The 44,426-nt window shown below is 68.6% G+C and carries 40 protein-coding genes and 2 pseudogenes; 18 read left to right on the top strand and 24 right to left on the bottom strand.

Translation table 11 applies throughout. From position 1 onward, the window contains the following. Positions 1-73: 73 nt before the first annotated feature. Together I0C86_RS24485 and I0C86_RS24480 are read right to left on the bottom strand one after the other, a co-directional pair. Positions 74-511 carry a hypothetical protein gene (locus I0C86_RS24485; RefSeq protein ID WP_196203631.1) on the bottom strand — a complete coding sequence of 146 codons (438 nt, stop codon included), beginning with the start codon at positions 509-511 and terminating at the stop codon, positions 74-76. A gap of 161 nt (positions 512-672) precedes the next feature. Continuing rightward, positions 673-1,143 (bottom strand): MarR family winged helix-turn-helix transcriptional regulator, encoded by a 471-nt coding sequence (locus tag I0C86_RS24480; protein WP_196203630.1) that lies wholly within the window; start codon positions 1,141-1,143, stop codon positions 673-675. A 99-nt stretch (positions 1,144-1,242) separates the two neighbouring features. On the opposite strand from I0C86_RS24480, the gene I0C86_RS24475 reads away from it, so the two are divergent. Further along, complete coding sequence (locus I0C86_RS24475) at positions 1,243-2,241, top strand: GNAT family N-acetyltransferase (protein ID WP_407676346.1); 999 nt, start codon at positions 1,243-1,245, stop codon at positions 2,239-2,241. A 39-nt stretch (positions 2,242-2,280) separates the two neighbouring features. On the opposite strand, the gene I0C86_RS24470 is transcribed toward I0C86_RS24475, so the two are convergent. Beyond that, positions 2,281-2,652: a hypothetical protein gene (locus tag I0C86_RS24470; protein ID WP_196203628.1), complete on the bottom strand. Its 372-nt coding sequence runs from the start codon at positions 2,650-2,652 to the stop codon at positions 2,281-2,283. A 102-nt stretch (positions 2,653-2,754) separates the two neighbouring features. Then, positions 2,755-3,363: an NAD(P)H:quinone oxidoreductase gene (wrbA, locus tag I0C86_RS24465; RefSeq protein ID WP_196203627.1), complete on the bottom strand. Its 609-nt coding sequence runs from the start codon at positions 3,361-3,363 to the stop codon at positions 2,755-2,757. Positions 3,364-3,506: 143 nt separating this feature from the next. Here wrbA and sigJ point away from each other — a divergent pair, with 143 nt between their 5' ends. From sigJ to I0C86_RS24445, 4 genes are all read left to right on the top strand, one after another. Beyond that, entirely contained in the window at positions 3,507-4,442 is a 936-nt protein-coding gene (gene sigJ, locus I0C86_RS24460) for an RNA polymerase sigma factor SigJ (protein WP_196203626.1), read from the top strand. A 738-nt stretch (positions 4,443-5,180) separates the two neighbouring features. Next, positions 5,181-6,407 (top strand): RCC1 domain-containing protein, encoded by a 1,227-nt coding sequence (locus I0C86_RS24455; RefSeq protein WP_196203625.1) that lies wholly within the window; start codon positions 5,181-5,183, stop codon positions 6,405-6,407. 279 nt (positions 6,408-6,686) lie between these two features. Then, positions 6,687-7,016, top strand: coding sequence for a GNAT family N-acetyltransferase (locus I0C86_RS45530; protein ID WP_196203624.1), 330 nt, complete (start codon positions 6,687-6,689; stop codon positions 7,014-7,016). 34 nt (positions 7,017-7,050) lie between these two features. Next, positions 7,051-10,188, top strand: coding sequence for a BTAD domain-containing putative transcriptional regulator (locus I0C86_RS24445; protein WP_196203623.1), 3,138 nt, complete (start codon positions 7,051-7,053; stop codon positions 10,186-10,188). Positions 10,189-10,194: 6 nt separating this feature from the next. On the opposite strand, the gene I0C86_RS24440 is transcribed toward I0C86_RS24445, so the two are convergent. From I0C86_RS24440 to I0C86_RS24425, 4 genes are all read right to left on the bottom strand, one after another. Next, entirely contained in the window at positions 10,195-11,031 is an 837-nt protein-coding gene (locus tag I0C86_RS24440) for a DUF4097 family beta strand repeat-containing protein (RefSeq protein ID WP_196203622.1), read from the bottom strand. A 181-nt stretch (positions 11,032-11,212) separates the two neighbouring features. Then, the gene (locus tag I0C86_RS24435) at positions 11,213-11,962 is read right to left on the bottom strand and encodes an ABC transporter permease (protein ID WP_196203621.1); all 750 of its coding nucleotides are present in this window, start codon (positions 11,960-11,962) and stop codon (positions 11,213-11,215) included. Next, positions 11,959-12,900: an ATP-binding cassette domain-containing protein gene (locus tag I0C86_RS24430; RefSeq protein WP_196203620.1), complete on the bottom strand. Its 942-nt coding sequence runs from the start codon at positions 12,898-12,900 to the stop codon at positions 11,959-11,961. Before I0C86_RS24430 ends, I0C86_RS24435 begins: the two co-directional genes overlap by 4 nt. Before the next feature lie 145 nt (positions 12,901-13,045). Then, positions 13,046-13,603, bottom strand: coding sequence for a helix-turn-helix domain-containing protein (locus tag I0C86_RS24425; RefSeq protein WP_196203619.1), 558 nt, complete (start codon positions 13,601-13,603; stop codon positions 13,046-13,048). A 47-nt stretch (positions 13,604-13,650) separates the two neighbouring features. On the opposite strand from I0C86_RS24425, the gene I0C86_RS24420 reads away from it, so the two are divergent. Together I0C86_RS24420 and I0C86_RS24415 are read left to right on the top strand one after the other, a co-directional pair. Next, the gene (locus tag I0C86_RS24420) at positions 13,651-14,436 is read left to right on the top strand and encodes a class I SAM-dependent methyltransferase (RefSeq protein WP_196203618.1); all 786 of its coding nucleotides are present in this window, start codon (positions 13,651-13,653) and stop codon (positions 14,434-14,436) included. 385 nt (positions 14,437-14,821) lie between these two features. Continuing rightward, positions 14,822-15,502, top strand: coding sequence for a lytic polysaccharide monooxygenase auxiliary activity family 9 protein (locus I0C86_RS24415; RefSeq protein ID WP_196203617.1), 681 nt, complete (start codon positions 14,822-14,824; stop codon positions 15,500-15,502). 197 nt (positions 15,503-15,699) lie between these two features. Here I0C86_RS24415 and I0C86_RS24410 read toward each other — a convergent pair whose 3' ends face one another. From I0C86_RS24410 to I0C86_RS24400, 3 genes are all read right to left on the bottom strand, one after another. Next, complete coding sequence (locus tag I0C86_RS24410; RefSeq protein WP_323373823.1) at positions 15,700-16,014, bottom strand: hypothetical protein; 315 nt, start codon at positions 16,012-16,014, stop codon at positions 15,700-15,702. Positions 16,015-16,061: 47 nt separating this feature from the next. Continuing rightward, positions 16,062-16,646 (bottom strand): NAD-dependent epimerase/dehydratase family protein, encoded by a 585-nt coding sequence (locus I0C86_RS24405; RefSeq protein ID WP_196203616.1) that lies wholly within the window; start codon positions 16,644-16,646, stop codon positions 16,062-16,064. 76 nt (positions 16,647-16,722) lie between these two features. After that, positions 16,723-18,960 carry a putative bifunctional diguanylate cyclase/phosphodiesterase gene (locus I0C86_RS24400; protein ID WP_323373822.1) on the bottom strand — a complete coding sequence of 746 codons (2,238 nt, stop codon included), beginning with the start codon at positions 18,958-18,960 and terminating at the stop codon, positions 16,723-16,725. A 989-nt stretch (positions 18,961-19,949) separates the two neighbouring features. On the opposite strand from I0C86_RS24400, the gene I0C86_RS24395 reads away from it, so the two are divergent. The 3 genes from I0C86_RS24395 (at position 19,950) to I0C86_RS24385 (ending at position 23,892) form a co-directional block, all read left to right on the top strand. After that, positions 19,950-21,026, top strand: coding sequence for an SMP-30/gluconolactonase/LRE family protein (locus I0C86_RS24395; protein WP_196203615.1), 1,077 nt, complete (start codon positions 19,950-19,952; stop codon positions 21,024-21,026). 28 nt (positions 21,027-21,054) lie between these two features. Continuing rightward, positions 21,055-22,806: a PQQ-dependent sugar dehydrogenase gene (locus I0C86_RS24390; RefSeq protein ID WP_196203614.1), complete on the top strand. Its 1,752-nt coding sequence runs from the start codon at positions 21,055-21,057 to the stop codon at positions 22,804-22,806. A 93-nt stretch (positions 22,807-22,899) separates the two neighbouring features. Next, entirely contained in the window at positions 22,900-23,892 is a 993-nt protein-coding gene (locus I0C86_RS24385) for a suppressor of fused domain protein (RefSeq protein WP_196203613.1), read from the top strand. On the opposite strand, the gene I0C86_RS24380 is transcribed toward I0C86_RS24385, so the two are convergent. Beyond that, positions 23,862-24,428, bottom strand: coding sequence for a GNAT family N-acetyltransferase (locus tag I0C86_RS24380; RefSeq protein WP_196203612.1), 567 nt, complete (start codon positions 24,426-24,428; stop codon positions 23,862-23,864). The two genes, I0C86_RS24385 and I0C86_RS24380, sit on opposite strands and share 31 nt — an antisense overlap. 64 nt (positions 24,429-24,492) lie before the next feature. Between I0C86_RS24380 and I0C86_RS24375 the strand changes: the two genes are divergently transcribed. Further along, positions 24,493-25,431 carry an aminoglycoside phosphotransferase family protein gene (locus I0C86_RS24375; RefSeq protein ID WP_196203611.1) on the top strand — a complete coding sequence of 313 codons (939 nt, stop codon included), beginning with the start codon at positions 24,493-24,495 and terminating at the stop codon, positions 25,429-25,431. Between the two features lie 328 nt (positions 25,432-25,759). After that, a complete protein-coding gene (locus tag I0C86_RS24370; protein WP_196203610.1) occupies positions 25,760-27,967 on the top strand; it encodes an alpha/beta hydrolase in 2,208 nt (735 codons plus the stop codon). Positions 27,968-28,077: 110 nt separating this feature from the next. Here I0C86_RS24370 and I0C86_RS24365 read toward each other — a convergent pair whose 3' ends face one another. Then, a complete protein-coding gene (locus I0C86_RS24365; protein ID WP_196203609.1) occupies positions 28,078-28,830 on the bottom strand; it encodes a hypothetical protein in 753 nt (250 codons plus the stop codon). Positions 28,831-29,042: 212 nt separating this feature from the next. Between I0C86_RS24365 and I0C86_RS24360 the strand changes: the two genes are divergently transcribed. After that, complete coding sequence (locus I0C86_RS24360; RefSeq protein WP_196203608.1) at positions 29,043-29,789, top strand: phosphotransferase family protein; 747 nt, start codon at positions 29,043-29,045, stop codon at positions 29,787-29,789. Positions 29,790-30,011: 222 nt separating this feature from the next. On the opposite strand, the gene I0C86_RS24355 is transcribed toward I0C86_RS24360, so the two are convergent. Both I0C86_RS24355 and I0C86_RS24350 read right to left on the bottom strand, forming a co-directional pair. After that, positions 30,012-30,404 carry a hypothetical protein gene (locus tag I0C86_RS24355; protein ID WP_196203607.1) on the bottom strand — a complete coding sequence of 131 codons (393 nt, stop codon included), beginning with the start codon at positions 30,402-30,404 and terminating at the stop codon, positions 30,012-30,014. 167 nt (positions 30,405-30,571) lie between these two features. After that, positions 30,572-30,748, bottom strand: a pseudogene (locus tag I0C86_RS24350) (ATP-binding protein); the annotation flags it as partial. Between the two features lie 515 nt (positions 30,749-31,263). Here I0C86_RS24350 and I0C86_RS45525 point away from each other — a divergent pair. Beyond that, positions 31,264-31,737, top strand: a pseudogene (locus tag I0C86_RS45525) (DUF1877 family protein); the annotation flags it as partial. Positions 31,738-31,782: 45 nt separating this feature from the next. On the opposite strand, the gene I0C86_RS24340 reads toward I0C86_RS45525, so the two are convergent. The 3 genes from I0C86_RS24340 to I0C86_RS43665 form a co-directional block, all read right to left on the bottom strand. Further along, complete coding sequence (locus I0C86_RS24340) at positions 31,783-32,661, bottom strand: macro domain-containing protein (protein WP_196203606.1); 879 nt, start codon at positions 32,659-32,661, stop codon at positions 31,783-31,785. Positions 32,662-32,815: 154 nt separating this feature from the next. Beyond that, positions 32,816-33,010: a hypothetical protein gene (locus tag I0C86_RS43670; protein ID WP_230394697.1), complete on the bottom strand. Its 195-nt coding sequence runs from the start codon at positions 33,008-33,010 to the stop codon at positions 32,816-32,818. A 584-nt stretch (positions 33,011-33,594) separates the two neighbouring features. Beyond that, entirely contained in the window at positions 33,595-33,771 is a 177-nt protein-coding gene (locus tag I0C86_RS43665) for a hypothetical protein (RefSeq protein WP_230394696.1), read from the bottom strand. Between the two features lie 285 nt (positions 33,772-34,056). Between I0C86_RS43665 and I0C86_RS24330 the strand changes: the two genes are divergently transcribed. Together I0C86_RS24330 and I0C86_RS24325 are read left to right on the top strand one after the other, a co-directional pair. Further along, on the top strand, positions 34,057-34,449 hold the full coding sequence (locus tag I0C86_RS24330; protein ID WP_196203605.1) for a hypothetical protein: 393 nt from the start codon (positions 34,057-34,059) through the stop codon (positions 34,447-34,449). Between the two features lie 594 nt (positions 34,450-35,043). Next, complete coding sequence (locus tag I0C86_RS24325; RefSeq protein ID WP_196203604.1) at positions 35,044-36,054, top strand: serine hydrolase domain-containing protein; 1,011 nt, start codon at positions 35,044-35,046, stop codon at positions 36,052-36,054. 160 nt (positions 36,055-36,214) lie between these two features. Here I0C86_RS24325 and I0C86_RS24320 read toward each other — a convergent pair whose 3' ends face one another. Further along, positions 36,215-36,568 carry a hypothetical protein gene (locus I0C86_RS24320; protein WP_196203603.1) on the bottom strand — a complete coding sequence of 118 codons (354 nt, stop codon included), beginning with the start codon at positions 36,566-36,568 and terminating at the stop codon, positions 36,215-36,217. 346 nt (positions 36,569-36,914) lie between these two features. Here I0C86_RS24320 and I0C86_RS24315 point away from each other — a divergent pair, with 346 nt between their 5' ends. Beyond that, positions 36,915-37,283 (top strand): hypothetical protein, encoded by a 369-nt coding sequence (locus tag I0C86_RS24315; protein WP_230394695.1) that lies wholly within the window; start codon positions 36,915-36,917, stop codon positions 37,281-37,283. Between the two features lie 85 nt (positions 37,284-37,368). Here I0C86_RS24315 and I0C86_RS24310 read toward each other — a convergent pair whose 3' ends face one another. The 3 genes from I0C86_RS24310 to I0C86_RS24300 form a co-directional block, all read right to left on the bottom strand. After that, positions 37,369-37,845, bottom strand: a complete 477-nt coding sequence (locus I0C86_RS24310; protein ID WP_323373821.1) for a transposase — start codon at positions 37,843-37,845, stop codon at positions 37,369-37,371. 359 nt (positions 37,846-38,204) lie between these two features. Beyond that, positions 38,205-38,561: a VOC family protein gene (locus tag I0C86_RS24305; protein WP_196203602.1), complete on the bottom strand. Its 357-nt coding sequence runs from the start codon at positions 38,559-38,561 to the stop codon at positions 38,205-38,207. A 356-nt stretch (positions 38,562-38,917) separates the two neighbouring features. Continuing rightward, positions 38,918-40,033: a ricin-type beta-trefoil lectin domain protein gene (locus tag I0C86_RS24300; protein ID WP_196203601.1), complete on the bottom strand. Its 1,116-nt coding sequence runs from the start codon at positions 40,031-40,033 to the stop codon at positions 38,918-38,920. A 398-nt stretch (positions 40,034-40,431) separates the two neighbouring features. Between I0C86_RS24300 and I0C86_RS24295 the strand changes: the two genes are divergently transcribed. Beyond that, positions 40,432-41,004: a dihydrofolate reductase family protein gene (locus tag I0C86_RS24295; protein ID WP_196203600.1), complete on the top strand. Its 573-nt coding sequence runs from the start codon at positions 40,432-40,434 to the stop codon at positions 41,002-41,004. Here the strand turns inward: I0C86_RS24295 and I0C86_RS24290 are convergent. Further along, positions 40,986-41,696 carry a helix-turn-helix domain-containing protein gene (locus I0C86_RS24290; protein ID WP_196203599.1) on the bottom strand — a complete coding sequence of 237 codons (711 nt, stop codon included), beginning with the start codon at positions 41,694-41,696 and terminating at the stop codon, positions 40,986-40,988. The two genes, I0C86_RS24295 and I0C86_RS24290, sit on opposite strands and share 19 nt — an antisense overlap. 36 nt (positions 41,697-41,732) lie before the next feature. Continuing rightward, on the bottom strand, positions 41,733-44,426 hold a 2,694-nt coding region (locus I0C86_RS24285; RefSeq protein ID WP_230394694.1), incomplete at its 5' end, for a polymorphic toxin type 4 domain-containing protein.

The raw sequence follows: 44,426 nt of genomic DNA, 5'->3' as shown, positions 1-44,426 counted from the left end.
CCCCCAGACAACCCCCGCCCCGGACAGTCTGCCCGGGTTCGTCCCCGGCGCGCCGACCGCATTCCGGATACGGCTAGGCGCGGCCCTGACCTGCCCGACGCCCGCGACGCGACAGACAGGTCGCGTAGCAGGTCGCCCAGATCAGCAGTGCCGCGACCACCGGCCCGCCGAGCAGGACCGTGAGGCCGGCACCGATGTTCGCTCCGATCACTCCGGCGGTCATCAGCCGCCATCCGGAGCCGACGAGCACGCCCGCTGTCAGCAGCGGGACGACGACTCCCCACCAGTGTGGGTCCAGTCGGTTCCGACGGGTGGCCCGTACCAGCGTCAGCAGCGCGACGACGGCCACGACTGCCGATCCGATGCCGGCGGCACGGGTCAGGCCGGGACCGACGTCCAGGGGCTGGAAGGCGTAGTCGGGGTCGGCGCCGGCGGGAACGGTCGACCGGTCCCCCACCAGCCACCAGGTCAGCACCGGAGCGGCGATGACCAGCCCGGCTACCGCGAGCATCACGTCCACCTCGCCGACGCGCCGGAACTCTCACCCGACGTTGCTGGCCCTGTCATGTGGACAGCTTGCCGGAAGCGTCATCGGCGTGGTTGAGCGCGCGTACCCATGCGCCGCCGATCGGGCCCGGCGCCGAGAGGTCAGAAGTACGTGCGGCGTGGGCGTCACCGGTCTGGCGGTCCCTCCACCCTTCGGGCGATCTGTTCGATGGCAGCAAGGTCCTCCGCCGCGAGCCGTTCGATGAAGTGGCGTCGTACCGACTCGACGTGGGTCGGTGCGGCGCCGTCGAGGGTGTCCAGGCCGTGCTCGGTGAGAATGAGGAGGCAGCCCCTGCCATCCGCCGGATCGGGCGCGCGACGCAGGAGGCCGCGTGCCTCCATCCGGGTGGCATGCCTGGACAGGCGGCTGCGTGACCACCCCATCTTGTCGGCCTGCTCGTGCAGCGGGCTGGTCCGGTCGGGCCTCTCCGAGAGGGTGCTGAGCACCTCGTAGTCGGCCTCGGACAGTCCGATCTCCGCCAGGTCACGCGCCGTGCCGGCCTGGACGGCGACCATCACCCGGCGGAACGCCCGCCACGCCCGTTCCTCGTCCGGGGTCAGCCAGCGCACGGCCTGAGCCGAGGATTTCTTTGACATGTAATCAATCTACCGCCTAGACTCGTTTACATGTCAACGAACCTGCCACGTGTCCTCGTGTTGATCTGCAGCACCCGCCCGGGCGCCCTCGGTCCCGCAGTGGGACAGTGGTGGGTCGAGGCGGCCCGGCCTCGCGCCACGGAACTCGGCGTCGAACTCGTACCGGTGGCCCTCAGCGATCTCGACCTGCCGTTCCTGGACGAAGAGGAACATCCCTCATCGGGTGTCTACCGGCACGCGCACACCCGCCGGTGGAGCGCGATCGTGGACGCGGCGGACGGATTCGTCGTGGTGACGCCGGAATACAACCACGGGATGCCGGCAACCCTGAAGAACGCACTGGACTACCTGGGCCGCGAGTGGGCGTGGAAGCCGATCGGCTTTGTCAGCTACGGCAACACCTCGGCCGGTACCCGGGCCGTCGAGCACGCGAAGCAGGTGGTGACCACGCTACGTCTGGTCCCGTTGGGCGCCACGGTCGCGATCCGGCTCGGCGACGCGACGGAGGACGGGCGGCTACGGCCGAACGCGGTCCTCGACGCGGCGGCCGTCGGTGTCCTGGACGAACTGGTCCGGGTTGCGCACGCCCTCCGGCCGATGCGCGAGCGGGGCCGGACCGGGGCGTCACCCGGGCCACTGCCGGGGTCCTACCTGAGGCGACTGGTCCCCGACGACGCGCCCGAGGTCACCGTGCTGCAGCGGTGCTGCTGGGTCGACGAGGCCATCGCCAACGACACCGTGGCGATCCCGGCGCTGCACGAGTCGCCGGAGCAGGTGCGGGAGTGGCTGGCGACCTGGCACACCATGGGTCTCTGGCGGGACGGTCGACTTCTGGGCATGGTACGGACCCGCCGCGTCGAGACTGACTGGCACGTGGGTCGCCTCGGCGTCGTACCGGACCTGCGGGGTCGAGGGCTTGGCCGGTGGCTGCTCCACACCGCCGAAGCCGCCGTCGAGCCGGAGTGCCAGCGCATCGTGTTGTCCACCGGTGCCGACAATCAGCGGACCATCGGCCTCTACCGCAGCGAGGGATACCAGCCGGCGCCACCGGCCTCGGCGGACGGAAGCATCTGCCTCACCAAGGACATCAACCGGTAGACGACGCCGACCGATGGTCAACCTACCGGGACCACGCGATCAGTCTGCGGAACCGCGATCCAGCTCGGCGTCGGCCGGCGACCCGCCCGGTGGGAACGCCGGGCGGGTCACCGCGGCGAGCCAGGTCTCCTCGGCCCTACCGGCACCGTAGCTGGTTGGCCGCTCGGTCATCCCGGTCGCCGGTGCGCGGAAGTCGTTCCACGGCCACACGTGACGCACCCGGTGCTGCCGGACCGAGTCGCCGGTGGTCACCCACTCCTCGCGCTCCTTCGGCGTCGCCACGAACCGGGACGTGTCGTTCCATGAATATGTCTGCCAGGGGCGCCATCCGAACCTCTGCTCCTTCGCCCAGGGGAATCCGCCGTTGTCGGCGTACCGGATGGTGATCCGTACCGAGTTGGCGGTGGTCACCCGATAGACGATCCGATCCGGGATCCGGTTCCGCTCCACGTGCTGCGCGTCGTACCGCCAGGAGCCGGCGGTGGTGAGGGTGAGGTACAGAGCCGTGCTGGGTCAGGCGGCGCGGCCCGCCTTGAGTGCGCCCGCCGCCTCGACGACGCGGCGGGCCTGGTGACGGGCCGCCCGCAGGGCCACCTCGCCGGGCGGGCCGTCCCCGGCCACGTGGGAGGTGCCGTAGGGGTTGCCCGACTGGAACTGGACGGGGTCGGTGTAGCCGGGGGGCACGATGATGCCACCCCAGTGGTAGAAGGTGTTCCCAAGCGCGAGGAGGGTGGATTCCTGCCCGCCGTGCGCGGTGTTGGAGGCGGTGAAGGCCGAGTACACCTTGTCCGCGAGCCTGCCTTGGTACCACAGGCCGCCGGTGGTGTCGATGAACGTCCTGAGCTGGCTGGCCGGGTTGCCGAAACGGGTGGGTGTGCCGAACAGCACCGCATCGGCCCAGTCCAGGTCGTCGTGGCCGGCCTCGGCGACGTCGGCGGTGTCCTGGAGGTGTCGGGCCCATTCCGGCCTGGCACTGATCGCCTCCGGCGGGGCCGTTTCGGCGACCTTACGCAGTCGTACGTGTGCGCCGGCCTTCACCGCACCCTCGACGGCGGCCTGCGCCAGGGCGTGCACGGTGCCGGTGGCACTGTAGTAGATGATCGCGACGTTCACGGGTTCCATGATCGGTCTCTCCCTTGCTTGTCCCAGTGGTACGACGACACAACCCGTCGGAATGTCAGGCGGGCTGCCAACCTCACAGTTGGGTGCGTTGCCTCGTCGAACCGGTGGGAGCAACAACTGCGAGCAAGGGAGTCGGCGACACCATGAGCAGGCGATCCGAGCCAGAGTCCGGCCGGTCCGATCCGAACCTGGGCGCGATCATGAGCGAGCGGCGTCAGTTGATCAATCTCGCGTACCGGCTGCTGGGTTCGCTGGCCGACGCCGAGGATGTCGTACAGGAGACCTACGCCCGCTGGTACGGCATGTCCCGGCAGCAACAGGAAGTCATCGAATCCCCCGGCGCCTGGCTGACGAAGGTCGCCGGGCGCATCTGTCTCGACCTGCTCGGTTCGGCCCGGGCCCGGCGGGAGCGCTACGTCGGCGAATGGATTCCGGAGCCGCTGCCCGATCGGACGGAATGGATCAGCGGTCGGCCGGGCGCCGCCATCGTCGACCCGGCCGACCGGGTCACCCTCGACGAATCGGTCAGCATGGCCTTCCTCGTCGTGCTCGAATCGATGACCCCGGCCGAGCGCGTCGCGTTCGTCCTGCACGACGTCTTCCGCTACTCCTTCGCCGAGGTGGCCGAGATCGTCGGCCGTACCCCGGCCGCCTGCCGCCAGTTGGCCTCCTCAGCCCGCCGCCGCATCCATGCGGTGCAGGCCCTCGCCACTCCGACAGCCCAGCAGGCCAGCATCGTGAGGGCCTTCAAGCAGGCTTGGGAGGCTAACGACATCGACGCCCTCATCGGCCTCCTCGACCCCGACGCCACGGCCGTCGGCGACGGCGGCGGTCTCGCCAGCGCCGAACTCCGCCCGGTCGAAGGCGGCGAGCAGATCGCGCGCGTCCTCGTCGACATCACGGGCAGGGCACCCGGACTGACGCTCCTGGAGCGTACGGTCAACGGCCAGCCCGGCCTGGTGGCAGAGCTGGACGGCCGCACCGTGACGGTGATGGCGTTCGACGTCGCAGGCGACCGGATCAAGCACGTCTGGGCAGTACGAAACCCTGACAAGCTCCGCCCCTGGACGAACGGCTGAGGCCGTGACGGTGATGTCGTGCATCACCCGCGCCTGCCCCGAGACGTGCTGGCGGATGGGACGAACGCCGAGCGAGCACGACCGCGACGAGAACGGTACGCCGTCCCATCGAGTACAGCGGGTGGTTCGGATAGCGTCAGAAAGGCCGGCGCCGATACTGAAGTAACGTGATGCGTGGTTGGTGTATCCGAACATTCGGCGCAGTTTGCGGCCCTGGGGCGCGGCGTCGCCGGGCCGGCGCCGAACTGAATACGGTCACCTCCTCGACTGGATTTTCCACGGCAATACCAGCCACCTTCCCGGCCCAATGGTCCATTCCCAATCAAATGCACGTCGACCTGGCAGCGCACGAGCCTATGCGGCGGAACCAGAGGCAATCCGATTCTCTACCCAAATCCCGAGTTGTCCTGACCTAGGCGGTCCCGTGACCGCCCCAGTCATCCGGATCCGCCGTGCGGAGCGCAGTGGTGCCGACGCTGTCACTCCCGGTAGCCACCATGGAGGCGCCTCCTGGCGCGAGACCGTCCAGGCGCGTCGACCTGGCCGCATCGGTACGCGACGACTCGGGGTCGACGGCAGCCGACCTGAGCGTACGGCCGACGACTGGACCGAGGTCTTGCATTGCCCCTAGTCAATGGCGAAGATCGATGCTATGAATTGGTGGGGTCGCTGGCGACCTCACCAGGGCAATGCCGCCTCCACCGTCTAGGTATCGACGTCATTTGGGGAGAACATTACATGGAAAATCAGGACGGTTGGCTGCGGGCTCAATGGCGGCGTTCGACGAGAACCATCCTCGCCTCGGCGGCATCGGCCGGAATCGTCGTGCTCGCCATTGGCCTTTCAGCGGGCCCGGCGGCAGCAGGCGTCAGTCCCGCCGAGCGTGGCTCCCTGAACGTCTCGGTCGCCGCCCCGGCGGTTTCCAGCATCACCGCGGGCAACGCACACACCTGCGCGATCGGTACCGACGGAACACTCTGGTGCTGGGGCAGTAACTCCAGCGGCCAGCTTGGTGACGGCACCGCCACGAACCGGATCGCCCCGGTGCGTATCGGCAACGCCACCACCTGGGCCGGTATCGACGCCGGCGGCGGCTTCACCTGTGCGATACAGACCGACGGGACGCTGTGGTGCTGGGGCCGCAACTCCCGGAGCCAGCTTGGTGACGGCACCGCCACGAACCGGAACACCCCGGTGCGTATCGGCAGCGCCACCACCTGGGCAAGCGTCAGCGCCGCCGACAGTCACACCTGTGCCATCCGGAGCGACGGCACCCTGTGGTGCTGGGGCTCCAACCGCAACGGGCAGCTGGGCACCGGTGCCGCCCTCGAGAACGCGGCCACTCCGGTACAGGTGGGCACGGCGACCAACTGGGCGAGCGTCACGACCGGCTTCGCGCACAGCTGCGCCGCCCGTACCGACGGCACCCTGTGGTGCTGGGGTGACAGCTCGAACGGACAGCTCGGTCTCGGTATCCAGAGCTACCGGACAAGTCCGGCGCAGGTCGGTACCGCCACCACGTGGACCGGCGTAACGGCCGGGTACGCCCACACCTGCGCGGTCCGCACCGACAGGACCCTGTGGTGCTGGGGTGAGAACGGGTACGGACAGCTGGGTGTCAGCGGCATCTACCAGACCTCACCGGTCCAGGTCAGTGGCACCACCTGGACCAGGGTCAACGCGCGCGACGACTCGTCGTGTGCGACCCGCACCGACGGCAGCCTCTGGTGTTGGGGCAACAACAACACCGGACAGTTGGGCGACGGCACCACGACTCACCGGTTCGCCCCCGTCCGGGTCGGCACCGCCACCACCTGGGCCAGCGGCTTCGCACCCGGCTATCACAGCTGCGCGCTCCGCACCGACGCCAGCCTCTGGTGCTGGGGCAACAACGGCGTGGGACAGCTGGGCGACGGCACCACCGCCCTGCGGTCGACCCCGGCGCAGGTGACTCTTCCGGGCTGACCCAAAGGTTCGATGCCATGTCGTCGGCCTGGACCGCTGACACGTCGGTGGCGGCCAGGTCGACGACATGAGCTACCCCGGTTCGGGCTGCACAGGCACAGGCTCATGCCGCTGGCCCGCACCACCGAGGTCGGCCGGCACGAATCCGGCTACCGCCGGTAGCCGGGTCTCGGCCACGACCACACCAGTCATGGTTTCCCGGTGGTGTGCCGGCACGGTTGACTGCGACCATGCGACCGTGACCGACGATGCCCGGTCGAGTCCAGCGCCGTCGTCGAAATGATCCCGGCCGACCACCCCGACATGAGAGCGTTGCTCGCCCGGGTGCCGGCCGAGGATGCCGACGAGTCCGGCCTCACGGCCCCGGCCGAACGTGGACGAGGGCTCGCACGCGCCGTAGCCACCGCAGCCGTCACCGCCGCGCTGGAAGCCGACCTGTTACCCCAGTGGCGGGCACGCCCAGAAGCGTCACGACGAGTGGCCCGCGCGCTCGGCTTCAGCGAACTGGGTTCACAACTGAGCATTCGTCTCGAGCCCGCCGACAGCCGCGCCGTACCTGTCCAGGGTGATTCCCCTTACCCCGGTCCTCGGCGCCGCGTCGGCGGTTGAAGGCCTGCCAGTCGCCCATGGCAAGATCTGCCGGGTGCAGGTCGGGATGCTCGGATCGTTCGAGGTACGCACGGACGACGGCGTCGTGGCCGACGTGCCGGGCGCGCGGCTGCGCGGGCTCCTGATCGCTCTCGCGCTCGAACCTGGTCGCGTGGTCCCGAAGGCGACGCTCGTCGACTGGATCTGGGGTGAGCAGCCGCCCGCCGACGCGGCGAACGCCCTGCAACGCCTGGTCTCCCGGCTGCGGAAGGCCTTGCCCGAAGGGTCGGTCGAGGGGCAGACGGATGGTTACCGCCTGACGGTGGAACCCGAGGCTGTCGACGCCGTACGGTTCGAACGCCTCGTCGCCCAGGCCCACAACGACGAGGACCCACGGCGGGTACGGCTGCTGCGCGAGGCCCTCGCGTTGTGGCGCGGTACGGCCATGCAGGGCGTCGGCCTGCCGGACAGTGCCGCGTTCGACGCGGCGGTCACCCGGCTCGACGGGCTACGCCTGACTGCCATGGAGGATCGGTTCGACGCCGAGATCAGCCTCGGCCAGGGTGCGGAACTGGTCACGGAACTGACGGATCTGGTGGCCGCGCATCCGCTGCGAGAACGGCTGGTCGCGGCGCTGATGCGGGTCCTCGTCATGGTGGGTCGCGGCAACGAGGCACTGCTCGTCTACCAGCGCACGAGAGAAGCCCTGGCCGACACGCTGGGGGTCGACCCCTCACCGGAGCTGTCCGCGTTGCACGTCGCACTGCTGCGCGGCGAGTTGGGGCGGCGGGAGGAGAACCGTAGGACCAACCTCCGTGCCGAGCTGACCAGCTTCGTGGGCAAGGACGCCGACGTCGCCGCGGTCGGCGAACTTCTCGCCGAACATCGGCTCACCACCCTGATCGGTCCGGGCGGCTCGGGGAAGACCCGGCTGGCCACGGAAACCGCGCGCACGCTGCTCGGCGACCTGCCGGACGGCGCCTGGCTGGTCGAGCTCGCCGCCATCGGCGCGGATGGTGACGTGGCGCAGTCGACGCTCGCCGGGCTCGGCCTTCGGGACGCGCTGCTCGGCGGGGCACCGCACGCGGACCTGACGGACCGGCTCATCGCCGCGATCCGCGATCGGGAGGCGCTGCTGATCCTGGACAACTGCGAGCACGTGATCGAGTCGGCCGCGGCGTTCGCCCATCGAGTGCTCGGGGAGTGCCGGCGGCTGCGGATCCTGGCGACGAGCAGGGAGCCGCTCGGCATCACCGGTGAGGCGCTGTGGCTCGTCGAGCCGCTGGCCGTGCCGGGAAGGGATGCCGGCCCCGGTGAGATCACGTCCTCGCCGGCCGTCCAGTTGCTCCGGGACCGGGCGGGCGCCGTACGCAAGGATCTCGTGGTCGACGCCCGCACGTTGTCGACGATGGTGCGCGTCTGCCGGGCCCTGGACGGGATGCCGCTGGCGATCGAGCTGGCCGCGGCCAGGTTGCGCACCATGTCCATCGATCAGCTCGCCTCCCGGCTCGACGACCGGTTCCGCCTGCTGACCAGCGGTAGCCGCATCGCGTTGCCACGGCACAGGACCCTGCGCGCGGTGGTCGACTGGAGCTGGGAGTTGCTCACCGACGCCGAGCGGATGGTCCTGCGCCGGCTCGCGGTGTTCGCGGGCGGAGCGGGCCTGGAGGCGGCCGAACGGGTTTGCGTCGGCGACGGGGTCGAGCAGGAGCAGGTGCTCGAACTGCTCACCTCGCTGGCCGAGAAATCGCTGCTGGTCAGCCAGGGCGACAGCGCACCGCGCTACCGGATGCTCGGCACGATCAAGGAGTACGCCGGGCACCGGCTCGCGGAGGCGGGGGAATCGGACCTGGCCCGGCATGCGCACCTCGACTACTTCACCGAACTCGTCGAGACGGCGGAGCCGCATCTCCGCCGTGTCGAGCAACTGGAATGGCTCGCCACGCTCGGTGTCGAGCACGACAACATCGGCTCCGCGATGCGTGGCGCGCTCGCGGCCGGCGAGGCGTACGCGGCGATGCGGCTCGCGGCGGGCGCCGGCTGGTACTGGTGGCTCGGCGGGTACAAAGCTGAAGGCCTGGAGCTGATCACCGCGGCCACGGAGACGCCCGGCGAGGTGACCGATGAGATCCGGGCCACGGTGTACGCGCTCGTCGTGCAGTTCGTGAGCTCCGGGCGGGGTGACGAACACCTGGCGGCGGAGTGGATCCGCAAGGCGCACCGGTTCGGCCAGCGCAGTCAGAGCCGCCATCCGGCGATCGCGTTCGCCGCCGCGCTGGACCGCATGCTGCAGGCGCCGGATGCGTTCCTGCCCGCGTTCGAACAATTGCTGGACCACGAGGATCCGTGGGTACGCGCACTGGCCCGGCTGCACCTCGGCAAGATGCGGATCATGCTCGGCCAGGAGGGGCGGGACGCGGACACGTATCTCGAGACGGCACTCGCCGAGTTCCGGGCACTCGGCGAACGGTTCGGGATCTGGTTCGCCCTGTCTGAGCTGGCGGACCGGGTCGCCGTGCGCGGTGAACTCGCCGTCGCCTGCGAGCACTACGAAGAGGCGGTCGCGGTCGTCACCGAACTCGGTGCTGTCGAGGATGTCATCCGGATGCGGTCGCGGCAGGCGCGGCTGCACTGGCTCCGGGGCGACGCGGAGTCCAGCGCGGCGGCGATAGCCGAGGCGCAACGGTGCGCGGCACGGGTCACCTGGCTGGATGCGCTGGCCGAACTGGCGCTCTCGAAGGCGGAACTCGCCCGTTGGGGCGGCAACGCCGAGGAGGCGTACCAGCAGCTCGGCGTCGCGGCAGCCGTGCTGGGCGACGAGGCGGACGAGACGAACGTCCGGGCGGCGACACAGGATCTGCTCGGCTACCTCGCCGATGATCTCAGCGAGGCCCGGAAGCACCACGCGGCGGCCTGTCAGGCGGCGTCCGAGGCGGGGCATGCGCCGCTGATCGCGCAGGTACTCGTCGGGGTCGCCGACCTGGCACTGCGCCAGGACCAGTACGAGCAGGCCGCGCGGCTGCTCGCGGCAAGCGCCGCCGTGCGGGGACTGCCGGATCGTTCCCATCCGGATGCGGCCCGGATCGAGCAGGCCGCACGGCGCCGCCTCGGTGACACACGGTTCGCCGAGGCGACTCGGGACGGCACGCAGACGAGCTGGCGTCAGCTGGTCACGGTCACGCTCGCCTCCTGAGCCCGGTCACCGCGCCACGCGGGCGATGGTGATGTCCCCGTGCCGCGTACGGGCGTCGATCGTGAGGTCGTTGCCGGATCTGTCGGGACTGTCCCGGGACGGGACGGCATTGCGCACCGACCCACGCTTGCTGTCGGCGTCCACCCTGGCTGCGGTGCCCTCGCTGACGCCGACCTCGATGTTTCCCGAACTGTTCGACAACACCGCCCGACCGCGTGTCAACCGGCCGATCCGAATGGCGCCGGCGCCGGTCTCGGCGGTGACGCTGCCGTCGGCTCGGTCGATGTCGAACCGGCCGCTGACACTGCTGAGTTCAAGGTCGGCGGATGCGTGGCCGATCCACAGCCGGCCGCCTGAACTCGAGAGCCTGACGGCGTCCCTGACCTCGCTGATCCGCATTGCGAACGCCCCACCGTCGATGTCGGCGCGCTCGGCGATGTAGCCGATCGTGACCTCACCGGTCGCGATGTTCGCCTCCAGCGCGTTGATGCGATCGATCCGGACCCGCCCCGAGGCCATGTGCAGCTCGCACTCGCCAAATGAGCCGTCAGCGTGAACGTCCGAGTGCGCCAGGTACGAGACCAGGCTGGATCCCACGGGCAGGCCGATCGTGATGGCGACCGAACCGCCCTTGTCTCCGGAGGCGGTCGTCTTGACCGACAGCTGGCCGTGGGCGAAGTCGACTCTTGTCCTGTCGGCCACCCTGACGTCCGACTGGCTCGCCCCGTCGATGGGTTCGACCAGCACCACGGTGTCGGTCCGATCGCTCGCGGTGACCCGAACCTGGCCGCCGGCGACGACAACGGTGGCGACGATGGGTCCCGGCGTGGCGAATGTGGGCATGACACCTTCCTCTCGTCTCTTACCTGATCTTCTGGTGAGCGGCCCAGCCGCCCCAGCCGGTGAGACATCGGTCCCCACGCCCGCGGCGCGCGCCCGTCGGTGAGCGCGCGCCGTACCGGTTGGCTGCCGGCGGGTTGGAGATCAGTCCGGTCGAGGGCCGCGGGTGCCATCGCCGGGAAGGTCAGGCGCGCTTGTTGAAGGTCGAGGAGGCCCAGAGGTATCCGACGAGGGCGATGCCCGTGCACCAGGCGATGGCGGTGATCGCGTCGCTGGTGTCCGGTGCGCCGTTGATCAGCCCGCGGAGGGTTTCGATGATCGGGGTGAAGGGCTGGTACTCGGCGAACTGTCGCAGCCCCGGCCCCATCTTCTCGGCCGGTACGATCGCACTGCTGAAGAACGGGAGCATGACCAGTGGTACGGCGGCCAGTCCTGCCGTTTCCGGAGACTTGGCCGCCAGCCCGAGGGCGACGGTGAGCCAGCCGGCCGCGAAGCCGAGCAGGATGACGATGCCGAGCACGCCGAGCCAGTCGAGGGAACTTGCCGACGGGTCGAATCCCAGTAGGAAGGCCACTCCGATGAGGGCTCCGATGGCGATCAGGTTGGTCAGCAGACTGGCGGCGACGTGTGCGGTCAGCACCGCGGCACGGGAGACGTCCATGACCTTGAACCGGTTGATGATGCCCTTGGTCATGTCGGAGTTCACCGATGTCGCGGTGGCGCCGAGTCCGTAGCAGACGGCCAGCAGGATCAGTCCGGGTGTGGCGTAGTCGATGTAGTCGACGCCGACGTTGAAGGCGTCTCCGAACATGTACACGAACATCAGCATGATCACGATCGGCATGAGGACCGCGTTGAAGACCGAGGTCGGGTTCCGGGCGATGTGTGTGAAGTTGCGGCGCAGCATGACCGTCGAGTGGGATCTGGTGCTCATTTCGCGTCCACCTTCGTGGTGTGGCCGGTGAGGGCGAGGAAAACGTCGTCGAGGTCGGGCGTGTGGACGGAGATCTCTTCGGCGCTGAGCGCGTGCTCGTCGAGCCGGTCCAGCAGGGCCCGTAGGGATGCCGTGCCGCCGTCGCCGGGTATCCGCAGGGCGAGGGCTTCGGTGTCCCGGGTGGAGTTGGTGAAGAGAGGCGCGGCGGTGTCGAGTTCGGTGGCGGTGGTGAACCTGAGCCGGACGTGGGTTCCGGGGATCTGGCGTTTGAGGTCGTCGGGGGTGCCGTGGGCGACCAGGCGGCCCTGGTCGAGGACGGCGATCCGGTCGGCGAGTTGGTCGGCCTCCTCCAGGTACTGGGTGGTGAGGAAGATCGTCACGCCGTCGGCCACCAGGTCGCGGACGATGTCCCACATGGTCCGGCGGCTGCGTGGGTCGAGTCCCGTGGTCGGTTCGTCCAGGAAGATGATCTTCGGGTTGCCGACGAGGGTCATCGCCAGGTCGAGTTTGCGGCGCATGCCTCCGGAGTAGGTCGACGCGGGTTTCTGTGCCGACTCCACCAGGTCGAAGCGTTCCAGCAGTTCGGTGACGATCCGTTTGCCGTTGCTGGAGCCCACGCGCTTCAGGTCCGCCATCAGTTGCAGGTTCTCCTGCCCCGACAGCAGTTCGTCGACCGCCGCGAACTGACCGGTGACTCCGATTGCCGCGCGTACTGCTCTGGTCTCGGTCGCGATATCGTGGCCGGCTACCCGTGCCGTTCCACCGTCTGCCTTCATCAAGGTGGTCAGCACGTTAACCGTCGTTGTCTTACCCGCCCCGTTCGGGCCGAGTAGGGAGAAAACCGTGCCGGCGCGTACATCCAGATCGATGCCATCGAGCACGACCTTGTTCCCGAAAGCTTTTCTCAGCCCTGAAACCTCAATTGCCGTCCTTGTCATGTGATCACTATCGGCGGGCCGCCTGACACGCCCCTGTCACGCCCCTGACACGGCGTTCCACCTCGTCACACCGGCTGGACGCGCCCAGACCGGGCGGGCGTCGGTTACGCGGAAGCTCCGCGCCCGCGCCGAGCGGCGCACCCGATCAGTGCTCCGGGCCCAGGTGGCTACGCTCGCCTTCGTGGTCGAGGATGCAGAGGATCTCGGCCGGGCCGCCGTGTGCACCGAACGCGTGCGGGACCATGGTGGAGAACTCGGCTGCCTCGTTGGCGTCGACCAGGATCGTGCGCTCGCCGAGGCGCAGCTCGATCGTGCCGGAAAGCACGGTGAACCAGTCGCGACCCGGATGCACCCGGAGGTCTTCCGGCACCTGGCGGGTGACCCGCATCTTGGTGACGGTCTGGTTGCTGTCGCGGGACAGCAACCAGGTGGTGATGCCGCGTTCCTCGTTGCAGTGGGGGCGGATCACCACGTCGTCGTCGGCGTCGGACTCGACCAACTGGTCGAGCGTGGTGCCCAGCACCCGGGCGATCGTGGCCATCTGGTCCAGGGCGATGCGCCGGTGGCCGGTCTCGATCCGGCTGAGCGTCGAGGCACTGATCAGGCAGCGGCCGGCCAGCTCGTCCAGCGACCAACCGCGGGCGACCCGAAGGCCACGGATCCGCTGCCGGACCAGCGCCTCCAGGTCCTTGTCTTGCTTCATACGCAAGAGCCTATGCTATACAGGCAAAGACTGGCTACCGTTGACGCATGACACATGATCACCTGATCGAGATGCTCGACCTGGACGCCGAGGTCCTGCACGACTACTTCGGCGACCTGATCAGCTGGGTCGGCCGCGAGGCCGTCGCCCTGCCCCGCGTCGTCGACCTCGGGGCCGGCAGCGGCACCGGATCATTCGCCCTCGCCCGGGAACTGCCCAACTCCACGGTCACCGCAGTCGACGTGTCCCCGGACATGCTGGTCCACCTGCGCGATCGCGCCGACGCCGCCGGGCTGGGCGACCGGATCCGTACCGTCGAGGCAGACCTCGACCAGCCCTGGCCCGACCTCGGGCCGACAGATGTGATCTGGGCCGCCTACTCGATGCACCACATGGCCGACCCCGGCGCGGCGCTCGCCTCGGCGTTCGGTGCGCTGCGGCCGGGCGGGCTTCTGGTGATCGCCGAGCTGGATTCGTTTCCGCGCTTCCTCGCCGGCACTCCGGACGAGGACCTGGAGCTGCGCGGTCACGCCGAATTGGCGAAGCGCCGGCACGAGACGGGCTTGCACATGCACGAGAACTGGGGTGACCGGATGACCCAGGCCGGATTCACGTCGGTGACGGAGCGGCATTTCGAGATCGACCTGCGGCCGCCGCTGCCGGCACCCACCGCGCGGTATGCCGAGGTCTCCCTTGGCCGGATGCGTCACGGCCTGGAAGGGCGGCTGTCCCCGTCCGATCTCGCCGCCCTGGAGAGGATCGCTTCGGGCCTGGTCGGCCGCGACGACCTCAGCGTCCGCACCGAGCGGACGGTCTGGCTGGCCCGCCGCTGACCACTCGGTCCTCGCCGACGGCCGCCAGTTGCCGGGCGGCGACGGCCAACCCGACCGCTCCGAACAGCGGCACCCTCCGACCGACCGTCGCCGACCGCCGCCCGACGTGTCGTTCCACGCAAACTCTGCTGGCCATCTCCACCGCGACGTCGCGCTTGCTCAGCTCGGCGCCCTCCCCGCCGTAGCGGCGGTGGTCGCCCAACTCCGGACGCGGCCACCGGTGTGATCGAGCCGATTCGGGCCTTTCCTCGCGCCCGACGGCGACTCCGGCCAACCCGACACACTCACACCAAACCAGATCATTGTTGATATTAATGTCCGTCGATGCAATACTGCCGGAAGCGCTCCCATCCGACCCTTAGCGTCGACGAACGGAGGATGTGCCATGCGTTCACGCAAGGCCGATCACACCGGCGGGCGGACCCGGTCAGCCGTCCGCCAGCCCATCCGGGTGCTTGCCCTGGTACTCACCATGATGGTCGGCATACTGCCCTGGGCCGGCGTAGCCCAAGCCCACGGCACCATTATCAACCCAAGGTCTCGCGCCTACCAGTGCTGGCAAGACTGGGGCAACAACCACACGAACCCTGCCATGCAGCAGCAGGACCCCATGTGTTACCAGGCATTCCAGTCCAACCCGGACACCATGTGGAACTGGATGAGCGCGCTGCGTGACGGCCTCGGTGGGCAATTCCAAGCCCGTACGCCCGACGGGCAGCTGTGCAGCAACGGTCTCTCCCGGAACAACAGCGTGAACAGGGCTGGGAACTGGCGGCGGAGCAACGTCGGCCGCAGCTTCACGGTCCAGCTGTACGACCAGGCCAGCCACGGTGCTGACTTCTTCCGAGTCTACGTCACCAAGCAGGGGTTCAACCCGGCCACCCAGACCGTCGGTTGGGGGAACCTCGACCTGATCACGACGACCGGACGCTACGCGCCGGCGCAGAACATCTCGTTCAACGTCTCGACCTCCGGACGCACCGGCCCGCACGTCCTCTTCGTGATCTGGCAGGCATCACACCTCGACCAGGCCTACATGTGGTGCAGCGACATCAACATCTCCTGATCGCGGGTCTGACCCGACAGCCGTAGCGCTGCTCCGGCCCAGGACGAATTGGCGTCCTGGGCCGGAGTGTTCCGCCGAACTTCCGGCACCGCCCCCGGTCGGACCACCCGGTCCCGCACCCCGCCGCCACTCCTTCAGGAGAGCAGGCGGCCGTCAGATCAAGATCGATCCGGCGCGTTCCACGCCGGACGCACTGGCTACTCGGGATCCTGGAAGCCGGGCTGGAAACGTTGATGCGCCTCGCCGATCTCGGCCCAGATCCGACCGCCCCTGGCTTCCACTCCGGTCACGCCGTCCAACATGCGGTCGGGGTCCACGACGCCGGCGAGTGACTCCACGAGGTCGGCCGTCAATTCGCTGACCGCCGTATCCACGTCGTCGTCCTCTTCCGACCAGTCGATGTCGGCCGCGCGCAACTGCTGCCCAGCAAGGCTCGTCACAGCCTCAGGGTCGTGGACGACGACCTCCAGGCGGCAGTACACCTGCATCGTGACGGGTCGGCTGCGCTTCACCGGCACATGATTCCACGGAAGACCGGGACCAACGCAAGAACAATGCACTACCGGTCGGTGATGACGACGATGCCCGACGGCGAATCCAGCAGTTCCACCGTGCGGTCGGCGGCCCGGTCGATGTGGACCCGGGGCTCGGCGGGGACCTGCTGTTCGTGGTAGGTGCCGGGCCCGTAGAACTGTCCATAGCTCAGCACGACGCCGGACTCGGCGAGGACGGCGCGCTCCAGCTCGGCGACAGCCAGGGCGCCTGGTCCGGCCGGCAACTGCCAGGCGACGGTCTGGGTCAGAATCCTCGGCGATCCGCTCTGCCGCGCCGCCTCGATCAGGTTCTGGTTGCCCTCGGTCCGGATCCGAGCGTTCAACTCCGCGTACTCGGCGATCCTCTCCATCTCATCGGGCAGATCGGTCAGCTCGTTCAGGATGATGTCCGGCTCGAAGTCACGAACCGCTTGGATCAAGGCGTCCCGGTCGAAGACGTCGCACAGGATCGGCTCGGCACCGAGCCGCGCCAGCAACGCCGTCTTGCTGGGCGAGCGCGTCATGCCACCGACCACGTGCCCCGCCTGAACCAGGCGGGGGATCAGCCGCTGCCCGATCACACCGGACGCCCCGGCAAGAAACACCCTCATGATTCCCCCTGATTGGTATCTGCTCCAGCGATCAAGACCTTCGACGTGGCCTTCCCTGCCACATCCTCGGCTCACCTCAACGGTCCACGGCCGCCATGGTCTGCTGGCGCGCCAGTAGCCGTGAGACGCCGTCGGCGTCCATCGGCCGGGCCAGATGGTAGCCCTGGCCGCGGGTGTAGCCGAGTTCGCGGAGCACGGCCGCCTGCTCGGCGCTCTCGATCCCCTCCGCAATGGTATCCAGGCCGAACGCGCGGGCGAGTTGGATCACCGCGCGGGCCACCGCCTGGCGGGCGTCGGCAGCGGCCGCCTGACCGTCGTCGATCTCGATACCGTCGACGAACGACTTGTCGAGTTTCACGATCGCGGCGGGGAACGCGCGCAGCAGGCTCAGCGATGATTCGCCGGTACCGAAGTCGTCCAGCGACAGGCGGATTCCCATACCGTCGAGTTCAAACAGTGTCCGCGAGACCTGCTGACCACGAAGTACCGCCGACTCGGTCACCTCGACCACCAACTGCTCACAGGGCAGCCCACTGTCGACGAGCGCGGCGGTCACATCCGACACGAAGTCGGGATCGTGCAATTGCCGCGCGGATACGTTCAGGGCCGCTTCCTGGAGCGCGTCGGCACCGAATTCGGATGACCACGCGGCCGCCTGGCGGCAGGTCTCGCGCAACACGAATCGGCCCAGTGGCACGATCAGACCGGTTCGTTCGGCCGCCGGAATGAACTCGGCCGGGAGGACGACGCCACGGTTCGGGTGATGCCAGCGGACCAACGCCTCGACGCCGACCACCCAGTTGTCGTCCAGCCGCAGAATCGGTTGATAGACCACTCGGAACTCATTGTCGCCCAGGGCCCGCCACAGCTCGCCGCCGAGCTGCATGTGGGCCAGTACGGGCTCCCCCATGCCCTCCACATACCGCGCGAAACCCGCCTTGCCGCGCTGTTTGGCTGTGTACATCGCGACGTCGGCGTCCCGCAGCACCGAGTCGACGGTCCCGCCTGGCGCGGCGGTGGCGATGCCGATACTGGCCTGCACCAGCAGGCGGTGCTCGCTGATCGGACGGTTGAGCGCGGCCAGCAACCGGCCGGCCAACTCTTCGGGGTCCGCGTCGGCGCCGGTGAGCAGCACCGCGAACTCGTCGCCCGCGACCCGCACCGGCAGGCCGTCATCTCCGACCTCGACGCGCAACAACTGCGCGACCGAGACGAGCAACCGGTCGCCGACGCCATGGCCCAGCAGATCGTTGACGGTCTTGAAGTCGTCCAGGTCCACGAGGAGCACCGATGCCCGTACCCGCGTGGCCAGAACGGTCGTGAGCCGGTCCCGAAACAGCGCCCGGTTGGCCAACCCGGTGAGACCGTCATGGCTGACCTCGTACTGCAGCCGCTCCTCCTGGACACGCGTGTTCCGAAGCAGCCGGGCGTTCTCCCGGAACGCGATGAACTGCCGAGCCCCGACCAGTGCGGTCACCAGCACGGCGGCGACGAGGACCACCCGAACCGGCCAGGTCAGCGGTGCGCCGAACGCGACCGCGATCAGTGGCACGTCGACCGCCGCCACGGCCAGGTAGGGCAACAACGCGCCGCTGCGAGCCGTATCGCGGCGAAGCCCGGCAGTGGCGCGCCACTGTGCCGCGACGCCCAGCGTGGCCAGCACCGGGGTCAGCGGCATCACGACCGCCTGGGCCGGGATTCCCGCGGCATACCCGAACCACACCGCGAGCACGGCCACGATCCCGGCGATTCCGCCACCACTGGCCGCGATGAGCCGGATCGCGGCGCGGTCGACGGGGCCGCCTGCGACGTAGGACACCTTCGTCGCGGCGCCGACCGTGACCAGGAAGGCCAGTCCGACCAGGGCCATCGCCTGCCGACTCCACGGTTCGTGGGCGGACAGCATCGGGGCCAGCCCGACGTACCACAGGATGGTCGCGCAGCCGAGAAACGCGATCGTACGGTCGAGCACCATGCGCCATCGCTCGGCACCACGGGTCACGACAACTGGCACCCGGGCCACGGCCCAGATGGCGATGCCGAACCCGATCGCCACACAGGCCGCTGCCGGTACCGGCATGCTGCGGGTACGGGCCTGGGCGGCGTGCGTCAGCATGTCCACCGCCAGCCAGCCGTAACCGATCGTGACCACTGCCGCCGCGACGGCCACGGCGCGCCAGAATCGCCGGGCGACGGAATCGAGGCTGCCGCTGCGCAGCATGTGCAGGACGGACGCGGTGGCGAGCACGCCGCCGACGGGAACGAATACGTACGCAATCGCCTCGGTGCCGGCGCCGACGGTCAGGTTCGCCACGCACCAGGCGGTGCCGAGAACGGCAACTCCGATGGTGGCCGTCAGATAGCGCCGGGCAGCCTGGCAATCCCTCGTACCAGCGAAATCGACCGCGGGGCTCGCCGTTGACCGAAGCGCCTCTCGCGTCACGGCCCTGACGATAACCTGCGCCTGTGTACGGTACCTCACCCGAACGTTTGGAATTCATGGAAGCACACACCGTGCCGCGTGCTTTCCGGTGGAAAGCGACGCACGACAAGCGACGCGCCGACGGCTTTGCCCACCAGTCGCGGAAACGCATGCATTAGGAAACTGACTAGGAAATCCGTTCAGGGGCGGCTCCCAGATTTCACAGACAGATTGTGCCGCGGGGCAGGGCCGAACGTCCTTGGTGCGTGGCGGCCCGGTGTTCGGATCGAATGCGTAGGCGGCTGGGGCGGCGGCGACGCCGAGGTCTGCTCGACGGTCCGCCGTTTCGTCTCGAGCGGCAGCGCCGGATACGGACAGGATCGACGGCTCCGGCCGCGGCCACGACTGATCGGTCAGCATCCGGTCGTACCGCCGGGAAGTCTGAAGGCGCTGCGGTTCGCCCCGACGGACATTCCGTCCGACGGGGGCCGGCACACCCGGGTGCCGGGTCTCGCGGCCGCCTGGTGAGCTGGAGAACGGGAGCCCGGCGACGGGGGACCTGTTCCGCCGGGATCTTCGGGGGCCCGAGGGAGCCGCATCCCTCCGGCGCCCCGAGCCCGGGCCACCCACGCCGGTCCATCCACTGTGGCCGGACAGCACAATCTATTCTCGTTGACCTTCATGCATTGACCAGCGTCTTTGTGTGTTATACCGATCTTTGGCTAAATCACCGACGTAAAACCGATGCGGCCCGCTAGTTCATAACTTATGCTGCCTCATACCTACATCGACGGCCCGCACCCACGCCGTGCCGGCCCCCGCGACCACGCACGCCGTCGACCGCCGGTCTTCGCAACCGTCGACACCGATTGGAGTAATCGATGACCTGGCGTCCAACCATCGCCGCGCTTGCTGGTCTGTGCCTCGCACTCAACACCGCAACGTTCCCCGCCACTGCCGCCGCCACACCCCCGGCCACTGACGATGTTAGCGCTCACGCGGTCAGCGCCCCGGCCGCCGGCCCGCTCGCCGATCCGCCCGGCGCACCACCCGGGGTCTGCCCGACCGGGACCGGATACGGGCCACCGCTGCCGGCCAGTTCCGTAACGGCCCCGAAGATCCAGAGTGGCTTCTCGTTCCTCGAAGGACCGGTCTGGGTCGCCGACGGCGGATATCTGCTGATGTCCGACATGGCCGCGGGCACCTGGCCGGACAACGTCCAACCGTCCACGATCCGCCGGTTCACCCCGCCGGCGACCTTCGACACGCTCATCGCCAACGCCGGCAGCAACGGCCTGGCGCTCAGCGCCGACGGCCAGCAGATCATCGCGGCCACCCACGACCAGCGGAGCGTGTCCGCGTACCGGCTGAACGACCTGGCCCGCAGCACCGTCGCAGCAAACTATCAGGGCCGGGCGTTCAACTCGCCCAACGACGTGACGGTCCGATCGGATGGCGTCGTCTACTTCACCGACCCCAACTTCCAGCGCGGCAACCGTCCGGACCAGATGAGCGGACGTACCAGCGTCTTCCGGGTGTCCAACGGCCAGGTGTCGCTGGTGGACGACCGGCTGCGCCAGCCCAACGGCATCGCGCTCTCGCCGGACGGAACCACGCTCTATGTGGGCGCCTACTCGGAGAACAAGATTTACAGGTACGCCGTCCAGCCCGACGGCAGCACCGGTACCCGCAGCGTCTTCGTGAACTACCTCGGCGGTCCGGACGGCGGCACGATCGACTGCGCCGGCAACGTGTACTGGGCATCGGGCTCGGACGGTCTGGTCCACGTCTACTCCCCCACGGGCGCCCAGCTCGGCACGATCCGGGCCGGCGGCACCGGTACGACCAACGTGGCGTTCGGCGGCGCCGACCGGCAGACCCTCTACATCACCTCGGGCCCGAGGAACGACTCCGGCCTGTACAGCGTGCGGCTCAACATCCCCGGATACCCGTACTGATCAAGAACTTCGGAAAGGGACGTACCCCGTGCCGACCAGGCCTCGCCACCCCAGACACCTCGCCTCGCTCGCCCTGGTGACGTGCGCCGGCAGCATCCTGGCCGGCGCGCCCGCCAACGCCGTTGTTCCGACTGCCGTCGGAACAACGGCGGCCCCGGCCGGCGTGGTGTCGGTGGCGGGCCGGGCGGGCGGCCGGCTCGCGGCCGACACCACAGCGCCCACCCCGCCGGCCAACCTGCGCAGCACCCGGACAACCTGCCAATCCGTCACACTGGTCTGGTCCGCATCCCGGGACGACGTCGGCGTCGCGTTCTACGACATCTACCACGACGGCCAGCACGTCACCGAGGTCAGCGGAACCACCCTGACCGCCACCCTCACCGCCGTACAGGGCAGCACCTGGGGCTGGTACGTCAACGCACGCGACGCAGCCGGCAACGTGTCGCAGGCCAGCGCCACGCTCACCATCACCCCACCGTTCTGCCAGCGCGACACGCAGCGGCCCACCACGCCGACCGACCTCGCCGCCAGCGTGAACGGCACGGACGTGACCCTCACCTGGTCGGCCGCCAGCGACAACATCGCGGTCACCGGCTACACCATCCTGCGCGACGGTGCGACGGTCGGCTCCACCGCCGGCACGGCCACCAACCCGCCACGCACCTCGTTCACCGACACCGGGCTGACCGTCGACACGGACTTCCGGTACACCGTCGTCGCCCGCGACGCCCAGGGCAACAGCTCGGCGGCGAGTGCCGCGGTGACCGCGCGCACCGGACCGGCCTGCACCAGCGCGGTCTGCGGCACCTCCGTGATCACCGTGGAGCAGGACCTGCCCTGGGGGCTGGTGCAGCTGCCGGACGGCACCGTGCTGTACGGGCGGCGCGACCTGTTCGACATCGTCGCCATGAATCCCGACGGCACCGACAAGCACAGCATCGGCACGGTGCCGAACATCGCCGGCACCAACGGCGAGGGTGGCGTTCTCGGGCTGGCCGTGTCGCCCGACTTCGCCACCGACCGGTGGCTGTACATCTACCACACCACCACGACTGACAACCGGATCGTCCGCATCCGCTACGACACCACGCTGCGCACGGAGACCGAAGAGGTGCTCGTCACCGGCATCCCGCGCAACAAGTACCACAACGGCGGCCGGCTGCGCTTCGGCCCCGACGGCATGCTCTACGCCGCCGCCGGGGACGGGCAGAGTCCAGACCGGGCGCAGGACGTCAACGACCTGGGCGGCAAGGTGCTGCGCCTGCGTCCGGACGGCACCGTGCCGCCGGACAACCCCTTCGGCAACTACGTGTGGAGCTACGGCCACCGCAACCCGCAGGGGTTGGCGTTCGACTCCCGGGGCCGGCTCTTCGAGCAGGAGTTCGGCAACAACGCCATGGACGAAACCAACATCATCGTCCGGGGTGGCAACTACGGCTGGCCCGCCTGCGAGGGCACGATCGGCGACTGCGCGAACCCGGACTTCCTGGCCCCGATCCACACGTACCCGGTCGCCGAAGCCTCGTGCAGCGGCATCGCGATCGTGCAGGACGTTCTCTACACCGCCTGCCTGCGCGGCAACCGGATGTACCGCGCCGTGATCAGCGGGAACACGCTCACCGACATCCAGCAGTACTTCGTCGGCACGTACCTCCGGCTGCGCACGGTCGAGCCGACCCTGGACGGGAACCTGTGGCTGACCACGAGCACCGGCGGGGACAAGGACAGCACCCCGAACAACAGCGACGAGAAGATCCTCAAGGTGACTCTCGGCGGCTGACGTCCGGCGCCAGAGATCGTCCTGGCCCTTCTCCGGTGCCGTGGCTGGTACACCTGGCGCGTCGCGTCCGGAGCTCTGTGTTCTGATCTTCGGATGACCTCCGATGCCCTCGGCTGGGACGCCATCGACGCCCGCCTCGTCGAGTTGTACCCCGGTGTCGAGCCGAAGCACTACGGCACGCTGCACCGATTCGCTCTGGGTGGCCCGGACCCGCTCGACGGCATCAGCTTCTATCCACGGAGCGAGCCGGTGCCGCACTGGCACATCGTCGGCTACGGCATGAGCGAACTGTATGCCAAGGAGACCGACAATCCCGAGGAGTCCGGCTGGGGCTTCGAGTTCACCTTCCGGGTGGCCCGCCAGCCCGATGACACCGATCCTCCGATCTGGGCGGCGAACCTGTTGCAGAACCTTGCCCGGTACGTGTTCTCCAGCGGCAACTGGTTCGAGCCGGGCCATCACATGAACGCGAACGGACCCATCCGGCATGGCTACGAGACGGCGGTGACAGCTCTGGCCTTCGCCGAGGACCCCGAGCTGGGAACGATCGCCACCCCGCACGGCCGACTGCAGTTCCTGCAGGTGGTGGGTCTGACCGGCGACGAGTACGCGGCGGCTCGGCAGTGGGACACCCTCGGTGTGCTGGGCCTGCTCGCCGAACGGCAACCGATGCTGGTCACCGACCTGGACCGGCCGTCGTTGACAGATGATCCAGCGGTACGGGCCGAGATCGAAGCCGGGCGGGCCCGCGACGGCTCGTCGACCGGGCTGCTCATGGTCGGTGGCTTCCACTGGACCGCCGAGGAGGACACGATCCGGCTGCGCTTCAAGGACGTAACGACCGCCACGGTGGCCCAGGCGGTACGCGACCGGCTGCCCCACGGCCGCGAACTGCTTCTCGACGGCAACGGCACTCGTGTCGTACTGCGGAGAGCGGGGGTCTTCGCCGTCCGGCAACCAGGCGACGGGCTACTGGAAGTGGATCTTCCAGCGGAGGCCGTCGCCGCGTTGCCCGACGCGCTGGTGCCTGGCATCCATCCAATGCCAGGCACGAGTCACCTCATCGTCGAGGTGTCGAACGACTGAGAGGTGCCAGTTCGCTCGGCCGACACCGGACGCGGTTCTCCAACACGCTCGCCCTCTTCGGTCCTGAAGGGGCGGAGACCTCGGCGACGATAGTTGGGCAGGGCGTGGGGATGGTCCAGCGATGACGTGTGCAGCCAGGTCCTCCGCACCGGAGGAGTCAGGTCCCAGGCCCGCTGGATCCCGAGGGTCAACGCGTATCCGCCCAGGCCCCTGCCGACGAACTCCGGTACCAGCCCGAAGGTTTCGATCTCCACCTCGTTGCCAGGATGGAGATCGTAGGCGACCAGGCCCGCGGGCTCACCGTCGAACGACAGCAGCCAGAAGATCCGATCCGGGTACCGGGCGAACCAGGCAACCCAGTCCGCGCTGGTCCGGCTCGCGCACTGCCAGCCGTAGGGAGCACCGATCCTGACCTGTAAGTCGACAACCAACGGGGAGTCTCGGCCCAAGGGCTCCAGCGCCAGGCCCCGCACCGGATCGGCCGGCTTGAGCTGGTCGCGGGCCGTCATTTCCAGATAGGTCACGATCTCTCGCACTCACCCGAGGCTACGCGGGTCCCGACTCGCGGACCAACTGGGCGGTGTCAGGCAGGATGTCTCGGTGAGCGACACACCGGATCTCGGTCCTGTACCCCAGCGCATCGCCGTCGACGCGGAACAGGTGCGTCGGCTCGTCGCCGACCAGTTCCCTCAGTGGGCCGACCTGCCGGTGCGGCCGGTGGCCAACGGCGGCTGGGACAACTGGACCTTCCACCTCGGCTCCCGACGGTCGGTACGTCTGCCCAGCGCGTCCGAGTACGCCTTGGCGGTCGACAAGGAACACCGTTGGCTTCCGGAACTCGCCCCTCGGCTCCCACTGCCCATCCCCGTTCCACTCGCGAAAGGGAAACCCGGCGCGGGCTATCCCTACTCGTGGTCGATCTACTCCTGGCTCGACGGCGAACCGGCGAGCCCGGACCGCATCGCCGATCCGATCGGATTCGCCACTGATCTGGCCGAATTCCTGGCGGCCTTGCAGGGCGTCGATACCGCCGCCGGTCCCCGCCCCGGACAGCACAACTGGTTCCGGGGCGGCACGCTGCGCACCTACGGCCGGAAAGCCGAGCGCGCGCTCACCGCACTGGACGGCCGCATCGATGTCGACCTGGCCCGGGAGATCTGGCAGAACGCACTGGACGCCCGCTGGGACGGTGTGGAGAGCTGGTTCCATGGCGACGTCGCCAAGGGAAATCTCCTGCTCGACGACGGAAAACTGGCCGCCGTCATCGACTTCGGAACGTGCGGCGTCGGCGATCCCGCATGTGACCTGGCAATCGCATGGACGTTACTGACCGCCGACGGCCGGCAGGCGTTGCGGGAGCGACTGTCCGTCGATGAGGCGACGTGGGCGCGCGGACGGGGCTGGGCCCTCTGGAAGACCCTCGTCACCTGTGCTTCCACCTTGGGCAACGCCGACGAGGAAGCCGCGAGTGCCCTGCGCGTCCTCGGTGGGATCTTCGCCGAGTACGCGATCGACGCCGTAGCCGTACCCAAGCCATGAACAGCCGCCGCGCCGGCCGGACCGGACCGGGAGTGGGGCGTGCGTAGCAGAGTTCCTGGCGCGCGGTGGAATGCGCGCGGTGGGGTCGACCGCCCCCGCCATTGATTGACGCGGCTGAATGCGTCAAGTATGTTGACGATCACAACGAACCGGGTGGCGGTGCTCAGAACGGCCCACAACATTCCGTAGTGGCTGGATCACCATGCAAGAGCATGACATTTTGTCGCACCCGACCTGCCCGGCCGAAAGCCGGCATGCCGTTCCGCTGGGCCACGAGCACGATGCCGACCTCGGGTTGCCACCCATCACAACACGAGGAGTTTTGGCAATGGCAGGTACATTCCAGCAGTGGTGGCGGACACGCCGCGCCGGTGTACGCCGCTGCCTGGCGGTGTTCGGCACCCTCGTCCTGGGGGCGACGGTCGTGCTGACCGGAGCCCAGCCGGCGGCGGCGGCGACCCCGTGGCTCACCGTGTCCGACGGTTTCGCGTCGTTCCGGGTTCCGGCCGCAGACCTCGAGAGCGCGCTCGGTACGGTGTCGAGCGTCGTCGTCGAAGCGGACTTCGGCCCGTCCTTCGCCATCGCGGACCTGGGCCTCGGACGTTCCGGGGACGCCTGGACCTCGGTGATCGGCCCGCTGCGGCCGGGCCTGTACCACTACCGGGTCCGGGCCGACGACACCAAGCTCCTCAAGGACCCGACCAACGCCACCACGGTCACCTCCGACCCGACCTGGAGCACGTTCCTCGTCCCGGGTGACTCCGCGAGCCTGCTCGCCGACGTGCCCGCCGGTCAGGGCGGTACCCTCGGCACCGTCAGCTACCGGGCCGGGCCGCAGCAGACGCGGTCCGCCACCGTGTGGACCCCACCCGGCTACGACGCGCACCGGCGCCACCCGTACCCGGTGCTTTACCTCCAGCAGGGCGCGGACGGCAGCCGTACCGACTGGCTCGACCTCGGACGCGCCAGGCAGATCCTCGACAACCTCGCCGTGCGGCGGCAGATCGAACCCATGGTGGTCGTGCTGGGCGACGGCGACACCCCCGATCTCCAGCAGGAGCTACGCGCCATCGCGCGGGCGGTACGGCGCGGGTACAACATCGCCGACGACCCCGCGCACCGGGCCCTCGCGGGCGCGTCGGCCGGCGGAACCCAGGTGCTGCGCTCCGCCCTCACCCATCCCGGGGAGTTCGCCTACGTGGGCTCGTTCGCCGGCCCGCTGACCGACGAACACCTCCGGATCGACGGCCGGGCCGTCAACGCCGGAACCCGGCTGCTCCGCCTGTACACCGGGAACATGACCGACCCCGCGTACAACCCGACCCACCGGACCCTGCGCACGCTCGACCGGTCCGGAGTCCGGCACGACTTCGACGGGGTGAACCCGGATGACGGCCACACCTGGAACGCCTGGCGGGAGAATCTGGCGGACTTCCTGCCGCGGTTGTTCCGGCCGGTCCGCGACCACCGTCCGAGTGCCGGCCACCTGCCGTTGATCCGGGAGTTCACGACGCCGGCTCCGGGCACCACGCCGACGCCGTGGCTCACCCAGGACGCCAACGGAGACACCTTCGTCACCGTCGAGACGGGCAGCGAGTTCGCGAGCGCGGGCCGGGTGACCCTCTGGGGCAACTGGGCGCCGGGCGGAAGCTGGGTCAATGTTCCGCTCACCCGTACCGGTGACCGGTGGCGGGGGACCGTGGGTCCGCTGGGGCCCTGGTTCTACTACTACAAGTTCATCGTCGACCTGGTGTCGAAGAAGGACACCGCGAACCCGACGCACATCACCACGGAACCGACCTGGAGCACGTTCCTCGCCCCCGGCCGGGCCGCCCGTCCGCTGACCGATGTCCCGGCCGGTCGGGGCGGCACGCTCGCGACCCTGACCTACACCAGCACCGTGGTCGCGGCCGAACGCACCGCGTACGTGTGGACACCACCCGGCTACGACCCCGCTCGCGCGGAACCGTATCCGGTGCTGTACCTCCAACACGGCGGCGGCCAGAACTACACCGACTGGGTGGAGATGGGCCGCGCCAAGCAGATCCTCGACAACGGCTTCCGCGACGGGAAGCTTGTGCCGATGGTGGTGGTGATGGGCAACGGCAACGTGCCGGACTTCGGAAAGGAGTTGCTGGACAACATCGTCCCAGCGGCCCGGGCGGCGTACCACATCTCGCACGACCCGGCGCGGCAGGCACTCGCCGGCCTGTCGATGGGTGGGTTCCAGGCCCTCGACATCCTCAGGACGCACCCCGGTGAGTTCGCGTACATCGGCACGTTCTCCGCGGGGGTGTTCAACTCCACGGGCTTCGACGTCGCGGCGGTCAACAACGGCACGAAACTGCTGCGGATGTACAGCGGCAACGTGACGGACTTCGTCTACCCCATCGTGTTGTCGACGATGGCGACCTTCGACACCCTCGGAATCCGGTACGAATTCGCCGGCGTGACGGCAGGCCCGCACGGCTGGGACGCGTGGCAGAAGAATCTCATCGACTTCGCGCCGCGGCTGTTCCGGCCCGACGGTGCCTGACGAGGCAACATTTCCGGGGCGCCGACGGGCGCCCCGGAACGGCACCTGTCCCCCTGCTGGACCGGGGCGGCTGCCGGGTCGGGCAGATGCGCTGGGGCCCCCGTGAAGGGCTACAGCGGCAGCAGGTCCCGGACGAGTCGGTGTCTCACCTGCCACTGGTCATCGTCGCCGGACGGCCAGGGAAAACCGCCCTCGCTGAAGACCCAGTTCAGGTAGGAGACGAACGGCACGGTCGTCTCCCATCTGAACAGCCCGTCGACACACCCGTCCGGAAGGACGAACCCGTACGGTTCACCGCCGCTGACGTTCTCCTTGTGGAAGCGGTCGGGCGCGGCGGGGAGCACGAACAGGCCGTTGTCGGGGTCGTCGGCCTGCCGCTCGTTCCAGTCGGCCCACTCGTCCTCGATGTATTCACGAGGAAACTCCCCGGCGGGACAGCGGGTTCCTTCCAGCTCGATCACCAGCGGGTCGGCGCTCGCCGAACTGGCCCACGCCGGATGAGTGCCCACCAACCAGACGTCCCCGACGATGCGCACCCAGGAAGACAGGGTCATGGGGACGGCGCCGAACCGTTGACCCAGCCAATCGACGTAGGCCTCCGCGTTCGCGGTCGGCGGGGTATGCGGTCGTACGGGCGTCTGGTCATCGTCGTTGGTGTGGAATCGGTAGCCGTCATCGGACAACTGGTCGACGATCGCCTCGATGTTCTGGCGGGCACGGCGCGCCATCTCGTCGCAGACCAACTGCGCCTCCTGCGCCTGTTCGGGCTCCAGAACCACGCCGCCAAGCTGGCGCAACTCCTGCCAGACCAGCTCCCGTTGCCCCCGCTCGTAACGGCTGAGCCAGCCCGGTGGTGATGCCATGCCGCGATCCTGCCAGACACCACCCGTACAACGCCGGACAGCCCACCTGGCGCACTTCAACGTCAGCGCACCGATCAAGACCAGCGGACCGAGGCAGTACTCGACCCGCCAGCTGGCCGGTGGCGTGCACGAGGCCGCTGCGCAGCCGTACGCCGTCAACCGCGCAGCCGTACGCGATAAACCCGGTGCCATCGGTGATCATCCCCGCGACAATGGGCGACGTGGAAGAGGTCGAGGTCGTGGTCGCCCACAACGAGCGCGCGACCCTGCGCGTCGGTGACGTGTTCCTGAAGATCGACGCTGATCAGACCCGCGCCGACGTCGAGGTCGAGGCGATGGCTATGGCGCCGATCCCGACTCCGGAGATCGTGTGGCGCAATCCGCCCGTGCTCGCGCTCGCCGCCCTCCCCGGCACGGCACTCGGCCACCTCGGCGAGCCATCGACCGCGTCGCCCGCGGCGTGGGCCGCGGCGGGTGCCGCCACCCGGACGCTGCACGACGCGCCGCTGCCACCATCGCCCGGTCCGAGCCTCGACGAGCTCGCATCACGCCTCGCCGACGAGTGCGAGTGGCTCGTCGCCAACGACGTCCTTCCCGCTGACGTGGTCACACGCAACCGTCGGCTCGCCGAGACCGCGCTCCGGCCGTGGACACCGGTGTTCATCCACGGCGACCTGCAGGTCGACCACGTCTTCGTCGCCGGTGACGAGGTCACCGGCGTCGTCGACTGGTCCGAGGCGTCCCAGGGCGACGCGCTCTTCGACCTCGCCACCCTCACGCTCGGCCACAAGGAGCACCTTGGCGACGTCGTCGCCGGCTACGGCACCGACGTCGACCGCGACCTCATCCACGCATGGTGGTCGTTGCGATGCCTGACCAACGTTCGCTGGCTGGCCGAGCACGGCTACGGCTCCCCGGACGAGTTCCCCGAGGTCGCTGTGCTGAGATCCCGGCTGTGAGGCCGCACGATCCCGACGGCTACGGGTGCCGTTCTGCCGCATCGAGCGGGCCACCTCCCGAGGCTCGTCTTCCGGACCGACGCGGGTGATGGTCCTCGAAGATCCCGGTCCGCCGGTCGGCGACGTCGGACGCGGGCGCCAGGCCACCAGCTTGGCCCGGCGTCGCACCAGAAGGTCGACTCCTACACCACCAAGCGGACGTGACCCCGTCCAGGCAGGAGATCAGCGCTTTGCGAGGCGGACCAGGAAGACCGTGGCGGCGATGAGAAGTGACGCGACTACCAGGAACGGCCATGGACTCCACGCCTCTATGCATGACGTGTCCGTGTCCGTGGTCTCGCACACCCGCCCAGGCCCCCCACGGTTCAACCAGGCCAGATAGAACGCCGCCACGCTGAGACCACCCGGAACCGCAGCAGCCGACTGGTTCCGCAGAGCCCTGAGCAGTATTCCCGCCACAGCGAGCACACCACTCAAAAACAGTAGTACAGGTCCGATCGTGAGAATCGACGCGAACCCGAGGCCGAGGAGGGCTCCCACGACGGCCCACCAGGCGAACGCCCAGAGTGCTGGGCGAGACCTCGAGTCCGGTGACGAGACGTGCTCAGCCTTCATCGGAATCTCCCGGCTTGTCCGCGGCAGCGAGGTTGAAGACCACTTTTCTACACGTGGGAGGCATCCCATACCTATCGAGGACTGGACACCGGCGGACCGATAGTTGTCAAGAAACCGAGACGGGTTGTGCCTGCTGGACGGGTTGGTTGATCCTGTCCGATTAGTATTCACGGAGGCGTTGCGTGAAGACCCGGCAGGCGAATGGTGAAGAGCGTGCCGCGGTCGGGCTCGCTCTGCACCTCGAGCGTGCCGCCGTGTGCCTGGACCAGTTGGCGGGCGATCGCCAGCCCCAGGCCGCTGCCGCCGGTGGCCCGGCTGCGCGACTGGTCGGCCCGCCAGAACCGCCTTGAGCGCTGCGGTGGCGATTGCCGTCAGGCGGGGGTTGTCGAACGCCAGGATGTCCATGAGATCGATACAGGAGTAGAGATCGGCTTCCGAGGACGATTCCGCCCGGAGCACCGCGACGTAGTGCTGGAAGCCGCCCGCTACCGCCTGCCGGATCTCGTCGACGTCGACCGCGCCGATCTGTTCGTGCACTGGTCCGGTGATCTCGGCGGCAGCGATGAGCGACAGGAGGTCAAGGGCCACGCTGCGACCGGCCGGCGTCATCTCGGGCAGCGTCGCGACCAGGACGGTGGCAACTGGCGTACAGCCCTCGCAGGGGCCGGCCACGGACAGGAGAATATGCTCGATCCACTCGCCGAGCCGGACCGCTTCCTTCCGGTCCGGAGCCGCTACGAGCCCGCGTACGGCATGGGGCACCATCTCGGCGTAGCCCAGGTACGTCTGGATCCGAGACCAGTCGAAGCAGGCGAGCTCATCGTCGATACCCACGCGACGATCTTGCCACTGTAAGCGTATGAACAGCGCCAGATACTTCGTCCGGACTTGCTCATCCACCGCTGACATCGGACCTGGGGTCCGCTCGGAAACCCGACTGCACGGGCGGCCAGGCTGGCGCGATACTCGGTCAGGACCGGTGGCAGAGCCGGGTTTTGCAGCACACGGAGTCGTACGCCGGACTGGCACGGGCGACTCGAAGGTGCGTGGGGGCACTGGTCTCCCATGCCCCACCAGGGTTCGAACAGTGGGCGAACTCCTCGAGGAGACTGAGAAGTCGTGGAGCGATGGCCGGTCGAAGGTCGATACCGGCGCGGCCTGGGACGCCATTTATCGTTGCTTGACCGATGGCGAGCTCGACCCGGACGCCGGCGAGTATCCGCTGTCCAACCTGGTGCTCGGCGGGCGGCAGCTTCACGACGAGCACCACATCGTATACGTCAGCGCACGCGAAGTACCGACCGTCGCTGATGCCCCGAAACATCTGGGCCGAACGTGGCTTCGCGGCCGTTCGACGCGATCTCGGCGAGCACGGAGATCAATTCTCTCGGAGCGCGTCGGGTTCACGTTGCGCCGCGTGGCGGTCGAGCAGGATCGGCACTCCCGTGTGGGCCCACCACGGAAGGTGAACCGCGCCGGCAGACATGCCGTGGCCAGGGTCGAACTCCGGGACATGTATCGCTGCGCTGTTGTCGTGCCACGGGGTGGACTCGCGGCTGGCGAGGGGTTCACCAACGACCTGCTCGATGGCGTCCGTGAGGAGCGTCCGCAGGGTGAGCCAGTGGTCCGGCAACGGTGTGCGGGCGAATCGCGCCCGAAGCTCTCGCCACAGGTAGGAATCGCCGCGCAGCCCGAACTGGATCGGCTCACGCTCGAACAAGGACCCGACCGTACCTGGGCCGACAGGCGGCGGGCACCGAAGCCACAGCGCCGCACGGATCTGCTTGTGCACGGCTTCCTCGACCGCGACGAGCCGCACCTCGTCGACCCGGGTCCTGGCAGCCGCGAGGGTCTCGATCGCCGCCGCGATGGCATCGGCGCCTGGCCAACCGAAGACGCCCGTACTGATAAGCGGGAATGCGACGCTACGCGCGCCGATCTCATCGGCGACCTCCAGCGCGCGCCGGTAACACGACACCAGCAGGGAGCGGTCACGCTGCCCCGCATGGTAGTTCGGGCCGATCGTGTGGATGACCCACCGGGCGGGCAGGTCGCCCGCCGTCGTCCATCCCGCATCGCCAGTAGCGAGGCCGTTCGGAAACCGGACGATGCAGTCATGCAGGACTGCTGGGCCTCCGCTGCGATGGATCGCGCCATCCACACCACCGCCTCCGCGCATAGCCTCGTTGGCCGCGTTGACCACGGCGTCAACGACCTCGGTCGTGATGTCGCCGAGAACGGCGGTGATGACTGGCACGCCATCATTCTGCCCGCAGCACCAACCGCGCCCGAACAGCGCTCCCGCTGCTCGCTCCTGGCGAGTCGGTGCACTCTTCTGCTCTGAAGTGATCCGGGTAAGGGACCCGGTAGTAGCACGCACCCCGACCTCCTGCCGTCGAACACGACCGGACTCACGACCGGACGCTGAGAGTGGTCCGGGTGATCAGCGGACGGTTCCACCGGGCCAGCAACTCGTTCGACAGATCCGCGACCGCGAGCAGGTCCCGATTCCTCGCCCGGACCCCGGCGGCGGACAGACCCCTCGGAACGGCGTCGGCGTCCAGGAGCACCCGCCAATCGTCCAGGTCGAGTTCCAGGTATTCCAACCCGGTAGCCGCGCGGGCCCGGGGTGAGGTCGATGGCGTACTGGTCGCCACCACCGTTGCCGGCGAACGCGATCCAGCCGGGTGAGCCGACCACGCCCTGCACCAGGGCGCCCGGCCGGGTGATCACAGCTTCCATGGCCGCGAACTCCCACGGGCACGGCCGGGACGCGGCGTCGGCGACGAAGACGCTGTCCGGCCCCAGCAACTCGAAGCCGAGCGCCTCGAACAGGCCGTCGAGGGGATCCTCCCGGCCAGCCCGGACCACGCGGTAGAGCACCTTGAGTTCCTCGGGCAGAGCGACGCCGAGTCGCGTCGGCTGCGGCGATCTCCGCCTCGGTGGCACCCCCGGACCGTCGGCAGCCGCTCGCGGAGGTGCCGCTCCAGCAGTGCCGGATCGGCCGACGGGGACGCCGCAGCCCAGGGTGTCGGCGACGGCAGGCGACGCCAAGGCTCCGCGACCGCGCCCTCGACCAACAGGAGCGACCCCGCGATGACCCCGAGGCCGTCCACGGCAGGACTGGTCTCGATCAGGTACAGCGCAGACCCGTCCAGCACGAAGGAGATGTCCTCCCGGCCGTCCTCGGTCAGGGCACCGAGCACGCGCTCGACAGCCGCGCGCTCGGCCTCCAGTCACGGTGGGGCCCCGGAACGCTCCACCCGCCCGGGCTGACGTGGCCGCTCGCCGGGCCGTCGGCGCCGTTGCCAGCTCGCACCAGCTGGACCAGCAGTTCCCACGTGGTGACGTCGTAGATCGAGGACATCGATCGATTATCAGGCATGCAGCGCCTGCTTCAGATGGGACGAGCCGGAGACCACGGCGAGAAGCCAGGATCACCGGGTGAGCAGACCAAATGCTCGACGTACTCATCTGGCTCCGACCGTGCGCGCCACGACCAGCCGGAGCCGTCACGCCTCGTGAGCAGCCTTCCGCGTCGGTCGACATCCGCAGCCGTAGAGAAGCGGACGTTATTCGTCCGTGGAGGCGATGTCGTCGGCACTTCGTTCCGGCGGGGTCGGGATCCTGGGAAGGGGTAAGGTCCGGCGTCATGGCAGAAGATCAACACGTACTTCGGGTCCGTCCGTACTACTGGGGTGCCATCTACATCAGCGACGCCGATTGCGAGGCCGACGTTGATATCGATTTCCACAACAGCGAGGGCCCAGTGCTCTCAACGGCTTCCCATGTCGCTGTTCTGGTCGTTCATGCCGGCACGGTCGACGAGGGGGGTGACGTCACCCTTGATGTCCGGGTGACGTCCGGGCGGGTTGACGGTTTGCCGTATGAGGTCGCCTTCGAGGTTCCCTCGGGACGGCTCTATATCGGTGATGCCGACGAGAGCGACGAAGTCGCGCTTCAGCCGGGTCGCTGGTTGCTGCAGTTCAACGTGGACAAAGCAGCGGAAGCGCAACACGTCGAGATGGTGGTGTCACCGCTCTAACCAGGCATCGTCGGATTGGACAGCAGGGATCTGCCGCTGCTCGTGCGCGGCCTTTGGCTGAACCCTGCAGTTCACCGCCTGGGACTTCGTTCATGCGCTAGTTGCCGGACCTACGGCGGACCCGTCCTACGCGAGGTTCAGCAGCGTTCGCACCCACGATCCTTCGTATGGCCGTACCGATGTCACTGTTGCGTTGAGGCAAGGAGCGGTCCTACGAGGAGTTGACACCGAAGACGTCATCGGATGGCCTGACTATCCGTGAGGTCGGGCAGGCATACACCGGAGAGACGGATGAGCGGATCTGCCGAGGACAGTGTGCTTTTCGCATCCGCAAATGCCGTCGCTATCGACGTGTGACGGTATGGATTGGAATCTGGCTATTCATGAGCTGAAACTTGCGGCATGAAGAACTCAACCCTGCATCCCAGGGTGATCCGAGCGTGGTGGAGCCCGGCCGGGCACTCACCGTCGGCGTGAGCGGGCCCGTACCGAGCCGGCCAGAAATTCGGTGGCCGGTTGGCGGACGTTCAGCTAAACCAGTGGGTGCACTCATCGTAGGTGCCCGGAGGGGGAATCATGGCCTGGCGGCGGCGCTTGACCGCAATCCTGGACGAGGAGTCGGCGGCCGGCCGGTTCAGCGGAACGGTCCTGGTCACCCGGCGCAACGAAACGCTGTTCACCGGTGCTTACGGCCTGGCCGACCGGGAGCGGAAGACCCCGGTGACCATGGACACCCGATTCCAGATAGGGTCGATCACCAAACTGTTCACCGCCACCTCGATCGTGCGACTGATCCAGGACGGCCGGCTGTCCGCGGCCGACCCGATCGGCCGGCACCTGCCGGACTACCCGAACGCCGAACTGGCCGCCAAGGCCACTGTGCACCACCTGCTCACCCATACCGGCGGCACCGGCGACATCTTCACCTCCGCCCACTGGGACCGCCGCGACGAGATCCGCACCCCGGACCAGTTCATCGCCCTGCTCGGCCGCCGACCCCCGACGTTCGAGCCCGGCAGTATGTATGACTACAGCAACTACGGCTACGTCCTGCTCGGCGCGATCATCGAACGCATCACCGGCCACGGCTACCTGGCCGACTTGGACACCGCCGTGCTGCGTCCGGCCGGCATGACCCGCTCCGGCAACAACCCCGACGAGCCACCGGCCCCGGACCTGGCCATCGGCTATCTCGGCGACGACCTCACCCCGAACACCGACTACCGGTCGCTACTGGGCAACCCGGCTGGCGGCGCCTACGCCACAGCCGGCGACCTGCGCCAGTTCGCGCTGGCGATCCTGCGTCACGACCTACTGGACGCCACACACACCGACCTGCTGACCACCGGCAAGGTGAATGCGGGCTTCAACGGGCGGCAAGCCTACGGGTTCGCCGAGCAGACCGTACACAGCATCCGGTCGATCAGCGGCATTGGCGGGTTCCCCGGCGCGAGCGCCGTGCTGACCATCCACCCTGCATCGGAGCACGTCACGGTGGTGCTGGCCAACCTGGACCCACCGGTCGCCCAGCAGGTCGCCCAGTTCATCGACTTTGCGTTACCGGCCGCCGACCTGCTGCCCGGTGCATCCGCCGCTCAGTCCTGACCGGCCACCGCGCAACGGCCCGGCAGCGCCGACCGCCAGACTGCGCTCATCTGCCGCACTGTGGGTGGCGACCGCGTGCCCGGCCATCACCGCTTGTAGCCGGCCCCGCGCGGGCGTCCCGTCCCGTCGTGTCGAGAGTAGTGCGCCTGCGCAGTTGCGATTAGACCAACCGAGTCAGGGCTATCCTCGCCAGTGTCCTGACGCGATCCCACTCCGCTCGGCTGACCAGAGCCTCAGCATGCCACAGGTGGGCATTGTGCTGGCCGCTCATTGCGTCAAGCTGTTCATCGAGCTGAGCCAACACAGGTCGGGCCTCGTCGTTGAGCCAGCCACGCTCCACAAAAATTGGCAGGAGCCGAATACCTTCATCGAACTCTAGCGCTAGCTCGTCGATCAGTGGAACGTGGTGCTTTGCGAGCTGGCTGGTCCATGCCACCTGCGCATCAGCCTCCAGCGCTAGAACGGCGACACTACGCACGAACGCAGCGGCGAATCTTGGGCTCGGCTCGTTCACAAGAGCATCGTATGGGCATTGCTCCGAGTAGCCACGACACGACGTCCTCATCTGCCGCAGAGCACGCACGTCGCTAGGTTGCCTGGAAGCTACGCAGGGTGACGGCCCGGAAGGCGTGTGGGACACGATCATGCCGAAGAGCGGATACCCGGCACGGCCTCTAAGCTGCGGATTCAGGATGAGCCGATCGCCTCCCCGCATCTTTACCACCGTTCGGCCGATTCCTAGTGAGTTCGGACGACGGCGAGGACGTCAGCCAGCGGAAAGGCCGCTTATTTGATCATTGTGAGCGGGTGTGCTTTCATCGGCAGCTCCTACACCGCAACCCAGGGAGCCGACGATCTTCTTGTTCGAAGGCGAGCGTGCTGGGCTGACGAAGCCGCGGTCCCCGCTAGCCGGCTTCTGGGCGCTGCTGGTGGGCGGTGTCCTGCTTACGATGCTGACGGTGGCGCTCCAGCCGGCCACCGACGTGCGCGGCTGCTCGAACTACGGCGGCAGCGGCAACGGCAGCGCCTTCTCCAACGAGATTTGGGACCTGAATTACCCGCTGCTGCTGCTCGTCTGGCTGCTTGCGGTCGTTGTGGAACAGCTGCTCCCGATTACCTGGGACGGCCGTAAGGCAGGCCCGATCGTCGCCCGTGCCCTCCTCGCCGTCACGCTTGCCCTAACCGCCTCCTGCGGCGCAGGCGTCAAGCTGCTTCTGCTCTGCCATTAGTTACTCCGGCACGCAGCCAGACGGTAACTAACGTCGTCGTAGCACTGAAGGCAGCCGAGGATGGACCGCTACAGACCTTGAATGGCTAGGTTGAGTCGGGTTCGAGGGTAAGGCCGGTGTGGGCGAGGAAGCCGTCGAGCAGATCGGTGCGGTACTGGATTCGCTTGAGCCGGTTCTTGATGACCGCCTGGAGGTGGTCAACGCCGCGGACGGCGAGGTCGCCGATGCTGCGTTTGAGGTGTGACCACACGCCCTCGGTGGGGTTGAGGCCGGGCGCGTAGGCGGGCAGCCGGATGACGTGCAGCCAGTCCCGTGCGGCGATCAGCTCGCGCATAGCGGCGCTGACGTGGGCGTTCAAATTGTCCCAGACCAGCACGATCGGGCCGCTGAGTTGCTGGTGGGCGGCGTCGAGCAGGGCGATGTAGTCGGCTTCGGCGAAGCTGCACCACTCGTTCTTGCGGCCGCGGTGGACGATCGTGCGGTAGATGAGCCGGCTGCGCTGCCCGGGCTTGACGCAGACCAGACCAGCAATCGAGATCCGCCCGGAGCCCCTGCCCGACACCGGGTCACCGGCGTGTGGCCGCGGCGGCCCCAGGTGCGGGCCTTCGGGGGGCGCAGCGTCTGACCCGCCATCCTGGATGGATACTGGCGGTCGTGGTGATCAGGAGTGCCACGGATGCGGCCGCAAGCACCGTGAGAAGCAGCAGCCGGAGCATCGCCGAGGACAGCTCGCGCAGTGAGCACGATGGCATTAGGAATGTCCAACGTGCTGGGCCCGTCGTGGGTTACTGTGCCGATCCGGTGCTCGTATCCTGCGAGGGCATGAACCCGTAGGCGAGACGCTCCGTGATCGACGTTCCGTGTCGGTCGACGTGCGGGACTACCGATGAGTGCGAACGCTATGCCGAGCTCCCGTCCGGATCATTCCAGACATAGGCAGAATGGGTGACCCGCAGGGTCCAGGAAGACCCTGTAGGCCGTACCTGGCTGGTCCGGATGTCTGGTCGCACCGAGATCGACCACTGCCGCCTCGGCTGCGTCGAGGTTGTCAACGACCATGTCGAGGTGCATCTGCTTGGGCCGCTCCTGGGTCGGCCACGTCGGCGGCGTGTAATCAGCCACCCGATGGAAGATGATGCACTGGCCGTCCTGAGAGCAAACCGAAGCCCGGTCCACGAAGACGTCGATCTTCCAATCCAGCATCGCGCCGTAGAACCTTGCGAGCGCACCAGGATCTGGACAGTCGATAGCGATGACGGGCAAGCGAGCGATGGCCATGCCTGTCAGGCTAACGGCGATTGCGGTTGGCGCACGCTTCGATTCCGCAGCGACGTGCCCTGCGCTGCTGCCTGTCGTACGTCCGGTCGGGCCGCAGACAACACGCGGACCGGCACACCGGTAGCCGTGCGATAGGCACGGTGTCAACGACAATCGGTGAACGAAGGCAGCGAGAGTCAACTCGTGGCGGGGCCGGTTACGGCTGTCCTCTGCGGAGAGCGTCTCATCTGGCAGGGCCATCCGAGACAATCAGCGACAGAGCCCGTCATCCGGTGCTGGCTCCGGGGCGTCGCCGACGGCACGTCAAGACGCATCGCGGCAGGTTCGCGGGCCGATCGGCCAGGCCCCGGGTACGGCTAGCGGCGGCTCCACTGCTGGTTGGTCTGGCCGGTGCAGGTCCAGAGGACGATCTTCGTGCCGTTGCCGGCGCCCTGGTTGTCGGCGTCCAGGCAGAGGCCGGACCCCACGCCGGTGATGGTGCCGCTGGCGTTGACGTTCCACTGCTGGTTCGTCCCGCCATGGCAGTCGTAGATGGTGACCCGGGTGCCCGGGGACGTGCCGTAGCCCGCGGCGTCGAGGCACTTGTTGCCGTAGACGTTCAGCTGTCGGCCCGAGGTGTACGTCCACCGCTGGTTGGTGCCACCGTGGCAGTCCCACAGCTGCACCTGGGTGCCGTTGGTGGTGCTGGAGCCGGGGACATCGACGCACCGACCGGACGGGCCACCGACGATCGCGGTGGCGGTGGTCGGGGTGCCGCTCCCGGGGGTACCGATGCTGCCGGACACCGATTGGAGCGCGCTGTACCAGACCGCCGCCATCTTGTCGTAGCCGCCGGCGGTCGGGTGGATGCCGTCGATCAGGTCCGCGGTGGTCAGGGCGCTCTGCATGTTGACCAGGTGGACCCGCTTGCCGGCGTCCCTCTTGCTCTGCACGATCCCGGGGATCGCGGAGTTGAAGGTACGTGCCGCCGCCGCCTGGTTGCTGTTCGTGAGCGTAATGATCTGCGCGACGAACACCTCGGCGTTGGGGGCGGTGTTGGTGATGCGGTCGATCAGGGTCGAGAGTCGGTTCGGCGCACTGCTGACGTTGTAGTTCTGGAGGATGTCGTTGGTGCCGATGTGCAGCAGGACGCTCTGCGGCCGCTGCGTGTTCAGCCAGCCGACGACGTTCGCGTCGATCTGGTCGATGCGCCAGCCGGGATGGCCCTGGTGGTCGTGGTCGCCGAGGCTGGACGGCCCGTTGAACTGCGATCCGACGAAGTCCACGGTATATCTGCCGTTGACCAGGCGCTGCCAGAGCCCGATGCGGTACCCGCCCGGTACCTGGGTGCCCTCGGTGATGGAGTCGCCGAGCGGCATCACCCGTACCCCGCCGTTGGACTCGGCGCTGGCCGCATCGGGCCGCACCCCCACACCCGCGGCGACCATACCCAGCGCGGCGATCGCCGCGAACCATCTCGCCCGTGCTCGCATCGGCTACTCCCAGAGATTCGCGTGGCGGCGGTCACCGCGTCAGGATCACGAGGTCGCGTCGCACAGCAGAATGTTAGCGCTAACAACGACCACGATGTATTCTTGCCGCTGCATGGAATGCCAGTCAACCCCGAGCCCGCCCCGGCCGAAGAAGCGACGGTGAACGACGGTCGAGGGTCCGCGACGAGAGCCTCCTCACCGGGGTCGCGCTGATTGCCTCATCACCATGCCCGCGCCGGTCCTGTCGTCGGCACTGCCGTCGGTTCCGTACAAGACCGCCATGCCGATCGCTTCCTAGCATGATCGTCGGTTCGTCGTCAGAACGCGTCCACGTGGCGCCGGGACCGGTTGCCGATCCCCTGGCGATCTCATCGCTTCGATCTCAGGAGAAACAGCACATGCGTGAACTGGTCTACACCGGCTTCTGTTCCCTCGACGGCGTCGTGGACTCCCCAGGTGACCCGGCCGAGGGGCACCGAGGCGGTGGCTGGGTCAGCGACGTCGAATTCGTGCCCGAGGCCTTCTCGCTCAAGGGTGAGGAACTCGAGGATACGACCGCGTTGATGTTCGGCCGCCGGAGCTACGAGTTGTTCGCGCCGGTCTGGCGCGAGTCGGACGACCACGCCGCCTACCAGGAACTGCCCAAGTACGTCGTCTCGAGCACGCTGTCCGGCGACGCCCTCGTCGAGGGATGGGGACCGACGACCATCCTCCGCTCGACCGGGGACGTCGCCGAACTCAAGAAGAGCGCGGGTGGCGCGATCTTCATCCATGGCAGTGCGGAGCTGGCCCGGCGCCTGTCGGACGCGCGCCTGATCGACCGGTACAACCTTCTCGTCTTCCCTGTGCTGCTCGGCGCCGGCAAGACGCTGTTCAGCAACGCGGACAAGGACAAGCAGCGACTGACCCTCCGGGAGTCGACCGCTTACCCGAACGGTGTTCTGAAACTGATCTACGACGTCGTCGACTGAGTCAGGTCCAGGGCGAGCGCACCGCCCGTGCCCTCGTGGAGTTGTCGAACCGTACGCCCGACGTACCGGCGCAGCGCACGGGCCAGATGCGGCTCGTCGAAATACCCGAGATCGGAGAGGACATCGGCGACGGGGACGCCGGCGGTCAGGAGCATCGACGCCCTGCGTACGCGTTCGATCTGCCGTACAGCGCCTTGGGTGAGCCCGGTCGCCGCCCGGAACCGGCGTTCGACGGTGCGTTCCGACACCTCCGGACGGTGGCCGCGGCGGACCTCGGTGACGAGCGGGTCACGGACCACGGTTCCGGCCCGGACAAGCCGGTCGACCAGGGCCTCGGCGTCGTCGGGGCCGGGGGTCTCCCAGCGGGCGCCGTCCAGCCGAAAGGTCCTGCGCGTGGCGTCGGGAAGTTCGACGCCGCCGTCGACCAGGGCCGCCGTCGGCACGACCCGCAGCGACGTGCCCACGGCGAACTCGATACCGACGAAGGTCGCGTCCTGCGGCACCGGCGCGGTGCCGGTCCTGGTCTCGGGGCCGGAAATGCTCGCGTACGCCCTGCCCTCGTGCTGCCAGAACACCAGACCCCAGCACACCCACGCGACAGAGGTCATCTCCGCGACCTTCTCGCTCCTACAGGTCCAGACGGTATCGATCCAGGGCGAGTCGGAGGCGCGCGACTCGAACCGCAGCATCACGGGGAAAGGATACGCGGTGCATCGCTCTCGCCCTGTTCACGGCCGTGAACGACGGAGTGGGACGTCTGACACGGCCAGGTCGTGGACGCGACCGCTCGGCGGCGGGTCAACCGAGAGAGTGACCTGCTTCGCGTCGACGGGGTTTCCGGTCCTGTCGACAACCGTGAATCGATACGTCACCTGCGCAAGCAGGGCGTCTCCGCCGCGAACCTCCGAGCCGTGGCTGGTCGCGGTGGCGGTCAGCCGCAACGCACCGCCGTGTACGCGCGCCTCGTTGGCCAGGTCGCGGACGAACGCCTCGACACCCTTGCTCTGCCAGATCTGGTTCACATCCCTCGGGGCGAGCATGATTCCCGCCGCGGCCTCGTCGCCGAAGCCCGGTCCCCACAGGTGCGCCGCTTCGTAGTTCGGAACGTTGAGCTCGGCACGGAGATCCCGCCAGTGTGACTCCCGGTTGTAGTTCGGCGCGTTGAGGGCACGGTCCTTGATACCTTCGAGGACCTTGCCCTCGATGACCACGGTGCGGGCGCCGAAGTGGTCCACCGCCGTGCTGATCTTCTCGATGCCGCCGGTGGTCGTGGCCCTGGTGTCCAGGGGTGGGGTGTTCAGTTTCAGGTCGGGGGCTCGGCCGGGGCTCTGGCCGGTCGGTGCGGTGCGGTCGGCGGGTGCGGCGGTCGACGGACGGGTGGTGGGTGTCCGGTCGACGGGCGTTCGGGTGGCGGCGCAGCCGGTATCCCCGCTGAGCCTGACGCCGCCGTCCCGGGCGGTGCTCCGGCCCGGTTGCGGTGCTTCGGCCGGGATGTCGGTGGCCGGAGGCTTCGTGTCCACGGCCGGCGACTGCGGCCGGACGACGGCCGCCCGCTCCTGGTTCGGCAGGTTGGTCGACGTGTGCAGGTCACGCTGGGCGGCAATGTGCGGTACGGCGGCGCTCACCATGTCGACCACGAGGTTCGAGGCCTGGCCGATCTTCGCGGCCGTCTCGGGGGACGCGCCGGCGGCCCGGGCGACGCCCACCGCGATCGGCGCTTCCACGGTGGCGTGGATCTGTTTCGTGCGCTCGTGCTGCACGTACTCGCTTTCGCGCATCGTCTGCCCGTCGCCGGCCAGAACGAGTCGGTCCTCCGCAGCCGGTTTCGGGGATCGACCCGTTTCGCGCAGGTAGCCGCGGAGCGCCTGCATGTCGCTCTGGGACAGCCCGCGGCCGAGCAGCGACTTCTCGTCGTGCCAGGCGCGGTGGGTGAGCTGGTCGAGGTTCTTCTGCGACACGTACCCGTCGGCGTCGAGGCCGAGTGCCCGGTGCAACAGGGCGTCGACCCGCTCCGACGGTGGGCGGAGGCGATCCCACGGCACCTGGCCCACCTTCGCGAAGTCGCGCCACAACTCGGCGCCCTGCTTGCCGCCCAACCGGTCGGCGAGCGCGGGATCCTGGCGGATCGCCTCGCGCAAACCCTGGATCTCCCTGGGAGTGCAGCCCTGCGCGGTCAGGGCGTCCTCCAGTCGCATCACCGGCGAGTTCGCCCGTTCCACGGAATGGAAGCCCGGCGGCGTGAAGCGGTCCGGGGCACCCGCCGTGCTGACATCGGTCCTGCGAGCCGGGGCCGCCGCCGCTTCGTCCGTTGCCGGGAAGATGCCCTGTTTGAGCCCGACGTCGTCGGCCTTGCGGTTGAGACCGGTCCGGAGATCGGTCGTGGCGCGGTCGGCCGCGATATCGGGCTTTCCCGTCTCGCTCAGGGGTTTCAGCCCGGCGTCGCGGAACGTCTGGTCGAGCTTCGCGGCAGCGGACCCGTTCGCCGCCATCACGTCCGTGGGAACAGGGATGGCGAAGTTCACCGCGCCGCTGCCCTGGGCCGCGAGGTAGGCGTTGGCGAAGCGGTCGGTGGACGTACCTGTGCTGGTGCTCGGTGGGGCGGAGCCGGCCGGGATCGTCGACGGTGCAGCGGCCACGCGGTTCACCGGCAGCGACGGTTCGGTGTCGCGCCTGGTGCCGGGCGTTTCCTCGGGACCGTCCGGACCCGCCGCTGCCGGCGACTGTCGACTGGTGGAGTCCGTCGGCGCGTCGCCGCCGACGGACTCCACCGTCTGGAGATCGGTCTGGTCCGGCGTGGCCGCGGGTTCCGCCGTCTGGTCCACCGATCCTTCACCGGCAGCCGGGAGGTCGGGCCGGATGGACTGCGGCGGCTGCTCCGCGACGGAGGCGGGCACGCTCTCGCGCGTCTCCGAGATGTCCTTCGTGGATGGTGCGCCAGCGGTGACCGCCTCGGGACGAAACTCAGCGGCCGGATTCAGTGGCGTCTCGACGCGGCCGGGCTCGGGCACGGCTGTCGGGTGCGCCGCATCCGAACCTCGAGTGACGGCGCCGGGCGTACCGGTGGGTGCCGGGGCATCGCGGGCAGCGTCCCGGGCTGGTTCCCCGACGCTGCCACCGGGTGGAGCTGTGTCGGACTTGTCGGTGGTGGCCGGTGTGTCGCTGGTCTGGATCGAGGTGTCCCCGGAGCCGGCGCGACTGGCCTCTCCGTCGCTCCCGGCGGGGCGTACGTCGCTGCCGGCGGCCGGCTGACCGCCGGTGCCTCCGCCGCCGTCCACGGCCGTCCCGACGCCGTCCGCGGCACCCTTGCCGGGTGCCCCGCCGTCGGCCGGGCCACCGCCGTGCTGGTCGCCGCCGGTACCGGTGTTGTCGCCGCCAGCGCCGGCGGAAGACCCGCTGCCACCGCTGGGCGCCGGGCCCCGGGC

Origin of the sequence: Plantactinospora alkalitolerans (assembly GCF_015690345.1) — a bacterium.
Taxonomy (GTDB): domain Bacteria; phylum Actinomycetota; class Actinomycetes; order Mycobacteriales; family Micromonosporaceae; genus Plantactinospora; species Plantactinospora alkalitolerans.
This window is presented reverse-complemented; position numbering and strand designations above follow the sequence as displayed.

What these genes read in the sequence shown, in the direction of transcription:
- I0C86_RS24485 (WP_196203631.1), bottom strand. Translation starts at nt 511, where the DNA reads ATGCTCGCGGTAGCCGGGCTGGTCATCGCCGCTCCGGTGCTGACCTGG.
- I0C86_RS24480 (WP_196203630.1), bottom strand. Translation starts at nt 1,143, where the DNA reads ATGTCAAAGAAATCCTCGGCTCAGGCCGTGCGCTGGCTGACCCCGGAC.
- wrbA (WP_196203627.1), bottom strand. Translation starts at nt 3,363, where the DNA reads ATGGAACCCGTGAACGTCGCGATCATCTACTACAGTGCCACCGGCACC.
- sigJ (WP_196203626.1), top strand. Translation starts at nt 3,507, where the DNA reads ATGAGCAGGCGATCCGAGCCAGAGTCCGGCCGGTCCGATCCGAACCTG.
- I0C86_RS24455 (WP_196203625.1), top strand. Translation starts at nt 5,181, where the DNA reads ATGGAAAATCAGGACGGTTGGCTGCGGGCTCAATGGCGGCGTTCGACG.
- I0C86_RS45530 (WP_196203624.1), top strand. Translation starts at nt 6,687, where the DNA reads ATGATCCCGGCCGACCACCCCGACATGAGAGCGTTGCTCGCCCGGGTG.
- I0C86_RS24440 (WP_196203622.1), bottom strand. Translation starts at nt 11,031, where the DNA reads ATGCCCACATTCGCCACGCCGGGACCCATCGTCGCCACCGTTGTCGTC.
- I0C86_RS24435 (WP_196203621.1), bottom strand. Translation starts at nt 11,962, where the DNA reads ATGAGCACCAGATCCCACTCGACGGTCATGCTGCGCCGCAACTTCACA.
- I0C86_RS24430 (WP_196203620.1), bottom strand. Translation starts at nt 12,900, where the DNA reads ATGACAAGGACGGCAATTGAGGTTTCAGGGCTGAGAAAAGCTTTCGGG.
- I0C86_RS24425 (WP_196203619.1), bottom strand. Translation starts at nt 13,603, where the DNA reads ATGAAGCAAGACAAGGACCTGGAGGCGCTGGTCCGGCAGCGGATCCGT.
- I0C86_RS24420 (WP_196203618.1), top strand. Translation starts at nt 13,651, where the DNA reads ATGACACATGATCACCTGATCGAGATGCTCGACCTGGACGCCGAGGTC.
- I0C86_RS24415 (WP_196203617.1), top strand. Translation starts at nt 14,822, where the DNA reads ATGCGTTCACGCAAGGCCGATCACACCGGCGGGCGGACCCGGTCAGCC.
- I0C86_RS24405 (WP_196203616.1), bottom strand. Translation starts at nt 16,646, where the DNA reads ATGAGGGTGTTTCTTGCCGGGGCGTCCGGTGTGATCGGGCAGCGGCTG.
- I0C86_RS24395 (WP_196203615.1), top strand. Translation starts at nt 19,950, where the DNA reads ATGACCTGGCGTCCAACCATCGCCGCGCTTGCTGGTCTGTGCCTCGCA.
- I0C86_RS24385 (WP_196203613.1), top strand. Translation starts at nt 22,900, where the DNA reads ATGACCTCCGATGCCCTCGGCTGGGACGCCATCGACGCCCGCCTCGTC.
- I0C86_RS24370 (WP_196203610.1), top strand. Translation starts at nt 25,760, where the DNA reads ATGGCAGGTACATTCCAGCAGTGGTGGCGGACACGCCGCGCCGGTGTA.
- I0C86_RS24365 (WP_196203609.1), bottom strand. Translation starts at nt 28,830, where the DNA reads ATGGCATCACCACCGGGCTGGCTCAGCCGTTACGAGCGGGGGCAACGG.
- I0C86_RS24360 (WP_196203608.1), top strand. Translation starts at nt 29,043, where the DNA reads ATGGGCGACGTGGAAGAGGTCGAGGTCGTGGTCGCCCACAACGAGCGC.
- I0C86_RS24355 (WP_196203607.1), bottom strand. Translation starts at nt 30,404, where the DNA reads ATGAAGGCTGAGCACGTCTCGTCACCGGACTCGAGGTCTCGCCCAGCA.
- I0C86_RS43665 (WP_230394696.1), bottom strand. Translation starts at nt 33,771, where the DNA reads ATGTCCTCGATCTACGACGTCACCACGTGGGAACTGCTGGTCCAGCTG.
- I0C86_RS24330 (WP_196203605.1), top strand. Translation starts at nt 34,057, where the DNA reads ATGGCAGAAGATCAACACGTACTTCGGGTCCGTCCGTACTACTGGGGT.
- I0C86_RS24305 (WP_196203602.1), bottom strand. Translation starts at nt 38,561, where the DNA reads ATGGCCATCGCTCGCTTGCCCGTCATCGCTATCGACTGTCCAGATCCT.
- I0C86_RS24300 (WP_196203601.1), bottom strand. Translation starts at nt 40,033, where the DNA reads ATGCGAGCACGGGCGAGATGGTTCGCGGCGATCGCCGCGCTGGGTATG.
- I0C86_RS24295 (WP_196203600.1), top strand. Translation starts at nt 40,432, where the DNA reads ATGCGTGAACTGGTCTACACCGGCTTCTGTTCCCTCGACGGCGTCGTG.